Genomic DNA, 57,671 nt, shown 5'->3' on the forward strand with positions numbered 1-57,671 from the left:
TTTCATTTTTTAGGTGAAAGTTATGGCATTGAAAACCCTGATATAACCCAATTTCTTGGGACATCGACATTAGACTATGAATATTTCAGGTTTAATCTATCAGTGAAATGCCTGTTTTTTTTAAAAACCGTTTTATCCACCCATAAAAATTTCAGGTATACCAAAAAAAGCCTTCCTCAATGTGAGGAAGGCTTTCTTAAAGTTTATTTTCTTATTGCAATAACTTTAGACTTTCGCGGTTAAATGCAGGGATATCGTCTGGTGTCCTGCTCGTAACAAGCTGATCTTGACAAACAACCACTTCTTTATCCTGAAAAGCTGCGCCGGCATTTTTTAAATCGACTTGAATGGATTTATAGCCCGTTACACTGCGATTCTTCAACGTTTCAGCGGTAATGAGCAGCTGTGGACCGTGACAGATGGCAAAGACTGGTTTCATGTCATTCATAAAAGCTTTCACAAAGGCAACAAATCGGTCATCCGCCCTTAACAGATCCGGTGAAAAACCACCTGGAATAAGCAGAGCATCAAAGCCGGCCGGGTTAACGTCATTAATTGAGGCATCCACAGTAATATCCGTGCCGTTTTTTCCTTTGATCGTTTTATTTTTATCTTTTTCAATGATTGTTAACTCATGGCCAGCTTCCTGATAAGCGTTTGCCGGTTCCGTATATTCCGAGTCCTCAAACATATTTGTAAGCACAACGGCTATCTTTTTACCCAATGACATCATCCTCCTTAAGAGCTTGTAGTACACGTCTACCCGCTAAGGATTGGGTTAAAACATAGCTGCTGACTATACCGGTGTAATCGTATACATCCCCCGGTCAGTTTGTATTGTTATTCTCTTTTGATTAACTGAAACATCGTAAATATTTTCAATAGGAATGTCGTATGATTGATAAGGAAGTGCCGCCTGATGGTTCTCGAAAAGGGTCTGTCCCCTGCCAACAAGTTGCAGGGATTGGTCAGAACCGTAATCGTCAATCGGGTCAAATTCTGCACCGATATCGACCCGTTCTAAATTTAGCATCGTTTGATCGGTATCACCGTTTTCTTCTTTGATAACTAAAATCCGTTCTTCCCCCCACTTCGAAAGGGATTGCTTGATCATTTGAATGTATTCTTGATTTTCCGTCATGTTCATCACCTCAGGCGCTATTTTTCCCAAAACAAACGCCGTCTATGTTTTAGATTTTCTCGGATAAGCTTCTTAGATCTGTTGATTAACATCGGCTTCTGAAACACGGCACACTGTCTGTTCCCTTAATGCATCAGTATGTTGAAAAAGGGACTGTACCTTCTTTGGACGCTTTGTTATTTGTAATATACTCACAAGCTTCACCTCATGCGATCATTTGCCCGCGTTTGTTCTACAGTATATATCGGTTAAGGTGATGATTTTTTTAATGAAATATATTTAAATAACATGTATCTCAAGGTCGCTTAACATATCGCTTAAGAGCGAGAGCGGCAATCCGACAACAGCGAAGTAATCGCCTGTTATTTTTTCTACAAAAGTTGCCCCAAGGCCTTGTATGGCATAGGCACCGGCTTTATCCATCGGCTCTCCAGATGCGATATAACGGTGAATTTGATCATGTTGTAATGGCTTCATCGTAACCTGTGTCATATGATGGGCCACTTTTACCCTCCCTGTTGGGGCTTGGATACAAGCAATCCCGCTAAAGACTTCATGTGTTTCGCCTTGAAGTCTTTTAAGCATTTGAAAGGCGTCTTCCGCACTTTTGGGCTTGCCGAGAACCGTTCCTTCATGTACGACGATCGTATCCGAACCAATCACAACGCTGTGTTCGCCTTCTATTTGTATACTTTCAAACGCTGCCTTTGCTTTTCTCATCGAGAGTTCCTCAACGATCTTCCTCGGTGGAAAATCTGCAGAAATCGTTTCATCTACATCATTTTTGCGGATTTCAACTGGCATGCCAAGTGTCCGGATCAGCTCCCTTCTGCGCGGGGATGAGGAAGCCAAAATCAGAGTTGGCTTAGTTTTGTTATCCATAATGACAGCTCCTTAAAAAATTGATTATAGTCTAATCACTTCTTAGGATTTACGATAGACATATTGATCTTTTGGTGCTTTAACCTTTGTCCACTTTGTCACTTTTAAATAGGGAATTGTCTGTTTAAAGGGCTGATAGTAAATGGTAGACAATTTGCCCTCAACCCGGAGCCAATCATCATCTTTGTACTTAACATCCTTTGGAAATTCAACCATCATGCCAAATACACCGGCGTCGGCAATACAATGAATGATGCCAAATCGGAATAAAAACAGCTGATTTTTTTTCAGTGCATCACCATGATATACAAAGCCCTTCATGGATATGGTTTTATTAGTGAATTCACCAGGGTAATTATAGATTGTTTCCAACGCTCTTAAATAATTTCCATCGTTGAGGACTAATTTATCCGGACTGCTGTATTTTTTCAAGTCGGAGGCGAGCATTTTTTGATACTGACTTGCTCCGTAGTAGAGCTTGGTATTGGGCCGCAAAATTTCATGATTAGAATATTGGTCGGTATCTTTATCGATCATGGCAAAATGAAAGCCTTTAGCTTTAACAATATTAGAGTTCAGTGTTGCAATCGGCAAGAAAATGCCTGTTACAAGTGGGAAAATCAAGATACCATAAACGAATACTTTTTTTAACAATGTATTTTCATCATGAGAATGATCATGTCCACAATCACAGGATTGTTCCTTTTCCTTTCCCTCCATGTTCCACTTATATAACTGGTAAATGGATAGAAAGCCGAGGACAAAAATCATTGAAAAAGAAAGAAAGGAATATTTCATATTAATATACTTACTAATATCCCCTGTGATGTGCAAATGCATAAACAAATAGGTAAACCCAAATAGAATGATAAACCGGATCAAACACTCCACCCCCTCATATGAATAATGCCCCGACAAAGACGAAGACGGCAATTGAGGAAACTAATGTAAGAACGAATTTCTTTTTAAACGTGCTTGACATCATTAACAAATTCTTAATATCCACCATAGCTCCAAATACAAGGAAAGCTACGAGCGGTCCTGTTGCAAATGTTCCTCTGAATGATGAGGCAATGAAAGCATCAGCCTCTGAACATAATGATAATATGAACGCCAACAGAATCATGACGAGGATCGCCGTCGCTTTGGTATCACCCAATGTTGTAAGGGTGCTCGTCTTGATATATGTCTGCATTGCTGAAGCCACGAAGGCGCCAATAACAAGAAATTTCCCTACAGAAAAAAATTCATCAACAGCATGATTTAGTGTTCCTTTAATTTTACCGAATAACGTTGTCTTTTGGCCGTGGTCATGATTGTGATGGTGTTTATGATCATGACGATGTTTTTCCGCCTTTTTATTTATAAATTCACGGAGCTGATCATCATGGAAAAGATATGATATCAGGATACCGACGAGCAAGGATACGATAATCGCGAGACCGGAACGGTAAATAACCATTCGCCAACTGTTGCCAAACGCTACATAGGTCGAAAAAATAACAATTGGATTAATGATTGGCCCGGTCAACATAAAAGCAATGGCGGAATGCAGCGGCACACGCTTTTTCACCAAACGCTCGGTAATTGGGACGATCCCGCACTCGCAAGCTGGGAAAAGCGATCCCAAAAAGGTTCCCAAAATAACCGAAGCGAACCGATTTTTCGGGATCCATCTTGCCACCATTTCTTCTGTTACAAACATTTGAATGATTGCCGATATGAAGACACCAACAACCACAAACGGCAATGCTTCTATTAAAATACTGATAAAAATAGTATTCAATTGCAAGAATGATTCACTCATCTCTCATTTCTCCCCAATTAGCAAAATAACAAACATCATTTTATCACAATGGGTGATTGAGAGTTGTTTGTGTAATTATTCCCATAATGACTAAGAATTTATGTCAACCGCCTGCGGTTATTCCACTGCTGTAATGACGTAGCCTGGTTGATGAATTAACGGGATGTCGTCCAATCTCGGTATATTCAGCAGATACCTGTTGATCGAAAAATGTTTGGTGATCTCTTGATTTTTAATCACTAGAGTCATGTGAAAGTAAAGTTGGAAATCGAAGCAATCTTCTTTTTCATATTCAAGTTCGATAAAGCTTTTGTCCTTTATTTGGCTAAAAATACTTTTACCAGGAATAATGCAGTGCCTCCTAGCACCATCGGTCATATGTCCGCCCATTTCGATAGTCATTTGATCAATTATATCATTTGTGTTGTTGGCAAAATATACTGTATAGCAATACCCTTCGGGATCATGAGGCCTGTCTTCACAAATTGCCAGGAACATATTTTCCGTATCCATCAGGCTCCCTCCATTTATATTTTTTAGCCAAAGGTTGGCATACTTCCTATGCCATGCGAAATTATTGTGATTATCGGATAAATTATGATGATTCTTGGACAAATTTAGAGTTTATCTTAAATAGAGTCGATTTTTTGGGATGAAAACATTCCGTTAAAGGCTTTTTGATCTCAGGGCACGTAAAATTCGTATGAAATCCGTAACTTTTTCAATTTATCCGTAAGTATTATGGTTTGTTCCGTAACTTCCCTTCTTCACTAAGCTGGAAGTTCCTAATTTTATCTCAAATTGCTTTAGAAGTATAAAAAAAGCTGACCGAAAATCAAGCCAACTTTAATTGTTCCATTACTTGACATTCCCGTTGATGAAAATGGAAATAAATGATATATCCTAAAACCCACACCCTATAGCCCTAACTTCTTCATGACTTTCTTTCGGTAAGAAGGGAACTTAGGGGAGTTTGACAGCTTCGTTTTCTCCATGAGCTCGTTGTACTTCAGCAGCTTTTCTGACAGTTCTTCTTGAAGCACAGCCTTTTTCTCATCATCTTCACAGTCAGCTATCAAACCTTCCAGGGACATCATCTCTTTGTTTAATTTCACCTCTTCGGGAACATAGCCGGAGTTCTTGAGAATTTTATAGCTCATACGAAGCTCCTCTGGGACACCTGATAAATCATCACATTTCAAAGGTTTTCCCTGCCCTTCCAGGTGATCAAAGTCGCCGTTATTCATCGCCTCACGAATCTTGCCTTCCGCAATCGTCGAAAAGATGTCCATCCGGCTTCATCCTCTTTCTTAAGAGTGATTTACTATTATTATATTATGATTTTCCCATACAATCGACATTCATGTCCCGACATTTGAAAATGTGCGTAAAGCTTAAGACATCTGCCAATTTTTATATGCGTGCATGGGAATATATTGATTATAAGATGAAATAGATTAGGGAGGATCTCGCTATGAGAAAAATTAAATGCGGAAATCTCGATCCAGAGTATTTGACAGATACACAGCTTATTTTGGACAATGTGAACAGGTTGGGATTGAACACGGTTAATGTTCCTTTTCAAGTAGATGTCCCAAGCCCAACTTCAAATACCATGTCACTGAATAAGAAAAGGTACAAATATTCCAAAAGGATTGTTCAAAAACTGCATAACAAAGGGATTAAAGTGATTCTAGAACCCTTCACTTACATTTCAGGAGGGGAACAGGGTGAAACGGCATGGAATCCAAGGAATAAATTCGTTTGGTTCAAAAATTGGACTAAGATATGCCGGCGATTAGTTAAAGACGTTGCCATACCCTATCAGGTTTGGTGCTTTAATGTCGCATCCGGTTTAGGCCACATGGAATATGATAAAAAAAGTGGCACCTATCCTTATACTAGACAATGGCATAAACTTTTTTCCTCCATTCGCCGCCTATATAAAGGAAAAGTCATTTACCGCACCAACTATTGGTATGAAGACACATCAAGGGATTTAAAGAAGAATAATCCCTTATGGAAAAATGCTGATTTCGTTGCAATTGATACCTGGTTTGAACTCGATAACAATGCCTCCCCCAGCGTTGATGACTTAGTAGCAGACCTGCATTCTACTGAGGTCTACAATCGCCATCAGAATGTTTATCGAGAAATTAAAGATATGGCTATTGCGACTGGAAAGGACATTTTCTTCGGAGGCTTCGGTTGTCCGAGTTTAAATTACGGTGCAAAATTTCCTTGGGATGTCGCTATTTCCGATGTATACAATGAAGATGTCCAAGCAAATTTGTTCCAAGCATACGAAAAAGTTTTTTCGAATGCAGATTTCTTCCTTGGATACAGTGTATGGACGATTAATTCCGAGGATTCCTACAAGGTCATTGGGAAGAAGGCGGAGACTATCGTTAGGAACTTTTAGTAAAAAATAATCCGGTTGACAGGAGAATCCTTGTCATAGCAAATGGAAAAGAGCGCGGAAGAACATACAAACTGCAATAAAAAGCTTCACTCGTTCATTATAGGACTCAGATTCCGTTATTTGCTAAAAATTAGCTCAAATGACCGCTTGAATGACCGAATAACGGAACCACACAGTCCGATAAAAATCCTAACAATAGGCGTGGGGAACGTCATTTATATAAATAATTAACGATTTATCCGAAAAACGAACACCTGCCGTGCTGGTGTCCGTTTTTTTTATTTGTCCTAAGTCCATTTGGCAAAGTCATCGTAATGAAAATAAAACTTAAAGCATATTCTTTGTATAGTCATTTTTTCTTATAACAATCGACACTGAAAATGGAACTATCAGTAAATTTACTTTTGCAAAATAGGAGGGACAAAATGAATTATGTAAGCTTTAGCCTTATCATTTTTCAGTGTCTATTAATCCTTTTTTGGGGTTATTGGCTATTTATTAGTCTATTTGGATTTTGGGAGCCTCGCAAACTAAAAGAGAAAAGCCCTAAGAAAAGATTCCTGCTCCTCATTCCGGCGCATAACGAAGAAACAGTAATAGGCAGTCTTGTGGAAAATCTGCTCAATTTAGATTATCCTGATAAGCTTTATGATATTTTGGTCATTGCCGACAATTGCACCGATACAACACCTGACCTTGTTCACATGCTCGGGGCGAGTGTCATTAAGCATAGCTCTCCCCCGGATGAACCCAAAGGCAAGCCATATGCCATCCGCTATGCTCTTGAACAAATCGGCAGCGATTTAACCAAAAAGTATGATGGTGTTGCTGTCTTCGATGCTGATAACTTAGTTTCCGCAAATTATCTAAAAGAAATGAACAAGCATTTTTTGAAAGGCGACAAGGTCGTACAATGTTTCCTAGATTCAAAAAATCCTGAGGATAATTGGGTAACGCTAGCTTACTCTACCTCATTTTATTTCGCAAACCGGTTCTTCCAATTGGCAAAGACACGTTTGGGATTAAGCAACTTTATAGGCGGAACTGGCTTTTGTGTTGATTCCAAACTCTTAGAAGAGATTGGCTGGACAGCTAAATCTTTAACTGAGGACCTAGAATTTACGATCCAATGCATTTTAAGAGGAATCCCTGTGAACTGGTGCCACACGGCAAGGGTTTTTGACGAGAAGCCGGAAAGCTTTAAAGCATCATGTGTGCAGCGGATGAGATGGGCCAGAGGACATTGGGATGTGACATTCAGATACTCTCATAAGCTATTAATGCGGGCATTTTTCAAATGTGATATAAAAGCCATCGACGCCTTTTTATATCTTATCAACCCTGGAAAAATGGTTTTGGCGGCATTGACAAGTTTACTGCTCTTTTTTGACTTTACTCATAATGAACTGTGGGTCGGTTCGGTCATCCCCTGGTATGCCTGGGTATTATTTATCATCTATTATTTTATGTTTATTGCCTATCCAATGGTTGTCGACATTGGCATAAAAAGCTTTGGAAAAATACTTAAAGCTTGTCTTTCGATGTCGATGATGTTCTATTCAAACGTGCCTTTGTACTTTTGGGCCTTTTTCACCAAAAAAAATAAAACATGGAAGCGAACTGATCATACAAAAAATATCTCAATAAGTGAAATGAATGAAAAAACGGGAATGGAGGGTGTCAAGAAAACTATAGCATTTGAGGAAATAAATATGACCATGAACCAAGTTGCGCTTTCCGAAGAAAAAAATCAAACCATTTAGGAGGCTGCCTTTTGAGTCTTTTAGGACGGCTTTTCATCCGGAAAAATATTGTCCCTCCCGTAGTAATCGCCATTGTACTCCTTTTTTCGTGTATCCTCTTTCCTTTCACCGGGAAAGCGGTTTCTTTTGCTCCAGAAAATAAAAAAGCCCATATTTTGGTGGCTTATTCAACAAAAGACGGGAAGGTCAATGAAAAGGTTCGGATGCTTGATATGCTATTAAGCCACTTTTCCACTCATATCGTCTTTAAAAGTGCGAATGATGTAAAGCAAAACGACCTATCTGGCATCACCCACTTATTTTATTATGGCGCAGTCCAGACGAAGCTGCCGCAATCTTTTAGAACCCTAGGCAATAACTTTAAAGGATCCTATACAGTCATCGGTGCAAATGTCGGCCAGCTAAAGGATTTTGATTTCGTAGATGCCACATCACAGATTCCAGTAAATGCTTTAATGCTTTCAAACGGTAGACAGAGGAGCCTGCCGGAGACTGAACTCATATATAACACCCATGTAGACCCGCCTGCAAAAATTTTGATCAAGGGTGTCAATACAAATGGCGATCACCCACTGCTTGTCGCAAAAGGTTCAAGGTATTATTTTGCCAGATCGGATTTAGATGACCTTTTCAGCCTATTTCTAGCAGAAGGCTTACACCATATTTTTAATGAAAAGACACTAGCCGTACATCCCGCTTATCTTCGTCTAGAGGACGTTCATCCCATGGCTGATCCAAAAAAGTTAATGGCTGTTGCAAAGTTCTTGGAAAAGAAGCACATTCCATACATGGTTGCTGTCATCCCTGTCTTCAAGGATCCAAAGACCCATAAAGAATATCATTATTCAGATGCCCCGAAAGTCGTCAAGGCGCTGAAATATATGCAGGAGAACGGCGGCAGCATTGTGATGCACGGATACACTCACCAATATCGTGACAGTGAAACGGGAGAAGGCTTTGAGTTTTGGGATGTAAAAAACAATGCGCCGATTTCCGGCGATGCGGGAGCAAATGAGAAAACACCAAATCAGCAAACCTTTAATAATGCGAAGAGCTACAAATTATTCTTGCAAAAGCAGAAAAGGTTTGAAGGGCACTACATTAATCAAAAACTGACAAAGGGCATTCAAGAACTCACCGCCCAAGGACTCTACCCGCTCGCATTTGAAGCGCCGCATTATACGATGTCACTCGAAGGATACAACATCGTATCACACTACTTTTCCACGTATGTCGGCCAAATCCAAACAAGCAATAAAGACTGGCATGTTATGAGAACGGCCCCTTTTGTAACCCGGCCATCCTTTTTGAATGGCATGCTATTACTTCCTGAAACCATCGGTTATGTTCCTGAAAAAGAGAAGAACGGTGTGGAAATGATGATGAAAAATGCCAGTGGGCAGCTCATCGTCAAAGATGGCATAGTCGCAGGTTTCTATCATCCTTATCTGGGTATTGACAGGCTTAAAAAGCTTGTCAATCAAATGGCAAAAATCCCGGATATTAAATGGATCGATTTAAAAAAGCTTGATAACAAGGTCCTAGCCGCAAATGTGACCATCACATCTGGCTCAAATGGCCTCCATGTTCAGTCAACCCTTTTGCCCCATGGGGACCAGCTTAAATCTCTTGGCGATAAACTACAAAAGGCGACACTGCTGGTAGTCCTTACCCTAGTCGGTCTTGGCATTGTTTTATTTATCTTCGGGATGGTTCGAAACAAAGTACTAGATCGGGAAAAAGAGCTTCACGGGAGGGTTTAAGAAAACAGGGATAATATGACAGGATGCAAAAAGAACCGGAAAACGTCCGTTTTCTTCCGGTTCTCCTCATACTTTTTTCATATTCCTTAAGACATGGTTGATGACCTCAGACAACACCAGGCCGACAGCAATGGCTCCGGAAATCATGAATGCTTTTGCAGCCATTTCAAGTGCTGCATTATAATCATTTTGGACAAAATGCTTCATGGCGTTAAATGCCAGTCCTCCGGGCACTAAAGGAATTATACCCGCGACACTAAAGATGATGATCGGCAGCTTATACCTCTTTGCGAACATATGACTGATGGCGGCAATCACGAAGGCGGCAACTAAGGTCGCCACGACACTGTCGAATTCAACGTTATTAAGCTCAAAATACACGAGCCAGCCGAGCATGCCAACAAATCCGCAGGGAAGAAGGGAGCGCCTTGGAACATTGAAAAGCACACCAAAGGCAGCTGAAGCAATAAAACTTGTAACAGCTTGCTCTAATAGGACCATATCAGCCCACCTCTTTTTCTCTAGTAAATGGCAAAGACTACCGCAATACCTGTTCCTATGGCAAAGGCAGTGATAAGTGCTTCTGCCCCTTTGGATAATCCCGAGACTAAATGACCAGCCATGAGATCCCTAACAGCGTTAGTAATAACCACTCCGGGGACAAGCGGCATAACCGAACCAATGATAATTTTGTCGAGCTCGCTGCCAATACCAATTGAAACCATAAGAAATGCAGTTAAGCCAATAATAAAAGAAGCCAGAAGCTCGGCAAAAAATTTTATCTTCACAAAATGGTGGAAGTATATCATTCCGGCAAATCCTAATCCACCCGAAATAAAGGCAGGAATAAAATCACCCCATCCCCCTTGAAACATGATTAAAAAGCAGCCGCTGGCGATTGCCGCGGCAGCGATTTGGAGCGGGATTGGCGTTGCGTGCCCAAGCTTTTCAGCGCCTTTTAATTCACGACTGGCTTCTTTAATTGATAAACACCCTTCACTTGCCTTTCTTGAGATGCTGTTGACGGTCGCTACCTTATCCAGGTTGTTCGTCCGCTCCGATATTCTAATTAATTTTGTAGGCGTCAGCCCATCTACTGAAAATATAATGCCAGTTGGCGTGACATAACTTTGCGCATCATTAATGCCATAGGAAGCGGCGAGCCGTGCCATCGTATCTTCCACCCGATAAGTCTCAGCCCCATTTTCCAGCATGATCTTCCCAGCGAGCAAACAAACGTCCATGATCTCATGGGTCTGTGTCATTTGCATCACTTCTCGGCTTTGTCCATCATTTTCCCTTTGTACAACACTTTCTGATGTACAGGGATGTTCAGTTCACGGCTGAATTGCTTCAGAACGCGTTCTTCCCTTGGTGCTACAATCGATATCACCGTACCAGACGCCCCCGATCTTCCTGTCCGTCCGGAACGATGAATGTATTGGTCAGCATTTTCAGGCGGATCGAACTGAATGACGTGTGTCAGTCCTTGAATATCCAGCCCTCTTGCGGCTACATCTGTTGTAATGAGCAGTGAGCATTTGCCTTCACGGAAATTCTTAAGTGCCGCTGCACGATCTGTTTTTTTCGCTTCGCTGTGCAGTACATCTAATGAAAATCCCTTATATTTCAGTTTTTCCGACAAAACCGAGAGATTGCCTATATCCCTAACAAAAACAAGAACCTTTTCCGGTTCGAGCCTCATTATTTTCCCAAGAATATCGACCTTTTCCCTCGCATCACAAACAACATAGTTGTGCCGGGTATTTGATTCATTCGCCTTGCCCCGTCCGATTCGAATCAGTTCAGCGTTTTCGGATAGTTCGCGGGCTTGCTGTTCGGTCTTTTCGGGCAAAGTTGCCGAGAAGACAAGCAGCTGCCGGTCTCTTAAAGTTGCCTTGATAATGTCTTTGATTGTGTTCATGTGTTCCGGGACTAGCAGTTGATCGCCTTCATCCATAACAATCGATTTTACTTCATGCATTTTCAACTTTTTCAGCCTGATTAATTCCAGTACCCGTCCGGGGGTGCCAACAACAATTTGCGGACGTTTCTTTAATTTTTCTATTTGTCTCTTCACATTGGCCCCGCCGATGAAGGATGCTTTGCCGATGCCGCTATTTTCCGTCCACTTTTGAACCTGTTCATAAATTTGCATCACTAGTTCGCGGGAGGGTGCGAGAATAATTGCTCTCGTACCTTTTGCTTCCGGATCAATTTGCTCTAGCAAGGGCAAGAGATAGGCAAGTGTTTTGCCCGTTCCGGTTGGGGATTCCGCGATAATGTCCACCCCCTCCAAAACGAGCGGGGCAGCCTTCATCTGAATGGCTGTCGGTTTTTCAAATCCGGATTTTTCCCATGCCTTCTGTAAAAAGGGTTTCACTGATGTTATAAATGACCAATTCTCAAGCATATGGTTCTCCTTTTGTTAACCTTTTATAGTGTCTTCTAAAAGTTCAAATCCGTTTTCGGTAAAAAGATAATCCAGGGTAATATCGTCGTTTTTTACCAATATCCGGCAATGTCCTATGACGCGGTCAGCATCCTTCTTAAATGCCATTTCTAAGTCACCATGGTATTTGGAGTCAAAAGAAGATGTATAAAAATCCTGATGATTGACATGGATAGTGCGAATAAAATTAAGAATGTTAACTTCGATTTGTTCCTTTAATGACAATGTCTCAAACTCCTTCTTTAGAAGCTTTCTAAGGTCTATTTCGTTATATCTCATACATGACTCCCGTTTTTTATTCAAAGTCCTGCAAAAGCTGTTTTAAATTCAAAAGGTCTTCTTTTGTTAGAGTAATCCCTTTACCCATTTTTTCATGTCCCGGTGACCAATCCCTCAAGTCAAACTTTGGATCTCTGCCGTTCCAGCTGATTAAGTTCAATTCTTTCGTCCAACCTTTAGGCGAATCTGAAAGGACACCTACGGTTTCAATAATTTCATATTTAATGTCTGCCATTTAAGCCCCTCCTCTGCCGTGTATTAACCAAAAAGCTGCAAAAACTTGTCTGGAATTGTTGTTTCAAAACGAAGGTGTTTACCGGTTATTGGGTGTTTAAATGCCAGGACCTGTGCATGCAAACCCAGCCTGCCAATCACATTTTTTTTCGAGCCATATTTCTTGTCACCAACTATGGGATGACCAAGATCTTGCATATGAACGCGAATTTGATTTTTCCTTCCCGTCTCGAGATGGACTTCTAACAGGGAAAAGGCCCGATTCGACTTCAGAACACTATAATGTGTGACAGCCTTTTGCCCACTCCCCGGTCTTTTACTTGACACCATGATATATGTCTTCGTTTCTTTTAGCCACGATGTCATTGTCCCTTTTGTTTGCTCTACCCTGCCCGCAACGAGTGCAATGTATGTCCGCTCGAGCACCGCCTCCTGCCAAGCGCTTTGCAGCAAACGCTTTGCCTTTTCATTCTTGGCAAACATCATTACTCCGGATGTATCACGATCAAGGCGATGGACAATGAAAATGCGGTTTCTGGCATTTTGACTGCGGACATGATCCATGAGCTGCTTATAGGCTGTTAAATCTCTTTCCTTTGCGGTTGCAATAGACAAAAGCCCGGCTTCCTTATTAATAACGATGATATCGTCATCCTCGTGGAGAATTTGCAATCCGTTCAGCTTTTTGCCCGCTGATACCATGCCAAAGTGAATGGTGACTCGATCTCCAGGCCGGAGTGGGTGATTATGTTTGGTTACAGCCTGTCCATTAACCGATACTTGCCCTCTTGTCATAATGCCCTTAACTGAATTCCTGCTGCGGTTTGATAAACGGTCAAGCAGGAAGCCTAACAGCTCGCCTTGCTCCTCAACCATAAACTCTCTTGTCTTTTCCTTTTTCACATGTGTGCCCCTTTGATTAATTCTTTATCATCTTTCCTAAGTACCGATGAATTTAATCCCACTGATAAGGTGTTTCCTGGTAGACGTAATAATTTAGCCAGTTGGCAAAAAGAAGGTGAGCATGTGAGCGCCATCTGTTAAGCGGCTGTTCAAGCGGATTGTCACCCGGAAAGTAATTTTCGGGAATTTGGGTATCCAGCCCTTTATTCGCATCTCGATTGTATTCTGCGGCCAAGGTGTCAGCATCATATTCCAAATGACCAGTTAGCATGATATGCTTTTCATCTTTGGACATAATGATAAACGGTCCGGCTTCTTCCGAATGCGAGAGCAGGACAAGATCTTCACTGGCCAAAATTTGCTCCTTTAAAGTCTCCGTATAGCGGGAATGGGGTGCTAAATATTCTTCATCAAAGCCACGGACAAGCTTTACCGTCGGATCCGTCAGTGTGTGTTTATATACGCCAAAACATTTCTTGGGAAGCTCATACTTGCCAATCCCATAGTGATAATATAGACAGGCCTGCGCCCCCCAGCAAATATTTAAGACAGAGGTCACATTTGTTTTTGTCCACTCCATAATTTCCGTCAGTTCAGCCCAATAATCGGCTTCTTCGAAGGGAATATGCTCAATCGGAGCTCCGGTAATTATCATGCCGTCATAGCGGCGGCTTTTGATCCGTTCAAAGGTTGTATAAAACTGTTCCAGATGCCATTTGCTTATATTTTTTGATTCATGTGTTGCGGTTCTGAGGAACGAAACATTGATCTGAAGCGGTGAATTACTGAGCAGTCTCAAGAGCTGAGCTTCAGTCCTTTCTTTTTCAGGCATTAAATTCAAAATCAATATATTTAAAGGACGAATGTCCTGATGTGTCGCTTGGCTCTCGCCCATTACAAAAATGTTTTCCTTTTTTAGAATGCCGCGAGCTGGTAATTGCTCAGGAATATTAATTGGCAACAGCGGTCCCTCCAATCCGAAAATCAATAACAATTAGTTAGATTTTACTCTTTTAAACGGTCTTTAACAACCTTTTGCAAGACTAATTGAAAAATAGAATTACCGGATTTGGGGTCTAGATCAAGAAAGCGTCCGCAAGGCTGACAGAGCAGCAATTGCCGTTTCGATTTCCTCATCGTCGGGTTCTGATGTGACAACATATCGCTGCATAGCAAGGCCTATCATAAAAAAGGGGTATAGGGCATAATGAAGCCAATGATTTTGATCATGCCAAGGAAGGATAAAAAGCTCATAGCCTACAGCCCAACTTAGAATCAGGCGGAGCCACGAATCAATGGGTAAGAACGAAAGAACAGCGTATGTAAAACCGAAGAAAACAACAAAATTTGTGCCGCAGCTGACGGATACTCTATCTTCCTTACGAACATTTTCAACCGTTAATTCGATGTTTTTCTCATAGGCATGAAAGGTTTTATGTTCCGCACCGTGGTAAGACGCCATTCGCGATCTTTTAAAAAGCAGGAAAAACCAGACAAATATCAGCACTTTGGAGATCTTCAAGAAAACCGTTAAACCATTAACAGTTTGGCCATAGGCTTCATCAGGCATTAAAAAAGATAATCCTTCTAAAACCACAAAAAACGCCCCCAAAAGAATTAGAAGCGGCTTCCACAATGTCAGAAAAATATCAATATACAACATAGCCCCTCTCAAAAAGGGAACAGCATACAAACGGTCAATCCAAGGGATCTCCCGCCAAAACTTGCGTGACATTTCTGTTCTAATTTCACCGATATCATTCCGATAAGCTTTGACATTCGTATTCTTCCCCGAAAAAGAGACACCATGGAAATGGGCTCTTCCACCCGTGACGTCCATTAATTCGTCCACCTCCACGCGAATTCCAAAAATTCTGAAATGGCAGTTACCTTTATTATATAAAGAAAACTTAGGTTTAGCCAAGCCCTTGATGGTGAAAGCATTACATACTTCACCCCCAGCCTGAACAAAATATTCTTAGGAGGTGTGATATGAGTAAAAGTAAGAAAAAACAAATCGATCCAGGTTTTAATGACGAGCAGGCCATTCGAAAAAATCAAACGAGAGAATTTGATCATGAATTCGCCAACGAACCATTGACCGAGGCTGAGAGGCAAAATAATAAAAAGACGAAGAAGAGGCAATAGACCTTACAGAAAAAACCGGGTGCAGGGCTAATCGGATGGTGTAAAGACCGCGCACCTGCTGCACTCGGTTTCTCCTCTTTAATTCATATGGGTTTACAGACCCTTTGTATTCCCGTAGTTTTTTAAAATTGTTTGCGGAAGAATAAAAGCGGCATTTTGAGGATTTTTTTACAACGACTATACTTCTATATACCCTAATTCCTTAGAAATCGATTGTGCCGTCCTCACGATACTTTGGATTATTGCACGGTTTTCGCTTCCATTCATATAAGGGGCCGGTCCAACCATGTTGAGTGCGGCTATTGTTTTTCCAGTGTAAGATTGAATCGGGGCTGCTATACCATATATTCCATATTCATTTTCGTTGTTGCTGATCGAATATCCCATCTCCCGAATCACGTTAAGTTCATTCTCTAACTTGTCAATTGCCGTGATTGTATTAGGCCCCCGCTGCTGCAGCCCTTTAGCAATAGTTGGCTTCACCAAAAATGGGTTATAAGTCAGCAGTATTTTACCCGTACTAAAACAATAGGTAGGTTTTCTTGTACCAATGTGAGTCGGCACAGGGACCGCATGACGCGATGCAACCTTTAGGACAAATATGAACTCGCCTTTTTCATCTAACATGCCAATGTGAACAGCACCGTTAAAGCTTTTTGTTAATTCTTGGACTAACGGCAGGGCCTCATTGTATATATCCTGCTGATACATGACCTGATTACCCCATTCAAACAACTTCCAACCGAGTCTGTACTTATTTTGATTATCCCTTACAAGCATGCCTTCCTCACACAATGAACGGATCAAATGATGAACCGTACTAGGGTTCATATCCAGCTTCGTAGCAATGTCCAGATTACCCAGCACCGGTTCATACTCTGTAAAACAATTAAGTATTTTTGCGACCTTATGAATAGTGGCAATCACTTTTGTTCCCCTTTCTTTTAATCGGGAATATTTTGTAAAAGGCTACGCGTAAATAAAATTAATTGGATCCATTTCCATGTTTGAAAAGCTTTGCTCAGGCCTGAACCCGAAAACGCAGTGATCCGAGTTGATCAAATTGAACAGCTATCCGGTCGCCTTCAGAGACGCTTACTGCATCTGTCACAGCACCTGTTAAAACAACGCTTCCCGGCTGAATAGATATGCCGTCGCGATTTAACATTTTGACTAGTTCCACTACAGATCTAACAGGATGTCCAAGTACTGCCGCACCTGCGCCTGTTTGAACGACCTCACCATTTTTCATCATTGAAACACCAACTTCATCCCAAGCTGTAGTGTAAGGTGAAAAGCCTTGGTCGCCAACGATGAATTTCGAAGAAGAGGCATTATCAGCGATGACATCAACTAATGTAAAGGAGAAATTCTTATAACGGCTGTCAATTACCTCTATGGCCGGAAGGACACATTCGGTGGCTGCCCAGACATCCCGTGGTGTCACCTCCCCGCCGCCTAACTCTTTCTTTAACACAAAAGCAAGTTCAGGTTCCACACGAGGATGGATAAGCCCTTCTAAATGGAGGACAGGTTCTGTCAGTTCCATTGACTGTGTAAGCCGGCCGTAAATTGGCTCTTTTACCCCCATTGAAACTTGTTTGGCCCTGCTTGTCAGACCCATTTTCCATCCTGTCAGTTGATCGCCCCGATCAATGGCATGCTGTACACAACCTTTCTGAATGGCATAGGCTTCCTCAACACTTAATGAAGGATAGCTTATGGTGACCTTGTCCATTTCCTTTCCCGATCTTTGGCAGGCATCTATCTCTTCCGCAATCCTTTGTATATCCAATGTTATACCCCTTTCTACATGACGGCTGTATTTTTTTTCACAATCTCTGCTGCAACATCTACAATCATATCTTCTTGTCCGCCTACAACTCTTCGTTTTCCAAGTTCTATTAAAATATCACGTGAATCGACTCCGAATTGTTTTGCTGCCTTCTGTGCATGAAGCAAAAAGCTGGAATAAACGCCCGCATAACCTAAGACAAGACTGTCTTTTGTTATTTCCTGAGGTTTCTGCAGAATTTGTGCGGCAATGTCTTCTGATAAATCCATCATTTTATACAAATCGATACCAGTCTTAATGCCTAAACGATCTAGCACCGAGACCAGGACTTCCGTTTGAGTATTACCTGCACCCGCGCCCAGGCAGCGAACACTGCCATCGATACGGGTTGCACCTTCTTCAATAGCCGCCAGGGTGTTTGCCATTGCCAGCGAAAGATTATTATGACCATGGAACCCAATATTAATTTGAAGATTTTCCCGCAGTGCCCGAATCCGTGCCTTTACTTCGTGAGGTAATAAGGCTCCTGCGGAATCAACGACATAAACCGTATCAGCCCCGTAGCTTTCCATTAATTTTGCTTGTTCAACCAACTTCTTAACAGGTGCCATATGCGCCATCATTAAAAATCCTACGGTTTCCATTCCCAAATCTTTAGCCATGGCAATGTGCTGACTGGACACGTCAGCTTCGGTAACATGTGTGGCAACACGGGCCATCTCAGCCCCAATGTTCGCCGCTTGTTTTAGCTCCTGAACAGTGCCAATTCCCGGTAACAGCAGCACAGCGATTTTGGCATTGTTACATACGGATGCTGCGGCTTCAATTAAAGCCATTTCATCCGTCTTGGAAAGGCCATATTGAAGTGAAGATCCAGCTAAGCCATCGCCGTGAGCCACTTCAATATAAGGGACATTGGCATCATCCAATGCTTTAGATAGTTGCACCACTTGATCAACAGTAAACTGATGACCGATGGCATGGCTCCCGTCCCTTAAAGCCACTTCAGTAATGATTACGTCCTGTTCCGCCATGTTAATCCCCTCCCCGTTTAAACCTTTTGCTTTAACTGATGTTTGGCCATTTCTTCAGCAACCTTCACAGCCGAAGAAGTCATGATATCCAGGTTGCCTGAGTATTTAGGAAGATAATCTCCCGCACCCTCGACCTCAAGGAAGACTGTCACTTTATTTCCATCAATAATAGGCTCTGTGCGCATTCGGTAACCAGGTACATACTGTTGCACCGCCGCCACCATGTCCTGAATGGATTGTTTGACAGCCTTTTCATCCATAGCCGCCCCTTCTACAAGACAATACACAGTGTCCCTCATCAGTATCGGCGGTTCTGCCGGGTTAAGTATAATAATCGCCTTGCCTTTTTTGGCTCCGCCAATCTCTTCTATCCCTCGTGATGTTGTTTCGGTAAATTCATCGATATTTGCTCGGGTTCCAGGACCCGCACTTTTACTTGAGATCGTAGCGACAATTTCCGCATATTCTACCGTACATATGTTACTAACAGCTTTAACAACCGGAATGGTTGCCTGTCCGCCGCAAGTAATCATATTGATATTTTTTTCATCCATATGCTCACCCAAATTGACCGGGGGAACAACAAATGGTCCAATGGCGGCTGGTGTTAAATCAAGAACCTTTTTCCCAACGTCTCTTAAAACCTTTGAATGATAAGCATGCGCTTTGGCCGAAGTGGCATCGAAAAGGATATCCGCAAGTTCCGGCTGCTCCATAAAGCCTTCAATCCCGTTATCAAAAGTTTTATAACCCAATTCCTTTGCACGTTTTAGACCGTCAGATTCTGGATCAATGCCAATCATAGCCGTTAACTCCAGAACATCGGTCTGCTGCAGCTTTAACATCAAGTCTGTGCCAATGTTTCCGGAACCGATGATCCCAACCTTCATTTTTGTCACGTATGACCATCCTTTCTCTTGACGAGTACTTCATTATCACGTAAAGCGGACACTTACATCACCCAAATGAGCGATTTTAGTCCGGAATATATCGCCTGGCTCCGCCACAACAGCGGCCGATAAGGCACCGGATAGAATCACTTCTCCCGCTCTTAAGCTGACATCAAATTCAGCCATCTTATTGGCAAGCCAAGCGACGCAACTTGCCGGATGCCCTAAGGCAGCGGCCCCGGTTCCAGTGTTCATGATCTTATCGTTTTTATAAAGGATCATGCCCACCCCAGCAAGATCAACTTGATCAACCTGTACGGGTCTTTCTCCAAGGACAAAAAAACTGCTGGATGCATTGTCAGCAACAGTGTCAGGTAATTTAATCTTCCAATTATCAACACGGCTATCAACAATTTCTAAGGCAGGCAGAACAAAATCCGTTGCCTGCAAGACATCAAGCATTGTGACATTCGGCCCCTGAAGGTCTTCTTTTAAAACAAAGGCGATTTCACCTTCTACTTTTGGCTGCATGACGTCATTGAACAGAATCACTCCGCCGTTTTCTACCTTCATGCCATGAAGCAAATGTCCGTAGTCTGGTTCTGCAACCCCTAACAGCTCCTGCATTGGCAATGATGTTAACCCGATTTTTTTACCTATTACGCGTTGTCCTGCGTCGATTCTCTTTTGAATATTTATGAGTTGAATCTGATAAGCTTCCCTAGCACTTAGATCAGGATATTGATCTGTTAAAGGCTGAATGCCCTTTTTGCTTTCCTCAGCATGTAAGAGAAAATCAGCTAGTTCCTTTACTCTTTCTGCCAATGTCTTTCACCCCTCATTCACTAATCAATTAAAGCTTCATCGTGACTGTCTTTGCTTCCGTATAAAATTCAAAGCTGTGGCGGCCGCCTTCACGGCCGATGCCGCTTGCTTTTGCACCGCCAAACGGTGTTCTTAAATCACGAATGTACCAGCAGTTAATCCAAAGCAGCCCTGCATTCACTTCTGAAGAAACCCGTTGGCCGCGTCTTAAGTCGTTTGTCCAAACCACACCTGCCAGGCCATAGATGGAATCGTTCGCGATGCGAATGGCATCTTCTTCTGTTTTAAATGGAATGACTACAGGAACAGGACCAAAGATCTCTTCCTGTGCAACACGCATCTTATTATCAACATCGTAAAGAACGGTTGGCTCGTAAAAGTTTCCATTCTTAAGCCCGGCCACTCTCTTTCCGCCATAAGCAAGCTTCGCCCCTTCTGAAAGCCCAATTTGCACATATTGATCAACGGTTTCTAAATGACTTTTCGATACAAGTGCTCCCATGTCTGTATTCTCATTAGTTGGTTCGCCCACTTGGATGTTTCTTACCGCCTCCGTGAACTTATCCAAAAATTGATCATAAATGCTTTCTTGGACGAGCAGCCGTGAACCCGCCAGGCAGATTTCACCTTGATTACGGTAAATCGCGTCAATCGACCCTTTTACCGCTTCATCTAAATCAGCATCTTCAAAAACGATGTTGGCTGACTTGCCGCCTAATTCCAATGAAACAGGGATTAAGTTTTCTGAGGCATTTTTCATCACCGTTTTTCCGGTATTGCTTTCTCCAACAAATGATATGCGGCGTACGTGCTTATGGTTGGTCATTGCAGTTCCGACTGTGCTGCCTGGTCCTGTAATGATGTTTAGCACCCCCGGCGGCAACCCTGCTTTATTGGCTATCTCCCCAAGCATGACCGCACTTAGCGGCGTATAAGACGCCGGTTTTATGACGACCGTATTTCCGGAAGCCAAAGCCGCAGAAGCTTTCCATGTCAGCTGCATGAATGGCAAATTCCATGGGATGATTAGACTTGTGACGCCAGCCGGAGCATATTTGGCATATGACATGATATTGTGTTTGTCATAATGTTCATGAACCATGTATTTGGCCATTTCCGCAAAGAAACGGAAATTTTGGGCAGCACGCGGGATGTCAAAGCCGCGGCTTTCTTTAACTGGCTTGCCAACGTCAAGGGTTTCCAAAAAGCCGAGCTCATCCACTCGATCCATGATTAGGTCAGACATTTTGCAAAGAACGGCCGACCTTTGCTCAATTGGCATTCTGCTCCAAATTCCACTTTCGAATGTCCGCTGGGCCGACTCGATCGCGCGTTTTGCATCCGCCTCATTCCCCTTAGCGACCGAAGCAAGCTTTAAATTTGTAGCAGGATTAAGAGTATCGAAGGTTTGCCCTGACAGGGACTCAACATACTCTCCATCGATGAAAAGTTTTGCGTCTTTGACTTTTGATTGTTCGGCTATTGTTTCTCTGCTCATCGTGTACCCTCCTCATTCTTCCACTTCGACAATCATCTCTATTTCTATCGCCGTGTTATTCGGTAATTGGGCCATGCCAACCGCTGAACGGCCATGTTTCCCTTTTTCACCAAATACCTCAACAAGCAAATCTGAAGCCCCATTTATGACCTTCGGCTGATCCGTAAAATCCTCCGTACTGTTGACAAAACCTAATATCTTCACGATTCTTTTAATCTTGCTTAATTCCCCTAATTCATCCTTTAAGACATTTAATAGATTGACCATGGATTGATGGCTGGCTTTATAACCTTCCTCAAGCGTCAATTCGCGGCCAACTTTTCCGTGATACTGATCGACCCCTTGACCGGACGTGAAAATGAAATGACCAACGCGGACATGACTCACGTAGTTTCCAACCGCCGGCCGAACATGTGATAATTCAATTCCCAGACTTTGCAGTTTCTCTTCTGGAGTCATGATTTTTTTTGCCATCCTTTCGTCGTTTCTCCGTGACATTTAAAAACCTCATAGCATTTTCTCCTAAAATGAAACCCTTTTGTTCATCGGTAAGTTCAGACATGCTATCAATCACTTTGCCCGGCGGTATTTCCCTTAATAGGAAGGGATAATCGGAACCGAGCATAATGCGGTCATGGCCAAAGCGGTCGATTAAATATTTTATATTCAAAGGGTCATAGTTTAAGGAATCAAAATAAAAGTTTCTGGCATAATGACTTGGCGGATGTGTCGTCAGTCTTAAATGTGGCCATACTTCCCAGCCCTTATCCAATCGCGGCAGGATGTATGGAAACGATCCGCCGCCATGGGCAAAGCTCACCTTTAGTTTGGGGAACCTCTCCATGATGCCGCTCCAGATCAAGCTGGCGGCTGCCAGTGCCGTTTCACTTGGCATGCCGACTGTATACATAAAATTATGGCGCGGTGTGCGGTCCTTTGCCATCGTTTCCCAAGGATGAATAAATAAAGGAACATCCCATTTTTCCGCCATCTCAAAGAACTCAATCAATTCTGGTGAATCTAAATTGTCTCCGTTGACATTCGTGCCGATTTCAATGCCATATAAATTCAGTTCATGGACGCAGCGATCCATTTCTTTAATTGCCGTTTGGCAATCTTGCAAAGGTACGGTCCCCAAGCCGATAAACCGGTTTGGATTCTTCCGCACTGTATCTGAAATAAAATCATTTTGAATACGAGACATGGCAAGTGCTGCGTCACTTGGTGCCCAATAAGAAAAGGTAACAGGGATCGGGGAAAGGACTTGAATATCGATGCCTTCCCGATCCATATCATAGATTCTTTTTTCCGGGCTCCAAACTTGATCAGTGACTTCGCGGAAGACCTTCCCGCCTACCATAATGTTCGCTCCGCATGCGCATGTGCGATGCATTATAGGCCATTGGTCTTGACCGTATTTTTTGGCGAAATCGGGTAAATCCTCGGGAATGATATGGGTGTGGAAATCGACCCTCATACCCATTCCTCCGGTTCTTCAGGCATTTGCTGTCCACACTTGTTACAGGTCCGGAGTGCTTCATCATTATTAAATTGTTCGATGGTTTCCTTTAACTGCGTTTCAATATTCGTTAATTCCATCGTTTTGCGAAACATTTCATGATTGCATTTATTACAGTACCAGACGATGCTTTCAACAACACCTTCGTTCCTTTTTATTTCGGTGACAATGCCATAAGAACCTGCTGTTCTGTGGGGAGAATGAGGAACATTTGCCGGCAGCATGAACATATCCCCTTCACCAACAGTCACCACTTCACGTTCGCCATTCTCATTAATGCACTCCACATAACAGTTGCCCTTCACCTGATAGAAAAATTCGTCTGTTGGATTGACATGAAAGTCGCACCGTTTATTCGGTCCGCCAACGAGCATGACAATAAATTGCGAATCCTCCCAAAGCACCTTATTATTGACTGGCGGCTTTAATAAATCCTTGTTTTCTTCAATCGTTTTTACCAAGTTAAGGGCTCTAGATTTCAATTGAATTGCTCCAGGCTTTAAAACCATCTTCATCCTCCTCGTAAGGTAATTTATTGTTAAAGCGCTTACAATTCCATATCTCTTAAGACATTAACTTTGCGTTAACTCTTCAACGGGAGATTGCTCAGCCTTCATTGCCCCGCTTAAAGCACCTTCTACTAAGGCAAAGTCATGGCCTTTTTTGAACTTGCTATAAAACATCCCAAGTTTTCGAACAGGATCCCCTGAATAATACCTCTCGTACTGTACTAATCTTTGCCCAAATGCTTCACCGCATAAATCCCACGCTAATTTGAATAAACGGATACGATCATATGATGTGACACCGGTCCTCCCGCCATAGTAGCGTTCCATATCATCGCGTAATTCAGCAGATTCAAAGTCCTTACCAGACGGCATCATAAGCAATCCGCCGGCACCAATGGTCTGCATAATTTCAATAGCGCGCGGATACATCTTAGGCAGCATCCCTCTGATCGTCTCAAGCGGAACGCCTGCCGGGACAACTTCGCCGTGCGGTGTTGTCTCATATTCATATTCTGCCACATGCAATAACGCCTTTATGATCTCAACTGACTGTACTAGCTCTCCTAATTGGGTTTGTACGTTAAGATAGCCATCAACACCGATAGCATCAGCCAGTTTCGCGGCAATTTCCATAGCAAATGATAGTTTTGTCAGACCCCTGACCCCATTTTGATGGGTCGACTGGCTTAATCCTGTTTGCGAATAAAGCTGGTTTGCTGCTTCTACGTTACTGTGCATAAAGACGCGCTCCCAAGGAACAAGAACATCATGAAATACCAATAGGGCATCCATTTCTTCGAATCTTGATGCCAAAGGGTGATCAAACAATGGCCGTTTGCCGTCTTGCATCGGTTCCCGGCATATAATACGAAGTCCAGGAGTGTCAATTGGGATAGCAAAAGCCAAGGCATGTTTTTCATCACCGGGCTTAAACCCTGGAAATGAATAGACGATCACCTCATCTGTTATAGGCGCAAGTGTTGCCAGCATTTTTGCTCCGCTAACAATGATTCCCTCAGGGGTTTCTTCAACAAGACCCAAATGAGTAAATGTCTCTTTTTGTTCAGAAGATGCCTTGCTTCTATCATTTTGCGGGTTAACAATCGCATGTGTCAGGAACACATCGTTATCCCGAATATGTCTATAATAATTTTGGATGTTTTTCGCCCAATCCGAATTGTATTTTTCAAAGAATGCTGCATTGCTGGCCATTGAGCTTACAGTTACGTTAAGAAAATCCGGTGTTCTTCCCATTAATCCGAAGTTTTCTTTCGACCAGGTTTCAAACAACGCTCTGCGGGCTCTTAGGTCTTCGAAAGTTTTCGGAATTAAAAAGGCATTTGAGACCCGTTCACCGGTTTCCTCACAAATGTGTGTGATGCTGTCTCTATGATCAGGGTCGTGCTGCATATCATACAATTTTGCGATTTCCTTTATCGGCTGTTGAAACACGGGTTCACTAACCACATCTGTCAGTCGCTTACCTGCCATCCAAACCTCCGGCTGCCGTGATTTCAATCCAGCGATATATTGAGCCCCAGTCCTAATTCCCAAATCTAATCCCCCCTTATGCTTGTTCTTTAACAGCTGTTTCGATTCCTTCGGTCCTCAAAAATTTCCCTTGGAAAAACATGAGACCCTCTCCTTGATTGTAGGAAAAGTTTTGAACTTTGCCGACATACAGGACATGATCACCGCCATCGTACTCTTCCCATGGCTCACATTCGATTGTGGCTAATGCCCCTTTTAACTTAGGCCCAATGGAAGTATTCTCCCAATCAATTGTCAGTCCCGGTTGCTTTCGCCCTGCAAACTGCCATGCCAAAGATTTTTGGCTTTTTGATAAGATATTGATGACAAACGCTCGTTCCTTCAAAGCATGGTACGCATTTGTTTTACGGTCAATAGAGACGAGCACAAGCGGGGGATCCAAGGAAACAGAAGTAAATGAATTGACGGTAATGCCGCAGCGCTGTCCATCATCCCCAAAAAAAGTAACGACCGTTACACCAGTTGCAAATTGGCCAAAGCAATTTCTTAATTCTCGTACATCCATTCTGTTATGTCACCTCCAAAGTCTGTCTATGATTTAGACTATATAGAATAAGGAAATGCCGTTCAACACGGTTATTTCACAATATGAAATTTTGGCAATTTTCCCGCTGATTTTAAACACAGAAAAAAAACCAGGCAGCGTTTGCACCTGGTTCTGTTGCGGATTTAACCTTTTATAGCCGAAAGTTTCCTGTGTTTAATCTAGTGTTTCAACTTTTCTTCTTCTAATTCCGAAATTTTCACCACTGACCGCTCTTCCGAAGGGCCCCTCATATGGACCATTACGGTTTTTCCATCCTCGTTCAATTGATCGATCCACACTGAGACATCATGGTATGTCACATCAATATCAGCCGAGGATGACAGGATTTGTTTGACACGGTTCACTTCCATTTCCATTCACTCCCTATGCATAGTCAGCTTAGTTTTTGAATGAATGGCATTTTTATACTATGATTCATTGCTTTCTTCATGTCCTTTTTGATAAAAGATGCCTAATTGCTCCCATATTTCCTCCATTTTTTCTAGGTGACAATCTACGTCATTGATTCTTTCTTTCCCAACGTGTGTGACCAATGCATTAATTAGGCTAAGAGGTGCTGCAAATGAATCGATAAAAGTGGGGACCTGACTCGCTGCGGTAAGAACAATATCGCTATTTGGAACGAGTGGAGACAATAGATTATCGGTAAGCACAATTGTTTTCGCCCCTTGTTTTTTTGCAAAGGCCATTGTTTTAACAGTGCTTGAAGAATAACGGGCAAAGCTTATGCCAAAGACCACGTCCCTACTATCCAATTTGTAAAGTTGTTCAGGGAGTTCTTCCACCGAACGAATAAGTTCCGTATTTTCAAGAACGATATTTAAATAATACTGCAGGAAAACACCTAAGGACGCGGCACTGCGATTGGCTGATATATAGACCTTTTTGGCGTTCAGTATAGCATTAACCGCATTATTAAAGGCACTAATATCTAATTTACCCATTGTTGTTTTAATGTTTTCTATGTCATCCTGAAAGATGTCATATATCCCCTGTTCTTTTCCTTCATACACTTGGGAGGACATCTGTAATCTTTCCACGGTCGTCAATTGCTGCTGAACAGAGTTTTGCATATGCTGCTGCAATTCAGGATAGCCCGAGTAGCCAAGTTGAACGGCAAAGCGTACAACCGTGGCTTCACTGACTTCGGCTTTTTTAGCCATTTTTGCTACCGTGAAAAAAGGGACCGTATTCGTGTTTTCTAAAATAAACTTGGCTATCTTTTTATGTGATTTGCTCATTGTCGGCAATTTTTCGGCTATAGAATGATAAACATTATGGTTCATGAATCTCAACCTTTGATAGCCCGGGTATTAAACTTTTATCTAGATCACTCAAATACGGCACGTCGGTTCTCGCTTTCGAAATGAGTGAAAGATCGATATCGTGTAGCAGAATATATGGTTCATCCCTAGGCGCCACGCAAAGAATTTCTCCATTTGGAGCCACAAGCTTGCTTTTTCCGCAGCTTCCTTCATTTACTGTATTCACACCAAGGACAAAGACTGTATTATCCAGTCCACGGGCCGGCAGTTGAATATCCCAGCGATTTTCGGCCGGAATACTCCAGACTGATGGGCAAATAATGACTTCAGCTCCTTGCAAGGCCAATATGCGGCTTGGTTCTGGAAATTCAATATCCGCGCAAATCAAAACCCCTATCAGACCGAGTGATGTCTCAATCACACGATATTCCCTTTTGCCCGGTGTGAAAATCGCTTTTTCTCTCCCCCATAAAAATGACTTACGGAAGCTTGTCAGCAATTCACCACTTTTTTCTATGACAGCCAAGGAAATATAAAGCTCTTCGCCATCTTCTTCGACAAAAGGGACAACCATGACAACACCCAACTTTTTCGATAATTCTCGAAAGCGAGTGACCGTTTTGCCTGTGGGTGATTCAGCCATCTCTTGAAACTCACTCTTCGATAAATAGTATCCGCTAATCCAGAGTTCCGGCAGAACGATTAAATCGGCACCCAATTGGGCAGCTTCTTGGGCCATCTTGATGCATGTTGCAGTATTGGCTTCCGGTTGTTTTGGAAGTGCATGCATTTGAATCGCAGCAATTTTATACAAAAGAAACACATCCTTTATGACTCTTTCTCATCGAAGACTCGTTTAGTTTAATTTTATTTAAATAACTCACTTTATGCAATAAAAATTTCATATTAAAAATAAAAAGAAATTTTATGTTCACAAAACAATTTGTCAGGTGTATAATGAAATAAAAATTTCATAAATTTATATCTATGGTAATTAATTTTTCTAAAACTGAGGTGTATCGAAATGACAGTGGGCCATACAAGTCATGCAGTGGCGGAATATATGAGGAGAACACCAAAATCTAAATCATTTTCTGAGAAAGCTAAAGAAATTATGCCTGGCGGAGTGACTGCCAACATTAAATCCTTTGATCCGTATCCTATTATTATGGAAAAAGGCAAAGGCGCTTATTTATATGACATTGATGGCAACGAATATATTGATTATCTTCTGTCATATGGCGCCCTCATGCTTGGACATGGTCACCCGAAGATTGTTCAGGCGATACAAAACCAAATCGAAGAAGATGGCACGTTCCTCTTTGGGACACCGCATCGTCTTGAAATTGAAATGGGGGAGAAAATTCGGCAGTTATATCCAAGCATGGAGATGATTCGCTACACCAACTCAGGCACGGAAGCAACGCTTTTAGCGATCCGTATGGCTCATGCTTATACAGGAAAGCGAAAAATTGCTAAATTCGAAGGGCATTATCACGGCGGTTATGACCAGGTTCTGCTAAGCGTCAATCCCCCTGTTAGTGCTGCCGGTCCGGCTGATGAGCCAAGATCAGTAGCTGAATCAAAGGGCATGGATCCGTATTATGAAGACCATACCGTTGTCCTTCCATTTAATAATCTCGAAGCGACTGCTGATATTTTAACCCGGAAAAAAGATGACATCGCTGCTATTATTATGGAACCGATCCAAGGCGGGTTTATTCCCGCTGAGCAATCCTTTATGGATGGACTGCGTAAAATCACCCAAGAGCTGGATATCCTTCTTATCTTCGATGAAGTAAAAACCGGTTTCCGCTTAGGTCTTGGCGGCGCGCAGTCTGTTTACAATATAAAACCTGACCTTACAACACTTGGAAAGGTGATTGGAGGAGGGTTTCCCGTAGGCATCGTCGGCGGGAAAAAAGACATCTTACAGGCCAGCGCGCCAACTTCTTCATCCGACGTGTTCGATTCCAGTCAAAGTAAAAAGTCTGGTGCCAAAGACGTCTTGTTTCACAGCGGAACATATAATGGCCATCCAACGATTCTCGCCGCTGGACTCGCTACGATTAAAATTCTTGAGGATGACATCGATCATGTTTTTTCCATGACTGATCAGCTAAAAATGGGCATTCAAAAGCTTTTTGCTAACCGCGGCATCGCCATGCAAACCGTAGGTTTAGGCTCCATTTTCAATGTCGTCATAACAGAAAAGGACCAGATTCGCCATTATCGTGATCTTCAGCAAGCAGACTTTGCTTTACGAAAGGAATTGGATTTTCACTTGCTCAACGATGGTATTTACACTAAACCAATGAATCGCTATAGCATGGCAACTGTCCATGGAGAAAAAGAGGTTAGCCGCACGCTTGAATCATATGAAAAAGCCTTATTGAAATTAGTTTGATGATCTAGAGGATAGGGGTTTCCTTTGCTCAGGAAATCCTTTTATCTCCTATTTTTTGCATTAAATAGTCGGAATAGTGGGATAAGGCTGTTAAAAAGTCAAGTATTTATAAGGAGGTTTATATGGGCGCTAAAAAAGATAATTTGGAAATGAAACAGTCGTTAAAGACACGGCACATGACGATGATTGCCCTAGGCGGCGTTATCGGAGCAGGTCTATTTGTTGGGAGCGGTGTAGCCATTCATGAGGTAGGTCCCGGTATTCTTTTATCCTATATACTTTCAGGGTTACTAGTCTTCATGATTATGAGAATACTTGGGGAAATGGCAACAACCAATCCAACCAGCGGTTCTTTCTCAGAATATGCCAGGGAGGCTATTGGGCCTTGGGCGGGAATTACCGTTGGCTGGCTCTATTGGTTTCAGTGGGTCGTTGTAATTGCAATCGAAGCGATCGCAGGCGCTTCGATTATTCAATCCTGGATACCAGGCTTTCCACTTTGGATTATCACTTTGTTATTGACCTTTCTGCTAACGCTTACAAATATATTTTCCGTAAAATCATTCGGTGAATTTGAATACTGGTTTTCGATGATCAAAGTTGTCAGCATCATATTATTCTTATGCCTTGGCATTTCTCTCATATTTGGGATTCCATTTGGCTCACCGGAAGGTTTCTCGAATCTTGTTAGGAATGACGGCTTTTTGCCGCATGGTTCCGGAGCAGTGCTTCTTGGTATTGTGATTGTTATCTTTTCTTTTACCGGAACAGAGGTGACGACTATTGCTGCCGCGGAATCAAAAGATCCGGAAAAGTCTGTTTCAAGGGCGATCAATAGCACCATTTGGCGTGTCTTGATCTTCTATATCGGATCAATTGCCGTCGTTGTCACGTTATTGCCTTGGAACTCGGCAGATGTATTAAAAAGTCCGTTTGTTGCCGTTTTAGATAATATTGGCATCCCTTTCGCCGGACAAATCATGAATGTTATTGTTCTGATCGCTGTCTTATCCTGTCTTAATTCTGGATTATATACCACTTCCCGCATGCTGTTCTCTCTTGCCAAAAAAGGTGATGCTCCTCGATTATTTTTAAAGTTAAACAAAAAGGGTGTTCCGGCCAGAGGTGTTTTTGCAGCAACAATTTTCTCTTATTTAGGGGTCATCATGAACTTTGTTTCCCCCGAGGTTGTTTTCATGTTCCTTGTCAACGCTTCTGGTGCGATCATTTTACTCGTGTATCTGTTCATCGCTGTCTCACAGCTTCGCATGAGAAAAAAATATGAAAAGGAAAACCGCGGGGCTTTAAAAATGAAAATGTGGCTCTATCCCTATTTGACATATGCTACAATCATTGCCATTCTCGGAATCCTGTCAGCCATGGCCTTTATTAAATCAACCCAAAGCCAATTGTTTTCCACACTCATTTTGGCAGCGGCCATCATCGTTGTATCTGTTATTGTCGGAAAAAATAAAAGGACAAATGAAACATTAAAGGAAACCAATGATAATAAATTCGTATCCGATAACCGCATGAATTAATATTTGGGTTCCTTCGATTTTGGGCAGACTTCACTTCTATGTGTGGTCGCCCTTTTCTATATGCATCATTTCGTTATCTATCCTTTACTACTGCTCAGTAAAATAAAGCGACAGGTAAAAGAGTGCATGCCGTTCATATCGCTGACTTGCTGCTCGAAGCTGTGCAATAAATAATAAAAGAAGCCCCCATCTCATGCTTTGCATTGGAATGGAGGGCTTCTTTTTTCTGGGCTGAGGCAGCATCGGCGATGACATACCCACACTCTATTCATCAAGCCGAAATAGCAGATTCATGTCCGCCCTTTTGTGATCAATATAGAAATAGTCATTACTTTTCGCATCATAAATATAGTCCTTTTTCCATTCCTCTATATTTCTGATGATTGATCGCATGGCTTTGATAAATCCGTACACCTCATCATTTGTCATGGTTGGATGGACGGAAAAACGGACCCATCCCGGCTTGGTTGTTAAATCCCCTTTGTCGATCTGATCGGTGATCAATTTAGATGCTGCCTGATCAATGTGAAACAAATGATGTCCATACGTCCCGGCGCAAGAGCAGCCCCCTCTTAACTGATAACCAAATCGGTCATTCAGCAGCTTCACAATAAGGTTATAATGAATGCCGTCGACATAAAACGCCACGATGCCGAGCCGTTCAGTGGCATTGCCTTCCAGGATATGCAATGTTGGGATATCTTTTAAAGATGCCAACAGGATTTCTACAAGCTCTTTTTCCCTGTTAATGATATAGTCCACACCCATTTTTTCTTTTAGCTTAATGGCAAGGGCCGCTTTTATCCCTTGCAGAATACCCGGCGTTCCCCCGTCCTCCCGAGCTTCAACCTCCGGTACATAGTGATGTTTTCCCCAAGGATTCGTCCAAAGCACTGTTCCTCCCCCTGGATGATCAGGGACTTTGTTAAGATAAAGCCGCGAATCAAACACAACAACACCGCTTGACCCGGGTCCGCCTAAGAATTTATGCGGCGAGAAGAAAATACCGTCTAATTTTTCAATGGGGTCACCTGGATGCATATTGATCTCAACATAAGGTGCGGAGGCGGCAAAGTCAACCAAACATATCCCGCCATACTCATGCATCTTCCTTGCATACTTATAATAAGGAAGCTGAATCCCTGTCACATTGGAGCAAGCGGAAAACGACCCTATTTTAGCCTTTCTATTCCTGTATTTTTTTAAAAGGTCCTCCAGCTGATCAATATTTGGCATGCCTTTTGAATCCGGATCCAAAATGACAACATCACCCAATGTCTCAAGCCATGACGTATGATTGGAGTGGTGTTCCATATGTGTCACAAATATGACTGGCCGATCATTTTCAGGGAGATTTATTTTATCCTTCAGCTGGTCCGGAACCTTTATTCCTAAGATTCTCTGTAACTTATTAATAACCGCTGTCATGCCGAAGCCTTCAAATAAAATCACATCGTGCTCATCTGCGCCAACATGCGCCTTGATCATTTTTTTGGCATGATCGTATGCCAACGTCATCACGGAGCTAGTGATATTCGATTCCGTGTGGGTATTAGCCATATAGGGCCCGAAAACACCGCTGATCTTCCGTTCAATGGGACGATACAGCCTGCCGCTTCCCGTCCAATCGGCATAAATAATCCTCTTCTCCCCATAGGGCGACCGGAATACTTGATTGATGCCTATGATATTTTCCCGGAATGACTGAAAGTAAGACTCCAGCTCACTGCCGAGACGTAATGTATTGCTGCCAATCTTAACATTAATCATTCACGTCGTCCTCCCCGACGGTTTCACTACTTTTTTCATATGTGACACACAGGGAAGATGTGCTTTTTATCTTGGGGCCGTGTAGTTCTTTAATAAAACTCTTAAGTTTAGTATAATTGTATCTTTCGAGTATCCTCGAACGTGGTTCGAAACCATCCCACGCAAAAAAACTAAGGGGAGTAGAGATATGAAGGTAAAAACACTTGTAGGAAACGGGATTGTGGCCGCTCTGTATATTGCAGTATCTTTTGTTATACAGCCCATTGCCTATATCAATATTCAATTCCGGATTCCGGAAATGTTCAATCATCTTGTTATTTTCAACAAGAAATATATATTCGGTATTGTTATAGGGGTCTTCCTTGCTAACCTCTTTTTCTCGCCAATGGCGGCATATGACTTGGTCTTTGGTGTAGGTCAGTCCATTATTTCATTACTCATAACCATTGCAACAGGGAAATTTATAAAAGGGTTGTGGGCACGTATGGCTGTCAACACGGTTGTCTTCTCGTTTACGATGTTCCTTATTGCTATAGAGCTCCATTTGGCCTTTAACTTGCCTTTCTTGCTTGGATGGCTGACAACGGCCATTGGCGAATTTGTTGTGATGGCGATTGGCATGCCTGTCATGTATGTAATCAATAAGCGGGTGGATTTTAAGAGGTTTGTATAATTAAGAGCGGCAGCTTGTATAAAGCTGCAGCTCTTTTTATTAGTCCTTTCCCATCTCGGGAAGCACTGTTCTGGCTATTTTCTTATCAAGACCTTCGTAATCATAATAATGAATCGTGTCATACAATTCTTCGCGGGTTTGCATGTCGCTAAGCATATCTCTTTGTGTATCCTCCCGCATGATTTCCTCAAACACCCGTTCATAGGCTTTCGCGGCAACGCGCAGAGAAGTGACAGGGTAGATCACCATGCTGAAACCAAATGATTCAAATTCGCTCGCTTTGAAATACGGGGTTCTTCCGAATTCGGTCATGTTCGCAAGCAGCGGTGCGTGAATCGACTTACTCATGGCCTTGAATTCTCCTTCGCTTTTTAATGCCTCAGGGAAAATGGCGTCAGCGCCAGCTTCAAGATATTTATTTGCCCTCTCAATCGCCCTGTCGACCCCTTCTACAGCTTTTGCGTCGGTTCGGGCGATCACTACAAGGCTTGGAGCAATTTCCTTAATTGCATTGATCTTTTGTACCATTTCCTCATCAGAAACGAGCTTCTTGCCATTTAAATGCCCGCACTTTTTCGGAAGATCCTGATCTTCAATCTGTACAGCGGCAACCCCCGCTTCGACCATTTCTCTAGCCGTTCGTGCTACATTTAATATCCCGCCAAAACCAGTGTCAATATCCACAAGCACAGGCAGATTGGCGGCGCGGACGAGCTCACGTGCCCGTTCCGCAACCTCCATTGAATTGAGCATACCCAAATCCGGTATGCCGCGGCTTGCGGTATAAGCTGCACCCGAGAGATACAATGCCTGAAAACCCGCCTTTTTTGCGACAAGCGCTGCCATTCCGTCGTGGGCTCCAGGAATTTTTAAAATTGATGAATTCTCCATCAGTGTTCTAAAATTATTGGAAAGCTGTTCTTGAGTTGACTGTTTTTCTACTATCCAGGACATCGTTTTGACTCCTTTTTAATCGTTGATCATTAAATTACAAATAAATCCACAAATTGGTTAACGGCTGTACGATTTAATGCTTTTTCATCATTAAAAAGATGCAGGATTTGCTCCGACTGCTTCGCGGGAAAACGCGTTTTTAAATTGTCCGCAAATTTCCCCCATAACAATGGCAACCCTTCAGTCCTTCTGCGTTTGTGGCCAATCGGATATTCAATCGCAAGTTGTTCAGTTTTTGAACCGTCCTTGAAGAATACTTGAACGCTATTGGCAATAGACCGCTTATCCGGGTCAAGATAATCATCACTGTACTGTTTATTTTCAACCGTTTCCATTTTTTCTCTAAGAAAGTCAATTCGTTCATCGCTTGCAGCATGATCTTCATAATGGTCTGCGGTAAGTTCACCGTAGAGCAATCCGATCGCTGTGATATATTGAATGCAATGATCCCTGTCAGCTGGGTTATGGAGAGGGCCCTTTTTATCGATGATGCGGATTGCTGATTCATGTGTTGTAATCACAATCTTATCAATGTCATTTAGCCGGTCAGCCACCTTGCCGTGAAGTTTGATCGCTGCCTCAGCGGCTGTTTGAGCATGAAATTCAGCTGGATAAGATATTTTAAAAAGGACGTTTTCAATAACATATGAATCTAATTCGCGGCCAAGCTTTAATTGTTTACCGCCAAACAGGACATCCTGAAACCCCCAGTTTGGCGCAGAAAGTGCCGTTTTATATCCCATTTCGCCTTTCAATGTCATCAATGCAAATCTTACTGCACGGCTTGTCGCATCGCCTGCTGCCCAAGACTTTCTAGAGCCTGTATTCGGTGCATGCCGGTAGGCGCGCAAACTGGAATTATCAACCCACGCTTGGGACACGGCATCAATAACTTCTTCTTTAGTTCCGCCAAGCATCGCGGTGACAACAGCCGTGGAAGCCACTTTTACAAATAAGACATGGTCAAGCCCTTCCCGGTTCAAACTGTTTTCAAGCGCCAAAACCCCTTGAATTTCATGTGCCTTTACAATAGCCTCAAGCACTTGAGCTATAGTAAGCGGCTTTGCGCCTTCTGAGAGCTGCTTTCGGCTGAGATAATCGGCAGCTGCCAAAATGCCGCCGATATTATCGGATGGATGCCCCCATTCTGCCGCAAGCCACGTATCATTGTAATCAAGCCAGCGAATCATGCAGCCGATGTTAAATGCGCCCTGGACAGGATCAAGCTCGAACTGTGTTCCTGGCACCCGGACGCCATTCGGCACCACTGTTCCCGGCACAATTGGGCCGAGATGCTTCGTGCATTCCGGATAGCGAAGGGCCAAAAAGCCGCAGCCTAAGGCATCCATTAATACATATCTGGCTGTTTCAAGTGCCTTGTCACTCGTTATTTCGTGATTCACAGCATATTCAGCAATCTTTTCTAGTAAAATGTCCGTTTCTAGTTCCTTATTGACTACTGTTGATTGACTCATCTCATTTCCATCTCCCTATGCTATAAATTATATCACTTCAAAGTTGGAGCGCTTACATTTCTGCTTATGGGTGCAAATGTCTAGGCCCAGTGTAATTGACCCGCGGTCTGAACAGCCGGTTGTTTGCATGCTGCTCGATGACATGGGCACATAATCCCGCTGTACGGGCGGCAAAGAAGATCGGTGTATAAAGATCTATTGGTATACCGAGCAAATAATAGACAGGGGCAGCATAGTAATCCAAGTTAGGGTACAGTCCTTTTTCCTCCTTCATAATCTCTTCGCCAATCTCACACATCTCTAATAGGGAATGATCCCCTTTTTCGGTTGATAGTTTCTTTAAAGCGGTTTTCATCAGCGATGCCCGAGGGTCCATTTTATCCATATAGACACGATGGCCAAATCCCATCACCCGTTCTTTACCAGCCAGTTTGTCATATAACATTTTCCTAAAACCTTCTGGTGACTCCGCATCCAGCAGCATCCGCATCACAGCTTCATTCGCCCCGCCATGCAAGTGGCCCTTTAATGAAGCAACCGCTCCGGTTAAAGCGCCGTAAATATCGGAATGGGTAGAAGCAATCACGCGGGCAGTGAACGTAGAGTTCGGCATTTCGTGTTCACTATAAACCGTTAAGAGTTGATCAAATATATCTTCTTCAAGATATCCTGGTTTCCTGCCTGTTATTAAGTATAAAAAGTTAGCACTATATGACAATTCCTTGTCCGGATTAATAGGTTCCTTGCCATTCATAATGCGATAGCTGCCGGCAACGATGTTCGGTATTTTCGCCAGGAGTCGCATGGCTTTATTGCGATTGGCTGTTATCGAACGGTCTTCGATGTCAGGATCATACCCAGCCAGAACCGATATTCCTGACCTTAGGGCATCCATAAGATTTGTCTTAGACGGCATAATCTTATATACATCTAAAAAACCTGGAGGCAGCTCATTATGCTGTTTTAATTCAGCCGCTATTGCCATCCTTTCTTCTTCACTCGGAAGCTTGCCATCTAATAACACACCAATGAGATCCAAGTATATCTTCTTATCTGCCAGTTCAATAAGATCATAACCTCTTATGACGATTTCTTCAGCTTCCGTATCCAGATAAGAAATGGCTGTTTCCGCAGCAATCACACCTTCAAGTCCCGGCTTGTATTTGTTTTGTATTGTCATTTTTGTCCTCCTCATTAAAATTTTGCACATAATGAAAAAAGCAAAGGCCAATTAGCAATGGCGTCTTATCGTTAATGTTTAAACTCTAAATTGGCGCAGGGCGGCAATAGAAGCTTTTATTATAGGACTCAGATTCCGCTCTTGGAAAAAGCAGCTTCATTAATTTTCAATTTAAGGGAATTATACAGACTAAGCCCCTAAAGTCATAATAAATTTACCACAAGGCGACTATTTTCAAGCTCCTTTACGTTCATAAAAAAAACAGGGCTTGTATCACCCTCACAACTGAAGCATTCATATCTTGCATAAATCAAGTCTCTTGTGCCACACCTAATAGTTTTCCGGACTGTTTCTTCAATATCATTTCGATAAGAGGCAGGGAATAACTCGGAATGCAGCTTCCAGAAACCATCAAAATACTCTTTTAATATTTGTTTAATTCTGCGACTTTTCCGTTTACACATGTTCCTTATCCCCAATTTCTACGAACATTTTACCGAAAAGTTATTCACAAGTCGCCATTCTATAGTTTCCAAAACGATAAAGAACACCTTCTCATTGGAAAGGTGCTGTTTTTACAAATCGCCATACCAAAAAATCAAATGTACGGTTTTGAAAAGCACCTCCTATCCTCGTAGGAATCACAGTGTATTGAAACAGGCAGGTCTCCTGGCTCATGTTCATCGCCGGCCCAGAGTCTTCCCATCTATCGACAGTGACATCTAAATTAGGCTAACTCCCATTAACAGTGGCGGGACCGCGTCGGTTTTGCACCGAACTTCCCTTTTAAATCCTGAAGACTTGTCGCTTCAAGGTACCTATTTCTCACATATGAAATTGTCATCTACAACTCTAACTATAACAAAGATTCCCAAGGTTGAATATCAGTCTTTTTATAACATTCACATTCTTGTTCACTTTCAAATTCCCTAATTTTCCCCTCGGAGATATGCATATCCCTCTTGATCATAAACATGCCCATTTTTTCGGTCTTCACGGCTTTTTTGAACTTGACGATTCTATCTGATACAAAGCTTCCCTTTCCCGCTTCATATCCAAATAACCAATAAAGTCCAAAACTTCTTCAGCATCTGATTCTGATATTTGATCAATCCTTCGTTTTAGATATTCAAGGTTAATACTCTTCCATAGAACCGCCTTTTCTTAATTGTCATTATTATACCACATTGACAATTCAAGCTAATCACCTGGTTACACACCAAAGAAAAACCTTTTACCGTCAAACTGTATATCATTCGACATAAATCAACAAAAATAGAAGGAGGACTTACGGCCTGTATTGTCAAAATATTAGATCATAAAACAAACGGGCTTATTTGCGAAAGTGGGTATAAAGGCATGATGAAGAGCGACGTAGAGCATTACGGTACAATAATCAAGGAGAACAGCCATCTCTTGAACCAAAGGCTATTCAAAAAGTGTCATACGTTAAAAGTTGATAGCATTGAGATTCATTCCTATTTGCAGGAAAGCTTCTTTCATTGTCTGGGTGAAGCACTATGTGTTGATGAAAAGAAAGCGTTCGAAAAGATCTCCGTGTGGAGTGCGATGCTCCTGAATAGAGCGACTCAATTTGATGCTTTGCCTGAAATCCCGCTTTTCCCGGACCATTTATATCGTTCGGTCTTGTTCACGTTTATGGAAGAGGAAATTAACCATAACCATATCCCACCCGCTCATCTGATTCAGATTGTCAAAAGGGCTGATTGTCTCATTCACTATGCTTCAACCTTCTTTGTCCCATCTCATTTTGAGTTATTACATGATTCACCTGATGAAGAATCGAAAATCACCTTAGGAGAGCTTTGCGATTTAATGGGTGCCTTAAAGGAAGCCACGATTCTTACCATCACTGACAAGGATGATAACATCAAATATGCCAATGATAAGTTCTGCCAAATAACAAAATATTCGAGTGAAGAATTAATCGGCCAAAACCATGCTCAACTTTTAAGTTCCAGTTTTCACAATGACATATTCTTTCGTGATATTCGAGCGGCTATTAAAGGGGGCAGGGTTTGGAAAGGCGACATTTGTAATAAGGCCAAAGATGGCAGCATCTATTGGGTTGATACGACCATCGTCCCTTTTCTTGATTCTAAAGGCGAGACATATCAGCACATTGCCATTCAGCATGATATAACGGAACAAAAAAATACCGAAAATATGCTCCATAAGACAGAACAGCTGTCGATGGTCGGGGAACTCGCTGCAGGGATCGCCCATGAAATTCGCAACCCTCTTACCACCATTCGCGGATTTGTGCAAATACTCGATTCCTTCACAGGCGACAGGAGGTTTCAATATTCAAAGGTGATCTTAGATGAAATAGACCGCATTAATTTCATTGTCAGTGAATTTATGGTATTTGCCAAGCCGCACACAGTTCATTTTAGCGTGTGCAATATGATTGCCATTTTAAAAAGTGTTTCACACCTCATGGAACCAGAAGCTGCTCTGAAGAACGTCAAGATTACCCATGACTTTTCCAACTGCGATATTGTAATATACGGCGAAAAAAATCAATTAACCCAAGTCTTTATGAACATGATCAAGAATTCAATTGATGCCTTGCCAGACGGCGGACAAATCAAGCTTTCAATCAAATTACGCGATAATGAAGCCTTGGTTACTATTCAGGATAATGGGCTTGGGATGACTGAGGAACAGGTTAACAAAATTGGGGAACCATTCTATACAACCAAGGCGGGCGGCAATGGGCTGGGACTAATGGTAAGTTATAAAATTATCGACAATCATCACGGCCGGATCATGGTGGAAAGCGAGCTTAACAAAGGGACAACCTTTCTGATCTCCTTCCCGCTTCTAAAATAACTCAACTCTACAGCCTGAATTGTATATAATGGAGAAAAGACCGGCGGTGAGGAGTGACTCCCCATTAGTAAAATTAAAGTAATGATCGCAGATGATAATTCGTTTATCAGGGAAGGCTTGAAGATTATTTTAAATACGTATGATGAATTCAGTGTCCTTGACACAGTGAATGACGGTCAGGAGGCATTGGACTTTTGCAAGGCACATGAGGTGGATGTTGCGTTATTGGATGTGCGCATGCCGAATATGAACGGTGTTGACGCGACCAAACTTATCTGTGAGCAAACGAAAACCAAACCAATCATTTTAACAACTTTCGATGATGATGAGTATATTCTTGATGCTGTGAAAAACGGTGCGAAAGGCTATTTGTTGAAAAATAATGAGCCTGAGCGAATTCGGGATGCGATTAAAAGCGTTTTTAACGGTAATACCATACTTCAAGATGTTGTGCTTGACAAAATAAAATCAAGTTTATCAGGGGCCAAAGAAACCAAATCAAAGGTTGATGACAAGCTGTTCACAGAACGTGAGCGAGGGATTATGTCTCTCATCGCAAAGGGATATTCAAATAAAGAGATTTCAAAACAGCTTTTTATTTCTGAGGGAACCATTGCTAATTATATCTCGTCAATTTTGGGCAAAACCGGCCTTGCGCATCGTACCCAAATTGCCATTTATTATATTACAGGGAAAGTCGATCATTGAACAGCAGGGTGATGGAATTTTGGACGATCATGACTAAGATGACACTGATCATCTTTATCGCCGTAAGTTGTGTACAGGCCGGAACCTCAAGCATATCGTGGATTGTGTTTGCATTTCTTATGTATTTCTGTATAAATATCACACTTTATATTGTCAAACCTTTAACGATCAAAAGGATGCTGCAACTTCTCTCCATCATCCTTTCGATTGTGTCCCATTTATTTATTTATCCTTTGTTTATCTTACTTTTGCCGCTATCCTTTTATGAATTGACAGCTCAATTCATTCAAAAGAAGATGTTCATGTTCATTGTTTCGATCATTCCCTTATTTTATATTTCAGGCACAGCGCAGGTCATATACGGTTTAACAACCGTTCTTAGCTTTATGATTTATTGCATGACAGATCTCTTCGGCACCCGGGTTGAAAAAAACGAAAACAAAATAGACGATATGCGAAAAGCAATACAAAGATTAACAAAAAGGTTGAACGAAAATAATGAATACATAAGGCAATCGAAATACACATTTAAATTAGAAGAACGAAACCGAATTTCACAGGAAATCCATGATAAAATCGGCCACTCGATGACAGGGGCATTAATCCAGCTTGAAGCCGCCAAAAGGCTGATGGCAACCGACAAAAATAAAGCCGCGGAGCTTTTGCAAAACGCGATCAACATTTCCAAAGATGGGATTGAACAGATTCGCATCACCTTGAAAAATATGAAGCCGCCGACGGAACAGGTCGGCATTCATAAAATGAAGCTGTTTCTCGATGAATTTTTATCACGATCTGATTTAAAAACATCCTTCACCTACGAGGGAAATATGGACATTATCTCACCTATTCAATGGAAGATCATCCACGAGAACGTGACCGAGGCGTTAACGAATGCGATGAAATATTCAGATGCCACGGGTGTTTCCGTCGACATCAAGGTATTGAATAAGTTAATAAAAGTCGAGGTAAAGGATAACGGGAAAGGCACAGAAAAGATTAAGAAAGGGCTTGGTATTATTGGGATGGAAGAACGGACAGCATCCCTTAACGGGAACATTATAGTAGACAGCACAAATGGTTTTTCGGTTACCACCCTGCTTCCTTTATCAAGTCATGAAACTTCTCACACATAAAAATATGAATATCTTCATGTGAAACGAGTGAACGATTGCACTTATATCGGCTCACTCGTTTTTTTATAATGAAAACATAAGAACGATTAGGGGTGAGATGATGAACGTTTTAGAAATTAAAGGCCTAACGAAAAAATTTAGTGATTTTATCGCTGTTGATAATATGTCCCTTTCGATTGCTGAGGGAGAGATATTCGGATTTCTTGGGGCGAATGGCGCCGGAAAAAGTACCACGATCAATATCATCGCCGGGCTTTTGCGCAGTAATGAGGGGACTATTAAGATCCTCGGAAAAAATACTGCCAAAAACAGCCGGTTTGCGAAAATGAATATTGGCATTGTTCCGCAGGATATAGCCATTTATGAAAACCTCACAGCCATTGAAAATGTCACTTTTTTTGCCGGGCTTTACGGCCTTCGGGGTTCTGAGCTCAAGGAACGGGCTTCTGAAGCTTTGAAATTTGTCGGGCTCGAGGATAAGCAGAAAAGCTATCCAAAGAATTTTTCTGGCGGGATGAAAAGACGGCTCAATATTGCTTGCGCGATTGCCCACCGCCCAAAGCTTATCATCATGGATGAACCAACTGTCGGCATTGACCCGCAGTCCCGCAACTACATCCTAACTTCGGTTCGGAAGCTGAATGAAATGGGCTGTACGATCATTTACACAAGCCATTATATGGAGGAAGTAGAGGAAGTTTGTTCTCGCATCGCGATTATCGATCATGGGAAAATCATTGCGGAAGGTACCAAGGAACAGCTGAAATCGATCATTACGAATACAAAGGATATTTGGATTGAAGTCAAATCAACTGAGAAAGTTGATGTTAATGCGATTAACGACATCAATGGCGTCGAAGCCGTTCAGTTGGATGAAAACTTCATTAAAGTCAACTCTGATGCCGGCGTTAATAATCTGAATCGAATCATCGAGCATTTCATTAACAATCATATTGAAATCCGCTCATTAAAAGAAAAAGCGCCGAACCTGGAAACCGTTTTCCTAACATTAACTGGAAGAAACTTGCGGGATCAATAGAAAAGCGGAAGCGTCTTGATAAGCCACGAAAAGCACTGGAAGGCCTCCGAGGAGGCTGTTGCCGCCGCAGGGGGACTGAAGTGATCGAGAGGCTAGACGCTGGAACTAGACAGGACATAAAATAAGGGGGTCTATCCATTGAACATATTCAATATTGCCATGAAAGAAATCAAAGGGAATTTCCGTGATATCAGAACGCTCGTGTTCATGCTGGCATTTCCCATTGTATTGATGCTGGTCCTTGGCACCGCATTATCGAGTACCTTTACAACGCATATTAATGTCGATGATATCAATGTTTTATATAAGGATACGGCCGGCGGCCATGTTACGCCGTACTTTAACGAGTTTATCAAAACAGCTGAAAAGTCAGGGATTCATTTTAAAAAAGCTGCAAGTGATGTTGATGGTAAAAAAGAGGTAAAACAAGGGGATTACACCGGATATGTTGAAATTGATCAAAATGGCATGCAGCTTTATCTTAACAAAAGAAACAGTATTGAAGGGAGCATTCTTCAAGGCGCGCTTACATCATTTGCTGATAAATATAACGTTGCAACTGTCGTGGCAAAGGCTGCCCCATCAAAAGTCGGGAGCGCGTTATCTAGCGGGAAGCACGATGATTATATAAAGGAATCATCTTTGTCACCTAATAAACAGCCGGGAGCAATGGATTATTATGCGATTGCCATGACGACCATGATCGCCCTTTATAGCGCCATATCAGCCAGCAATTTATTTCAAAGTGAAAGGGTAAGAAGGACAGCTGATCGACTCATTGCCTCACCTGTTCGAAAAAGCGAAATCTTCATAGGGAAAGTCCTTGGGAATATTGGTGTCAATTTGGTCTGTATCTTGCTTGTCGTTACCATCAGTAAGCTGTTCTTTAAGGCCAATTGGGGGGACCATCTTGGCGTTGTCCTTCTGGTGCTGCTGACAGAAATCGTGTTCGCTGTCAGTCTTGGACTTGGCATCAGTTATTTGACCAAAACAGGAGCTGGCCCGAGAGTGATTGTCATGTTAATCATACAGGTCGCATCGTTTTTTGGCGGCGCTTATTTTAAAATTGAGAACCCGGAAGGTATTATGAAATTTTTAACTGACCTTTCCCCTCTCACATGGATAAATGAAGCCATTAACAACATCATTTATGCCAATGATTTGTCAGCTGCCATCCCTGCTGTTACCTTTAACATCGGTCTGTCGATACTCTTTCTGCTTGTGGCCATTATTTCTTTAAGGAAACGGGAGGGGCTATAGGATGAGGGATATTCTCTGGTTAATTCGCAACACACTAAGCAGTACTTTTAGACAAAAGAAAAATATTATCATGTACCTTTGTCTGCCGCTGATTGGGATATTCGTTGCTATTTTGGCCTATGGTGGTGAACAGCCAATGACCCTCCATATCGGGGTTGCGAGCCATGACCAAAGCTATATTACGGACGATACAATTAAATTCCTAAATGATCTCGATAATGTTAAAATAACTAAAATTAATGATTCGGAAGTTCAAGATAAAATAACATCCGGAGCACTTGACGGTGTCATTACTTTCAAATCGGGCTATTCAGGAAGTGTTTTAAATGGCGATCCGGGTCATATCCAAATCACCTCAATCAAAGGGGCTCAGGTCACAAGCTTTGTAAAATCTTATCTTTATCGCTATATCGATAATATCTCGGCGATCGCTAAGGCTGCCGGCGGTGATCAGGCAGCATTTAAAACGATGTATCATGGATTTCAGGGCACAGGCTTTAAGCTAAAGGCCCACAGCCTAGCAGATACGTCCAAAAATAAAGATATGGCGTATCAAACGATCGGATTTCTGATCATGATCATGCTGATGTCTGCAGGAAATTTATCAGAAATCATTTTATTGGAAAAAGAGAACCGGACATATTTCCGCTTGTTATCATCGCCGATTAATGCAAGAAAGTATATTTTCTCAAATATCGTTGTGAATATGATCGTCATGACAGCCCAGATTCTTATCACATTAACGGTCATGACAACCATTTTTCATATCGATATCAATGTTCCATTTTGGGAAGCAGCAGGTGTTATGTTAATTTTCGCATTGATCGCGATCGGCCTGTCATTAGTAACAGTAGCCTTCTCTAACAGCAGATCTGCTGCGAGCGGTCTGCAAAACTTAATCGTCATGCCGACCGTCATGCTCTCAGGTTGCTTCTGGCCAGTCGAGGTGATGCCCGAGTCTGTGCAAAAAATAGCTGACTTTCTGCCGCAGCGCTGGGCTTTGGATACACTCACCAAATTGCAGGATGGCGATGTCAGCCATATTTACTTGAACATCATGATCCTGTTTGCCTTCGCCATTGCCTTTTTCTTAATTGCGATCTACAAATTCGGCAGGAATAATGACACGAGGAATTTTGTATAAGTTAAAGGCCTGCCCCCGGTCGGGGGCAGGCCTTTTTCCGTTTCACGGGCACGAAAAACCCCCTTTCGTTACCGCTGAAGCGTTTTTTCACTCTCCACGGGCACGAATAGCCGCTGCCTATTCTGACAACTTCAACCAATGAACAACCTCTTCCTTTAATCTTTACAAAACCCACTTTTTTGTTTGCATGTTATCTTGTAATATGGTAAATGTACCTCATTTCTTGTTATCCATTAATCTATATCGCGTGAATCATTCTGGGGGTGATTAAAATGAACAGACGCCTTGCAAAGGACCTCATATTGATTATTGCGGGCTCTTTTTTATTTGCTATATCTATTAACTTCTTTGCTATTCCGAACAGGCTTGCTGAAGGCGGCGTAACGGGGCTTTCCATGATTACCTTCTATCTGTATAAATGGTCCCCGGGTATTGTCAACTTTATTATCAATACAGCGCTACTAATTATAGGCTACAAACTATTGCCGAAACGAATGATCTTTTATTCTATTGTTACGATCTTTCTTACTTCCTTATTCTTGTTTATTACGGAGGGAATGGGTAAATCTTACGGCGACCCTTTAGTAGGAGCTATTTTTGCCGGGGTCATTATTGGGATAGGTATGGGTCTCATCTTCCGGGCCGGCAGCTCATCGGGCGGCACCGCAATCATCGCCCGAATGCTTAATAAATCCTTCGGCTGGGAACTTAGCAATTCGATGTTTATTTTAGACGCTTTGGTCGTTATCGGCGGTTATTTTGTCATCGGCCCGTTGCATACAATGTACACGCTTGTTGATCTTTTTGTTGGAAAAAAAGTGATTGATTTCGTTATGGAAGGCATCGATACGAAAAAAGCAGTCACGATCGTATCCGACCATGCTTCTGATATCGCTAAAGCAATTAATGAGGAAATGAAAAAAAGCGCCACCGTCTTCATAGGCTATGGCAGTTATACGAAAGAATCAAGAGAGGTCGTCTATTGCATCATCCGGAGGCAGGAGTTGTTCCGGTTAAAACAGGTCGTCCACCAAATTGACGATCATCCTTTTGTGATCATTCACGATGTCCGCGATGTCTTCGGCGGAAGCTTCGCTTGGCTTGAGAATCAAAAAAAGAAGACCAATTTGCCGATTAAGCGAAAAACATAGACTTGAAGGAAGGGAGTTGAACTCCCTTTTTTTGTAATAAAATATTATAAGGTATTAAAGAAGGTTAAGCCAATTTCTTCTGCTTAATAGGGTTCTGATAATTGTCACGGTTTTTTCCATATCGGAAACCACATAAAAGACAATGTAATTATCCACAATAAGTTTTCGAATGCCTTGAAGAGCTAGCGTATCATCACTCACTATAGCATGTCTTAATGGCATTTCTTCCAAATCCATGATGGCTGCTCCAATTTTCGAAAGCAACATTTGGGCTTTAAGGGGTTCCCTAAGCTCTTTTGCAATATATGTTGCAATCCCTTGCAAATCACTTTCAGCGTTACTCGTGATCACGACATTATAGGTAATCATTCTATACTATTCTGGATATCGTCCAGAGCTTCACGAAAAGATCTCGTTTTATTTCCCTTCATTGAGGCAATGCCCTCATTGATAAGCTTACCAAGTTCAAACTTTCCTGCGAGACTCTCAAAGGTTTCAATACTCATTACTGCTAAATCGCCTTTGCCGTTTTTGGTGATATATACTGGCTCAGAATGTTCATGGCAAAAATCTGATATCTCATTATATTTATTTCGCAAATCGGAACTTGGTCTAATATTTGGCAAGAAAAAACACCTCCAAATCATCATATCAATATTATACCTTAATAACGATATATCATGAAGGTCTTTATAAGTAAATAGGCTTGCCTATTATATTTTAATTTCACATAAAAAGGGGGGTTTTGCCGAAAGCCCCCTTCCATTAAAGTATTTAGTCATTATTAGATGCGGAAGTCGCAGCGTTTCCCATAGAAATTGAAAGCCGATTCCAGCAATTGATTTGATTGATGAGAATTACAAGATCGACATATTCCTTCTCACTGTAATGCTCCCGCACGCGGTGATAAAGCTCATCGGGTACACGCTTATTTGCGATCAGGGTCACATGTTCGGTCAGCTCCAGAGCAGCTTTTTCCGCATCTGAGTAAAACGTGCAATCCTCCCAGGCACTGACACAGTATAATCGCTGTTCCGTCTCACCCATCTTTCGGGCATCAGCTGTATGCATGTTGAGACAGAAGGCACAGCCATTTATTTGTGATGCCCGAATTTTTACAAGCTCACGAAGTTTGCGGTCCAGCCCTGTAGTTTTTGTATACTTCTCCATTTCATGCATAATTTTAATAGCTTCTGGGGCCAAATCGTAATAATTAACGCGTTGCTCCATTCCAATCCCTCCTAAGATAATCTAATTTCCGATTTGATTTCTTCTATTTGTGCAATGTGCCGCGCTTCATGCAAATAAATAAAGTCAACCCATTGATTCAAAGGCAAGTCACCGAACACAAGATGTTTGACTGATTTCCTAGCCAATACCGTCTTGTCTTCTACCGAACTAAGAATAGACAAGAGCGCACTTCTTGAGTCATTTAATAGGTCAATGATTTGTTGAACATCAAATGGTTCGGTATCTGGCTTAATAAAATCCGGAGCGTTAACCTTCCTCGATCGGTCTAATGCAAGGGTTATTTCCTTTGGCTCTGCCTTGCTATCCGCATTTGTCAGTCCCGAAGCGATAACATCTGAAGTTGATTTTTCTGCTAGGATTAGGTGATGGCACACTTGAGCTATACTCCACGTATCACGGTCGGGCTTGCTGTTAAAGGTATCAAAGTCAAGGGAATCAATCTCGTTAATTAGTCTATTCCTTGTTTTAACAAGATTACTATTTTCTAATTTATTCATGGACATTCTCCTTTCGCAAATTCGGCCTCCTTTTTATATTCGAGATATTAAAGAGAACTCCTTGATTTTGTGCTTCACTGTTCTTTTTAAAATGAAACGAAAAATTGATGTTCCTTTTGCGGTGCAATGTGGTGAAAGCATCCTGAGTCATATACAATATCGTATTTCCCTTCTTCTATATCTAGGTCAAAAATGTTCTTATGAATAAAATTAATAACGACTGATCTATGTGTCGCGCTTTCAGACTGCAATGACGCGAGGAAGGATGTTGCGGTATTAATAGGCAAGTTAATACTATTGAATAAAAAAGATGTGGGAAACGCACCTTAAAGGTGTTAAGATATCGCTTCTTAACAAAACCCTGTACAGAAGGAGTGTTTTGATTTGGCTCAAAATAATCAAAATCTGCAGCAAGCGATTAATGCGGCTCAGCAAGCACAGCAAGCTGTCCAACAAGCACAATCCAGTACTAACCCACAGGCAATGCAGCAAGCCCAGCAACAATTGCAGCAGGCTCAACAGCAGTTGCAACAGGCCCAAACTGAAGGTCAAGCAACAGCGCAACAAAATCAGGAATTACAGCAAGCCCAACAACAATTACAACAAGCTCAACAATCTATCCAGCAAAGTCAACAACAGCAAAATCAATACAAATAATTTATTGTCCCCTTTACGGGGACAATTTCTTCACTGTATTGTAAAAATTTAGGAAGTTTATTTTGACGACTGTTTTCATTTTGGGGGATCTAGAGTGACAGCGGTATCTCCTGGTTCACCCTTTACTTGACCATCGTGTGTCGAAAACGCAAGTTTACCGGATGGTGTTAAAAGAAATAATAACAAGCTTTTGTCATTGCGTTCATTAAGACATTGCTCAAAGTTTTTTTCTGTTAACCTCGTCGTACGGAATTGAAATCCGAGTTCAACCCGTTTATTCAATTCCTCCCACGATATATTTTCCTTTGTTAAAATACGCCTTTCATATTTGTCCGCAAGGTCCTTAAGATTACCCCCGTGCTCATTATACAGACTAAAGATATTATGCCGTCCCATCTCCTGAACAAAGGCCGTACAAACTAAAGCATTATACGAGTTCACTTCGGACGCTGCAATCATGTATTCATACGGCGATAGATCTATATTATAATCGTGAAGTTCAGACAATATCTCCCCATTATAGGTTTCGATATCTGTACTTCGAGCGGATTCCAGATTCTTCCACGAAGAATCTGCCAACAATACAGGGATATTCAATTCTTTCATCACCTTTGCCAAACCGATGCTAAAGGGATTGCTGCCGACAATCAAAACACCAGGGTGGCCACTGATAGCAAGACCGATTTTTTTAGCCAACCATTGGATGGAAAACCCATGCGCAACCACCGTTGCAAATACGAGCCCAAGCGTCAGCGGTATAACGAGCTTTGCATCAGCAAACCCAGCATCTAACAAGACACTGGCAAAGTAACCAGAAACGGTTAACGCTACGATTCCACGGGGCGCAATCCAACCAATTAGCGTTTTCTCCTGATTCGTAACATCCGTATTTATCGTCGAGATCCAGATTGATAGGGGACGGACAATGAACATCATCAAAAGCAAATAACCGATGATATGCCAATTTAATATCTCCAGAAGTGTTTCTTTTGTGAGTGATGCTGTTATCATGACATATACTGCTGATATCAGCAGCACGGATACGTTTTCCTTAAAGTGACGCATATCACGAAACGATGGTCTGTGCATGTTGGCGAGTTTGATCCCCATCGCAGTGACGGCGAGCAAACCTGTTTCATGCTTAATTTCATCGGCCACCGTAAAGCAAACTGTAACAAAGGACAATACAATGGGGGACCTTAGAAACTCGGGAACATGGCCTTTTTCGAAAGCCCAACCCACTATAACTCCGCACACCCACCCGAGAATAGCGGCAGCGAGGGCCCCAAGGAAGAAAAAGAGTAAAGCTATTGCAGTATCTTCTTCAGATATGAGAAAATGAATGATTTCAAATGCAAAGACGGCAAGCAAAGCCCCTAACGGATCAACAATAATACCTTCCCATTTTAAAATAGTTGCGGGGCGGGGTTTCAATTTCGCCTGACGTAAAAGCGGTAAAATCACTGTCGGGCCGGTAACGATAAAAAGACCGCCAATGACAAAAGCAACCACCCATGATAGTCCAGCTACATAGTGAGCGGCAAATGAGCCCAGGATCCACGCAATAAAAGCCCCTACTGTAATAATTCGAATAATAGGCCGGGCAAGCCCGCTGATCTCCCGGAAATCCAGATTTAGACTCCCTTCAAATAGAATAATCGCAACAGCAATTGAAATAAAAGGCTGGAATAGATTCCCAAATGCTTCTTCCGGGTTTATAATGCCGAAAATCGGTCCCGCAAGCAACCCGGCAAGGGACATGGCAACAATGGCAGGAAATCGAAATTGCCAGGCAAGCCATTGGGCACTAATGCCAATAGCGCCTATCATGATAATTTGAAGTAATAATGAGTCAACCATATTTAAAACTCCTGATCAGTTGTTATTTGTTAGCATTTTCTATACGGATTTTAGTCCTCAAAGGTATTCGCATGTCTGTCCCTCTTTTCCATATCTATACCTTTAATGGATTTTATCATGTCCAAATATGATCTTTTTTATGAAAATTGGAGAAAGTGAACGGCCAATTGAAACGGTACTTTATTCCAAATTACCTTTTTGTTAAACGAAAGATCCTAGTTAGCTCAAAAGGGCCATTAAAATTCTATATAAAATGGATGAATGCGATCGTTTAAACAATACTCAATTCTTTGTCTGAAATTTTCCAAGTGACCTTTCCAAGGCCTTTTCAATAGGGAAAAAATCCACTTCCAGGCTTTCAGAACTAGTTGTGGGTTCTCCACCGATCGGTTTCCCTAAAAACAATGTATTACAAATGGAGCCCCTTACATTTTGAAATATTCCACAAAAATTTGAAACTATATGCTTTGGTGTTGTCATATATTCCGTTTCTGTGGAAAAAAGTACTTATTCTAAATTGCTTGTATACTTTTCTGGTAGTAATTCCATGACGTTGCACTTTACTAACACTCCAATGTAGTTAATGATGACATCAGTATCTTTTCCGTAGTCGCTTATTAACTCACGACACATACCACACGGGGCTACAACCCAACATTTTTCTATATTTTCCTGAGGATGAGGGTGTGCAACTGCTACAATCGTTTCAAATTCATGGTCTCCTTCTGAAATCGACTTTCCCATAGCCATTGCTTCACCGCATACCGTTATTCTGCCAACATTTGCTTCAACATGTACCGCCGCAAAGACATTACCTGATGTTGTTCTTACCGCTGAACCAATATGGTGTCGGCCATACTTATAATTTTTTTCAATGACTTCTTCTGCCGCCTTAATCAATTCATAATCTCTATTTTCCAAAGGTCTTACATTTAACATTTTAAAAATACCCCCAATATCGAATTAATGTCCTACACTCAATAGAATTTTCCCGGTACTCTGGCGGCTTTCTATCCATTAGCAACTGATCGCCAACAGAAACACCTGGTATCCATTCATCCAAAAGGAGGTATTCCCCAGATAAACACCCTTTCTCCCGACCTTTTATCGACTTTGGTGGCTAATGCTTATGAAGTCCTTTTCTCCCATTTCAATTGACTGTTTTCGGCTTCATCCATAAAGAAAACTCGCCGATTGGCGAGCCTTTGGCGAAGACAGAGGCGTAGTTGCACTTATGTGCGTCAGAAAGTTATACTTTCTGATTAACTTATAAAAGCCCTTTAGAAAAGGGCTTTTATAATTAAAAATTTACTACTCATAAACCTTTTGAACCTCATATTGGAAACCATGGTATTGATAGTTTTGCTTTCGATACATCTCCCTTGCCGTATCTTCCCCGTCCGCGACTAATATGACCGGTTTATCGGGAAAACTGTCCATTACGAATCGCTGCAGAGCTGAACCAATTCCTTTTCTTTGACAGGCTTCCAAAACGGACAAATTATCAATCTCCACCGATTTATCAGAAATAATGACATCCACTGAACCGGCTGGAATCCCCTCGTAAAAAGCAATGACTTGCATAACATTTTTATCCGTAAAATTCCATTTGTGCAAGCCTACCTTTTGCTTTGCAAATGCTTCTCCAAATTGCAGATCTTCTTCATATTGAAGTTTCAAATATGCCTCAAAGTTCTCCTCTGTCACTTGTAAGACTTCAAGATTCGAATTTTTCCTCACAACCGGAAAGTGATCTGGTTGGATCGAATACAATTCCAAATAACCAGAGTCATAACAAAATTCACGAAAATAAGCCATTAACTCCTTGATAGGTTTTTGATTTTCTGGAAAATAAAATTTCACATGATTTTGACCACGGCTCTTATGAAACTTCCGTAAATATTCCGCTGACTGTTTGAATTCATCCAAGGATGGTATTCGCTTAAATTCAATAAAATTACTGTCATACATGCTAAGCATTTCTGGAAAATGATAATGTCTGTATAATTCATTTTCTGCTATAACTTGACCTACTGTCTGGATATCTTTAAATGTAAAAACGCTCATAGGTTTATCTCCTTTTATCCTGCCCCCGGTAAATCAATTAATAGTCGAAACAAGAGATTCAAGGACTGATTTTAACTGCGCCTCTGTCGTGGAATCTATGATTTCAGCTTTGTTATTGATCTTGGTTCCTACAACAGGAATTTGCAGGGTGCACGCCTTTGGTATGTTTGCCTCGATCATCTCAAGGGTAAGCATAATCGACTCATGCGCTTTATCTCCGCCAGTGATCCGCGAAGAGGCACTGATAACTGCAACCGGCTTCCCCATGAATTCCCCTGATGACACAACCCAGTCAAGTGCATTTTTTAGTACGCCCGGTACCCCTCTAGCGTACTCCGGGGTACATATTATGACGCCATCAGACTCTTTAAGCTGATCACGATAATCTTTAACGGAACTCGGGGGATCATCTGTGTCTAGCTCAGGATTAAAGTGGGGTAAGTGTTCCAACCCTTCATAAAAGGTAAAGTCGATAATTTCCGATTTCAAACTTGAAACGGCATATAAAACATTAGTGTTAGAGGAAGTCTTCCTCAGACTTCCAGAGATAGCGAGGATCTTAATTCTTTCATTCATTTGATCGCCTCAATTTTATCAGCATACTGTTCATGCCACTTTTTCCATTCTTCTTTCGGGAAATTCATTGGGCTGCCATTAAGTAAAGCAGATAGCATATCAAGGCAGACATGCCATCCTGCCAAATCCTTTGATGTATGGTCATTCAAGGTATTTATAAATTCTTTTAATACTAACAAACAGCCATCAGATTCAGGATGCAATTCAAAACGGACCCGGCCGTCTCCCCAATCGAATTCCAGGATAGAGCCTTTCTTGAAATCCGTTATCTTAATATCAAATGACTCACCGGTTCCGTCATTCATATTAAACTTGATTGTTCCTCCACTCCCGAGATCCACAACTTCAAGATTAGACATCCATTTCTCTAATTTATTATTCTCCGTTAAAGTGTCCATACCTCTTCAGTTGAAAACTTTAGATGCCGGTCAAATTCGGCGATTGCCCCGCTTTCGACCTTCTTAATTTCTGCTGACATCTTTCATTCCTCCTCGCTTTCTTATCTAATAAGCCTTCGCCCAATACACAAGATGTTTTGATCGCTTGCCGCAGCACACACATTCCTCGGATAGCTCTTCCTGTTCAAAAGGCATGCATCTAGACGTCGCGCCTGTTTCTTCTTTAATCCGATCTTCACACGCCTCACCGCCGCACCACATCGCTTTTATAAAACCTTGGTCTGTGTCAAGAATCTCTTTAAATTCCGATAAATTTAGTGCCTTAGCCGTTTTCTTTTCTCGACTTTTGGCGGCTCTTTGGTACATGTCATTTTGAATCGCGGTGAGCGTTTCTTTAATTTTGATTTCCAATTCATTGATCAGCACTGTAAGTTTCTCGCCAGTATCACGCCTGACTAGCACGACTTGTTTATTTCCAATGTCCCGAGGACCAACTTCTAGCCGCAGCGGGATGCCCTTCATTTCATATTCATTGAACTTCCAGCCAGGCATCTTATCACTGGCATCAATCCCTGTCCGAACAACATCAGAAAGTCTGTTTTTCAAATCATGCGCAAAATCCAACACGCCTTCTTTATGCTGGGCAATTGGGACGATCATAACTTGGGTTGGAGCAATTTTTGGAGGAATAAAGAGTCCCCTGTCATCACCATGAACCATAATCATGGCACCGATGATACGGGTTGTAAATCCCCATGATGTTTGCTGGACATGCTGCAGCTGTCCTTCCCTATTCGTGAATTCAATGCCAAGGGCTTTGGCGAAACCGTCGCCCAAATGATGGGACGTGCCCGCCTGCAGGGCTTTACCATCATGCATAAGGCTTTCAATGGTGTAGGTGTATTTTGCCCCGGCGAACTTTTCCTTCTCTGTCTTTTGACCTTTTACGACAGGAACGGCTAACACGTCCTCACAAAGTGACGCATAGACATTCAGCATTCTCACCGTTTCGTCATGAGCCTCTTCGTCGGTTTCATGACACGTATGTCCCTCTTGCCATAGAAATTCTAACGTTCTGAGAAAAGGCCGCGTTGTTTTTTCCCATCTGACAACATTTGCCCATTGATTATAAAGCTTTGGCAGGTCGCGATAGGAGTGGATAATATTCTTATAATGCTCTCCAAACAGAACCTCAGACGTTGGCCGCACGCATAATCGTTCAGTCAGTTCCTCTTCACCGCCATGAGTGACCCAGGCGACTTCCGGAGCAAAGCCTTGAATATGATCTTTCTCCTTTTGCAGCAAACTCTCCGGAATAAATAACGGCATATAGACATTTTCATGACCTGTCTCTTTAATTTTGCTGTCTAATGCATTTTTGATATTTTCCCAAATCGCAAAACCATAAGGACGCATGATCATACAGCCGCGCACACTTGAGTAATCGATAAGCTCTGCTTTTGTTACAACATCTGTATACCACTGCGCAAAATCATCGTCCATGCTGGTAATTTTCTCTACAAAGTCCTTTGCCATAATGCCACCTCTTTAAGTTTTTGGTTAGAAAAACAAAAATGCCATGCTTTGATCTAGGGACCCATCATGGTGGTACCACCCTAATTTAAAGCACAGCTTTACACTCTAGATTGATAACGGTATGAAACCGCTGTATTGTCAGCTAATACAGAACTCATAGGCAGGTTCATATGAACGATCCATAGGAAGTTTCAGCACATCCTTCCCTCTCTAAAAAAGACCCATTCACATTACTAATCCTAATCTCCGTTTTTTATCCATTTTCTTTATTTTAGAGACTTTCTATAACAAAGGCAATATTAAATTTACCTTCAAAATCATTTATTTAGCATCGAGCTACCACTTTTTTAACAAAAGATAAAATGGCTATAGTGAAAAATACATAGTGTGCCTTACCATTCGGCGTAATGGGTTTATTTTCTGAAACCATCTTTTCTCCTCACCAATCTGCTATAGAGGATATTCGAAGAGTCTGTCTATACAGGTCACGATAAATGGTATCTTCAAAAGAACTTAGAGATGAAAAGCAAATCAAACTAAAGGGGTCAGGAAGAGAAGTAAGATAGGATTTTAAAAAGCTGACTTTTAAGGGGACAAACCAGGTTTATTAATAAATGGCTTCCACTAGCCCGTTTCCATTTCTGATTCTTCCGCAAGACGGACGATGGTTGAAAACCCTTTGCTCCAAGTTGTATCAAACGGGACATTGTAATCCTTGCACATTTGCTTAATGTGTTCCATCCCGACATGTCCAGAAACAGCGAGCAAAAAGATCACCATATCTGATTTACGGACTAATGCCTCAAGCCGTGTCAGGTTGTCTTTTGCATCTGCCCAAAGCATTTCTCCACCGCGCTGGTTCACTGCAAATTTATAAAGATTTTTCTTTGGTTCATTGCCAATAATTAATACAGTCTTACCAACTAGTGTCTGTTCAACATCTTCTTTTTCTTCTTTGCTCTCCTTTTTATGAGCGGAAGAGGCTTTTTTTACATTAGGCTCTTCTCTTTCTTCAATATGGTGTGTCCATAACACCTTTGCAAGATTAGGCATTCCTTTTGGGAAAGCAATATCAACCAAAGAACCTTCCTCTAATTTGTGGTCAAAGACATCATCCTCGTCTAAAACAACTGTATGTAGGTTCTCGTCAAAGCGGATGTATTCTCCTGTCTCTTCACTTTTGTCAACCACCAATCTGCCTGCTTCCTTTTTGATCGGACAATAATTGTATTGGATACGGTCGGGCTGTTCACTCCCGTCTGTCTTTTTTGCTATCTCATATTTAAAGCGCTTTAAATTCCGGGTATTGGCTTCAATGAGTGTTGCGTAAACCATATCACCATGGTCCAACCCTAACGACCGAACAATTCCCTCAGGAACAAACCCGTCTATCTCAGGAATAAAGCCGCCTCTTATTTTACGTTCAAACCGATACATAGAACGTCCATTATGATTGCTATTCACATTAGGTTTGTTTGTACCCTCTAAAGGAGGATCCTCTTCAAAATCAACAACATCCGCTTTATTCCCGATATTGTTGTCTCTTTTAAAATAATAAAGATCTTCAATTGATGCTAATATAGCAAGCTGTTTCTCAATCAGTTTTCTCTTAACTTCCATATTATCGAGGCTTATGTTGTTAATCCCTTCTAGCATATCGTTTTTTAAGGATTCAATCATTTTAGATTCCAACAAATTGATCACCCCTCCCATGCTTAAATGAATTCTATTATTCAAAAAAATTATATTGCCTTTTTACTATCATAACATGAAATAAGTTGATGGAAATCAAATTAATTACAAAAAGGTGACCAAAAATAACCGGCACTAAACGACAAAGTGAATATGGGTTGAAGGCATTACACTAAAAGGCCGTCATTTTTCGGATAAAGGACGTTTACATTGGGTTAAACTTTGATTCTAAGACATTTACAATCCATGTTAGCACTAAAGAGTGAAGTCCCCTCAACCCAACTGATGGGATAACGAATTCTCGAGGAGGGCGACATATGGCTACTTGACAAAGAAAAAATTTATATTAATTTCAATCCACGCACTCATAAAGAGTGTGACAAAACAGATTTTCAAATACGATATGCCCACGTATTTCAATCCACGCACTCACAGGGAGTGCGACAATATCCCATCAGACATTGATGCTGATAATGGACCATTTCAATCCACGCACTCACAGGGAGTGCGACGGTCAAGGACTGGACGGAAGATGATTGCTACTGGATTTCAATCCACGCACTCACAGGGAGTGCGACGCGACCCTCTGGACCAGCTTCACCAACACCAATAACAA

At 41.9% G+C, this 57,671-nt stretch carries 60 protein-coding genes, 2 pseudogenes, 1 CRISPR repeat array, 2 riboswitches and 1 other annotated feature (1 of these 66 running past the window's edge); of the genes and pseudogenes, 15 read left to right on the forward strand and 47 right to left on the reverse strand.

Annotated elements, in window-relative coordinates; all coding sequences use genetic code 11:
• Window positions 1-211: 211 nt before the first annotated feature.
• The 8 genes from EV207_RS10295 to EV207_RS10325 form a co-directional block, all read right to left on the reverse strand.
• On the reverse strand, window positions 212-724 hold the full coding sequence (locus EV207_RS10295; RefSeq protein ID WP_132746087.1) for a type 1 glutamine amidotransferase domain-containing protein: 513 nt from the start codon (window positions 722-724) through the stop codon (window positions 212-214).
• A 72-nt stretch (window positions 725-796) separates the two neighbouring features.
• Window positions 797-1,141: a protein YmzB gene (ymzB, locus tag EV207_RS10300; protein ID WP_132746088.1), complete on the reverse strand. Its 345-nt coding sequence runs from the start codon at window positions 1,139-1,141 to the stop codon at window positions 797-799.
• A 72-nt stretch (window positions 1,142-1,213) separates the two neighbouring features.
• Window positions 1,214-1,336: a hypothetical protein gene (locus tag EV207_RS23725; RefSeq protein WP_279389187.1), complete on the reverse strand. Its 123-nt coding sequence runs from the start codon at window positions 1,334-1,336 to the stop codon at window positions 1,214-1,216.
• 84 nt (window positions 1,337-1,420) lie between these two features.
• The gene (locus tag EV207_RS10305; protein ID WP_132746089.1) at window positions 1,421-2,023 is read right to left on the reverse strand and encodes a Maf family protein; all 603 of its coding nucleotides are present in this window, start codon (window positions 2,021-2,023) and stop codon (window positions 1,421-1,423) included.
• A gap of 42 nt (window positions 2,024-2,065) precedes the next feature.
• A complete protein-coding gene (locus EV207_RS10310; protein WP_132746090.1) occupies window positions 2,066-2,905 on the reverse strand; it encodes a TIGR03943 family putative permease subunit in 840 nt (279 codons plus the stop codon).
• 13 nt (window positions 2,906-2,918) lie between these two features.
• Window positions 2,919-3,830: a permease gene (locus EV207_RS10315; protein WP_132746091.1), complete on the reverse strand. Its 912-nt coding sequence runs from the start codon at window positions 3,828-3,830 to the stop codon at window positions 2,919-2,921.
• Between the two features lie 117 nt (window positions 3,831-3,947).
• Entirely contained in the window at window positions 3,948-4,343 is a 396-nt protein-coding gene (locus tag EV207_RS10320) for a hypothetical protein (protein WP_132746092.1), read from the reverse strand.
• A 404-nt stretch (window positions 4,344-4,747) separates the two neighbouring features.
• Window positions 4,748-5,122, reverse strand: a complete 375-nt coding sequence (locus tag EV207_RS10325; protein ID WP_132746093.1) for a DnaJ family domain-containing protein — start codon at window positions 5,120-5,122, stop codon at window positions 4,748-4,750.
• Between the two features lie 182 nt (window positions 5,123-5,304).
• On the opposite strand from EV207_RS10325, the gene EV207_RS10330 reads away from it, so the two are divergent.
• The 3 genes from EV207_RS10330 (at window position 5,305) to EV207_RS10340 (ending at window position 9,778) form a co-directional block, all read left to right on the forward strand.
• On the forward strand, window positions 5,305-6,252 hold the full coding sequence (locus tag EV207_RS10330) for a glycoside hydrolase family 113 (protein WP_132746094.1): 948 nt from the start codon (window positions 5,305-5,307) through the stop codon (window positions 6,250-6,252).
• A gap of 425 nt (window positions 6,253-6,677) precedes the next feature.
• Complete coding sequence (locus tag EV207_RS10335) at window positions 6,678-8,015, forward strand: glycosyltransferase family 2 protein (RefSeq protein ID WP_165886903.1); 1,338 nt, start codon at window positions 6,678-6,680, stop codon at window positions 8,013-8,015.
• A gap of 11 nt (window positions 8,016-8,026) precedes the next feature.
• Window positions 8,027-9,778: a polysaccharide deacetylase family protein gene (locus EV207_RS10340; RefSeq protein ID WP_132746096.1), complete on the forward strand. Its 1,752-nt coding sequence runs from the start codon at window positions 8,027-8,029 to the stop codon at window positions 9,776-9,778.
• Between the two features lie 66 nt (window positions 9,779-9,844).
• Here EV207_RS10340 and EV207_RS10345 read toward each other — a convergent pair whose 3' ends face one another.
• From EV207_RS10345 to EV207_RS10380, 8 genes are all read right to left on the reverse strand, one after another.
• Window positions 9,845-10,279, reverse strand: coding sequence for a threonine/serine exporter family protein (locus tag EV207_RS10345; RefSeq protein ID WP_132746097.1), 435 nt, complete (start codon window positions 10,277-10,279; stop codon window positions 9,845-9,847).
• Window positions 10,280-10,299: 20 nt separating this feature from the next.
• Window positions 10,300-11,049: a threonine/serine exporter family protein gene (locus EV207_RS10350; RefSeq protein ID WP_132746174.1), complete on the reverse strand. Its 750-nt coding sequence runs from the start codon at window positions 11,047-11,049 to the stop codon at window positions 10,300-10,302.
• Window positions 11,049-12,191 (reverse strand): DEAD/DEAH box helicase, encoded by a 1,143-nt coding sequence (locus EV207_RS10355; RefSeq protein ID WP_132746098.1) that lies wholly within the window; start codon window positions 12,189-12,191, stop codon window positions 11,049-11,051. The genes EV207_RS10350 and EV207_RS10355 overlap by 1 nt, the downstream gene beginning before the upstream one ends.
• A gap of 15 nt (window positions 12,192-12,206) precedes the next feature.
• A complete protein-coding gene (locus EV207_RS10360) occupies window positions 12,207-12,509 on the reverse strand; it encodes a hypothetical protein (protein ID WP_132746099.1) in 303 nt (100 codons plus the stop codon).
• A gap of 16 nt (window positions 12,510-12,525) precedes the next feature.
• Entirely contained in the window at window positions 12,526-12,744 is a 219-nt protein-coding gene (locus EV207_RS10365; RefSeq protein ID WP_132746100.1) for a YdbC family protein, read from the reverse strand.
• A gap of 23 nt (window positions 12,745-12,767) precedes the next feature.
• A complete protein-coding gene (locus tag EV207_RS10370; protein ID WP_424511361.1) occupies window positions 12,768-13,646 on the reverse strand; it encodes an RluA family pseudouridine synthase in 879 nt (292 codons plus the stop codon).
• A 52-nt stretch (window positions 13,647-13,698) separates the two neighbouring features.
• On the reverse strand, window positions 13,699-14,607 hold the full coding sequence (gene metA / locus EV207_RS10375; protein ID WP_132746101.1) for a homoserine O-acetyltransferase MetA: 909 nt from the start codon (window positions 14,605-14,607) through the stop codon (window positions 13,699-13,701).
• Window positions 14,608-14,727: 120 nt separating this feature from the next.
• Window positions 14,728-15,486 (reverse strand): DUF1385 domain-containing protein, encoded by a 759-nt coding sequence (locus tag EV207_RS10380; RefSeq protein WP_132746102.1) that lies wholly within the window; start codon window positions 15,484-15,486, stop codon window positions 14,728-14,730.
• Window positions 15,487-15,638: 152 nt separating this feature from the next.
• Here EV207_RS10380 and sspO point away from each other — a divergent pair, with 152 nt between their 5' ends.
• The gene (gene sspO, locus EV207_RS10385) at window positions 15,639-15,794 is read left to right on the forward strand and encodes a small acid-soluble spore protein O (protein ID WP_132746103.1); all 156 of its coding nucleotides are present in this window, start codon (window positions 15,639-15,641) and stop codon (window positions 15,792-15,794) included.
• A 177-nt stretch (window positions 15,795-15,971) separates the two neighbouring features.
• Here the strand turns inward: sspO and EV207_RS10390 are convergent, their stop codons facing one another.
• The 14 genes from EV207_RS10390 to EV207_RS10455 all read right to left on the reverse strand — a co-directional run bounded on the left by EV207_RS10390 (window position 15,972) and on the right by EV207_RS10455 (window position 28,041).
• Window positions 15,972-16,721, reverse strand: coding sequence for an IclR family transcriptional regulator (locus tag EV207_RS10390; protein WP_132746104.1), 750 nt, complete (start codon window positions 16,719-16,721; stop codon window positions 15,972-15,974).
• Window positions 16,722-16,815: 94 nt separating this feature from the next.
• Window positions 16,816-17,589, reverse strand: coding sequence for a 2-keto-4-pentenoate hydratase (locus tag EV207_RS10395; RefSeq protein WP_243647013.1), 774 nt, complete (start codon window positions 17,587-17,589; stop codon window positions 16,816-16,818).
• A 14-nt stretch (window positions 17,590-17,603) separates the two neighbouring features.
• A complete protein-coding gene (gene dmpG / locus EV207_RS10400) occupies window positions 17,604-18,623 on the reverse strand; it encodes a 4-hydroxy-2-oxovalerate aldolase (protein WP_132746105.1) in 1,020 nt (339 codons plus the stop codon).
• Between the two features lie 17 nt (window positions 18,624-18,640).
• Window positions 18,641-19,522 (reverse strand): acetaldehyde dehydrogenase (acetylating), encoded by an 882-nt coding sequence (locus tag EV207_RS10405; RefSeq protein ID WP_132746106.1) that lies wholly within the window; start codon window positions 19,520-19,522, stop codon window positions 18,641-18,643.
• A gap of 36 nt (window positions 19,523-19,558) precedes the next feature.
• Window positions 19,559-20,338, reverse strand: a complete 780-nt coding sequence (locus tag EV207_RS10410) for a 2-keto-4-pentenoate hydratase (RefSeq protein WP_132746107.1) — start codon at window positions 20,336-20,338, stop codon at window positions 19,559-19,561.
• 28 nt (window positions 20,339-20,366) lie between these two features.
• Window positions 20,367-21,836 (reverse strand): aldehyde dehydrogenase, encoded by a 1,470-nt coding sequence (locus EV207_RS10415; protein WP_132746108.1) that lies wholly within the window; start codon window positions 21,834-21,836, stop codon window positions 20,367-20,369.
• A 12-nt stretch (window positions 21,837-21,848) separates the two neighbouring features.
• Entirely contained in the window at window positions 21,849-22,310 is a 462-nt protein-coding gene (locus EV207_RS10420) for a RidA family protein (RefSeq protein WP_132746177.1), read from the reverse strand.
• The gene (locus EV207_RS10425) at window positions 22,258-23,319 is read right to left on the reverse strand and encodes an amidohydrolase family protein (RefSeq protein WP_132746109.1); all 1,062 of its coding nucleotides are present in this window, start codon (window positions 23,317-23,319) and stop codon (window positions 22,258-22,260) included. Before EV207_RS10425 ends, EV207_RS10420 begins: the two co-directional genes overlap by 53 nt.
• Window positions 23,310-23,864, reverse strand: coding sequence for a 3-hydroxyanthranilate 3,4-dioxygenase (locus EV207_RS10430; RefSeq protein WP_132746110.1), 555 nt, complete (start codon window positions 23,862-23,864; stop codon window positions 23,310-23,312). Before EV207_RS10430 ends, EV207_RS10425 begins: the two co-directional genes overlap by 10 nt.
• A gap of 63 nt (window positions 23,865-23,927) precedes the next feature.
• Entirely contained in the window at window positions 23,928-25,418 is a 1,491-nt protein-coding gene (locus EV207_RS10435; RefSeq protein WP_132746111.1) for a 4-hydroxyphenylacetate 3-hydroxylase family protein, read from the reverse strand.
• A 13-nt stretch (window positions 25,419-25,431) separates the two neighbouring features.
• Window positions 25,432-25,920 (reverse strand): flavin reductase family protein, encoded by a 489-nt coding sequence (locus EV207_RS10440; protein WP_132746112.1) that lies wholly within the window; start codon window positions 25,918-25,920, stop codon window positions 25,432-25,434.
• Between the two features lie 200 nt (window positions 25,921-26,120).
• The gene (locus EV207_RS10445) at window positions 26,121-26,312 is read right to left on the reverse strand and encodes an H-type small acid-soluble spore protein (RefSeq protein ID WP_132746113.1); all 192 of its coding nucleotides are present in this window, start codon (window positions 26,310-26,312) and stop codon (window positions 26,121-26,123) included.
• Window positions 26,313-26,369: 57 nt separating this feature from the next.
• Entirely contained in the window at window positions 26,370-27,248 is an 879-nt protein-coding gene (locus tag EV207_RS10450; RefSeq protein ID WP_132746114.1) for a MurR/RpiR family transcriptional regulator, read from the reverse strand.
• On the reverse strand, window positions 27,238-28,041 hold the full coding sequence (locus EV207_RS10455) for a nitrilase-related carbon-nitrogen hydrolase (protein WP_243647014.1): 804 nt from the start codon (window positions 28,039-28,041) through the stop codon (window positions 27,238-27,240). The genes EV207_RS10450 and EV207_RS10455 overlap by 11 nt, the downstream gene beginning before the upstream one ends.
• A 210-nt stretch (window positions 28,042-28,251) precedes the next feature.
• Here EV207_RS10455 and EV207_RS10460 point away from each other — a divergent pair, with 210 nt between their 5' ends.
• Together EV207_RS10460 and EV207_RS10465 are read left to right on the forward strand one after the other, a co-directional pair.
• A complete protein-coding gene (locus EV207_RS10460; RefSeq protein ID WP_132746115.1) occupies window positions 28,252-29,634 on the forward strand; it encodes an aspartate aminotransferase family protein in 1,383 nt (460 codons plus the stop codon).
• 122 nt (window positions 29,635-29,756) lie between these two features.
• Window positions 29,757-31,175, forward strand: a complete 1,419-nt coding sequence (locus EV207_RS10465; protein WP_132746116.1) for an amino acid permease — start codon at window positions 29,757-29,759, stop codon at window positions 31,173-31,175.
• Window positions 31,176-31,439: 264 nt separating this feature from the next.
• Here EV207_RS10465 and EV207_RS10470 read toward each other — a convergent pair whose 3' ends face one another.
• Window positions 31,440-32,945: an aminotransferase class V-fold PLP-dependent enzyme gene (locus EV207_RS10470; protein WP_132746117.1), complete on the reverse strand. Its 1,506-nt coding sequence runs from the start codon at window positions 32,943-32,945 to the stop codon at window positions 31,440-31,442.
• Window positions 32,946-33,080: 135 nt separating this feature from the next.
• A riboswitch (PreQ1 riboswitch) is annotated at window positions 33,081-33,125 on the forward strand.
• 7 nt (window positions 33,126-33,132) lie between these two features.
• On the opposite strand from EV207_RS10470, the gene EV207_RS10475 reads away from it, so the two are divergent.
• The gene (locus EV207_RS10475) at window positions 33,133-33,618 is read left to right on the forward strand and encodes a QueT transporter family protein (protein ID WP_132746118.1); all 486 of its coding nucleotides are present in this window, start codon (window positions 33,133-33,135) and stop codon (window positions 33,616-33,618) included.
• A 39-nt stretch (window positions 33,619-33,657) separates the two neighbouring features.
• Here the strand turns inward: EV207_RS10475 and prpB are convergent, their stop codons facing one another.
• The 3 genes from prpB to mmgD all read right to left on the reverse strand — a co-directional run bounded on the left by prpB (window position 33,658) and on the right by mmgD (window position 37,227).
• On the reverse strand, window positions 33,658-34,572 hold the full coding sequence (prpB, locus tag EV207_RS10480) for a methylisocitrate lyase (protein ID WP_132746119.1): 915 nt from the start codon (window positions 34,570-34,572) through the stop codon (window positions 33,658-33,660).
• A gap of 29 nt (window positions 34,573-34,601) precedes the next feature.
• Window positions 34,602-36,047 (reverse strand): bifunctional 2-methylcitrate dehydratase/aconitate hydratase, encoded by a 1,446-nt coding sequence (locus EV207_RS10485; protein ID WP_132746120.1) that lies wholly within the window; start codon window positions 36,045-36,047, stop codon window positions 34,602-34,604.
• Between the two features lie 64 nt (window positions 36,048-36,111).
• Window positions 36,112-37,227, reverse strand: coding sequence for a citrate synthase (gene mmgD / locus EV207_RS10490; protein WP_132746121.1), 1,116 nt, complete (start codon window positions 37,225-37,227; stop codon window positions 36,112-36,114).
• Between the two features lie 642 nt (window positions 37,228-37,869).
• A riboswitch (cobalamin riboswitch) is annotated at window positions 37,870-38,064 on the reverse strand.
• Window positions 38,065-38,586: 522 nt separating this feature from the next.
• On the opposite strand from mmgD, the gene EV207_RS10500 reads away from it, so the two are divergent.
• The 7 genes from EV207_RS10500 to EV207_RS10530 all read left to right on the forward strand — a co-directional run bounded on the left by EV207_RS10500 (window position 38,587) and on the right by EV207_RS10530 (window position 46,521).
• On the forward strand, window positions 38,587-40,083 hold the full coding sequence (locus EV207_RS10500) for an ATP-binding protein (RefSeq protein ID WP_132746122.1): 1,497 nt from the start codon (window positions 38,587-38,589) through the stop codon (window positions 40,081-40,083).
• 81 nt (window positions 40,084-40,164) lie between these two features.
• Complete coding sequence (locus EV207_RS10505; RefSeq protein WP_132746123.1) at window positions 40,165-40,791, forward strand: response regulator; 627 nt, start codon at window positions 40,165-40,167, stop codon at window positions 40,789-40,791.
• 11 nt (window positions 40,792-40,802) lie between these two features.
• Window positions 40,803-41,927: a sensor histidine kinase gene (locus EV207_RS10510; RefSeq protein ID WP_132746179.1), complete on the forward strand. Its 1,125-nt coding sequence runs from the start codon at window positions 40,803-40,805 to the stop codon at window positions 41,925-41,927.
• A 100-nt stretch (window positions 41,928-42,027) separates the two neighbouring features.
• Complete coding sequence (locus EV207_RS10515) at window positions 42,028-42,966, forward strand: ABC transporter ATP-binding protein (protein WP_132746180.1); 939 nt, start codon at window positions 42,028-42,030, stop codon at window positions 42,964-42,966.
• 138 nt (window positions 42,967-43,104) lie between these two features.
• Window positions 43,105-44,226 (forward strand): ABC transporter permease, encoded by a 1,122-nt coding sequence (locus EV207_RS10520; RefSeq protein WP_132746124.1) that lies wholly within the window; start codon window positions 43,105-43,107, stop codon window positions 44,224-44,226.
• Window position 44,227: 1 nt separating this feature from the next.
• Entirely contained in the window at window positions 44,228-45,370 is a 1,143-nt protein-coding gene (locus EV207_RS10525) for an ABC transporter permease (RefSeq protein WP_132746125.1), read from the forward strand.
• A 272-nt stretch (window positions 45,371-45,642) separates the two neighbouring features.
• Window positions 45,643-46,521: a YitT family protein gene (locus EV207_RS10530; RefSeq protein WP_132746126.1), complete on the forward strand. Its 879-nt coding sequence runs from the start codon at window positions 45,643-45,645 to the stop codon at window positions 46,519-46,521.
• Window positions 46,522-46,575: 54 nt separating this feature from the next.
• Here the strand turns inward: EV207_RS10530 and EV207_RS10535 are convergent, their stop codons facing one another.
• The 5 genes from EV207_RS10535 to EV207_RS23435 form a co-directional block, all read right to left on the reverse strand.
• Window positions 46,576-46,890 carry a type II toxin-antitoxin system RelE/ParE family toxin gene (locus tag EV207_RS10535; RefSeq protein ID WP_132746127.1) on the reverse strand — a complete coding sequence of 105 codons (315 nt, stop codon included), beginning with the start codon at window positions 46,888-46,890 and terminating at the stop codon, window positions 46,576-46,578.
• Entirely contained in the window at window positions 46,887-47,147 is a 261-nt protein-coding gene (locus tag EV207_RS10540) for a type II toxin-antitoxin system Phd/YefM family antitoxin (protein ID WP_132746128.1), read from the reverse strand. The genes EV207_RS10535 and EV207_RS10540 overlap by 4 nt, the downstream gene beginning before the upstream one ends.
• 148 nt (window positions 47,148-47,295) lie before the next feature.
• Entirely contained in the window at window positions 47,296-47,751 is a 456-nt protein-coding gene (locus tag EV207_RS10545; protein ID WP_132746129.1) for a carboxymuconolactone decarboxylase family protein, read from the reverse strand.
• A gap of 11 nt (window positions 47,752-47,762) precedes the next feature.
• A complete protein-coding gene (locus tag EV207_RS10550; protein WP_132746130.1) occupies window positions 47,763-48,269 on the reverse strand; it encodes a DinB family protein in 507 nt (168 codons plus the stop codon).
• A gap of 86 nt (window positions 48,270-48,355) precedes the next feature.
• A complete protein-coding gene (locus tag EV207_RS23435; protein ID WP_424511362.1) occupies window positions 48,356-48,556 on the reverse strand; it encodes a class I SAM-dependent methyltransferase in 201 nt (66 codons plus the stop codon).
• A 97-nt stretch (window positions 48,557-48,653) separates the two neighbouring features.
• Between EV207_RS23435 and EV207_RS10560 the strand changes: the two genes are divergently transcribed.
• On the forward strand, window positions 48,654-48,926 hold the full coding sequence (locus EV207_RS10560; protein ID WP_132746131.1) for a hypothetical protein: 273 nt from the start codon (window positions 48,654-48,656) through the stop codon (window positions 48,924-48,926).
• 75 nt (window positions 48,927-49,001) lie between these two features.
• On the opposite strand, the gene EV207_RS10565 is transcribed toward EV207_RS10560, so the two are convergent.
• The 8 genes and pseudogenes from EV207_RS10565 to EV207_RS10600 form a co-directional block, all read right to left on the reverse strand.
• Window positions 49,002-50,786 (reverse strand): cation:proton antiporter, encoded by a 1,785-nt coding sequence (locus tag EV207_RS10565; protein WP_132746132.1) that lies wholly within the window; start codon window positions 50,784-50,786, stop codon window positions 49,002-49,004.
• A 236-nt stretch (window positions 50,787-51,022) separates the two neighbouring features.
• Window positions 51,023-51,245 (reverse strand): annotated as a pseudogene (locus EV207_RS23440) (NUDIX hydrolase); the annotation flags it as partial.
• A gap of 48 nt (window positions 51,246-51,293) precedes the next feature.
• A complete protein-coding gene (locus tag EV207_RS10575; protein WP_132746133.1) occupies window positions 51,294-51,725 on the reverse strand; it encodes a cytidine deaminase in 432 nt (143 codons plus the stop codon).
• 372 nt (window positions 51,726-52,097) lie between these two features.
• Window positions 52,098-52,853: a GNAT family N-acetyltransferase gene (locus tag EV207_RS10580; RefSeq protein WP_132746134.1), complete on the reverse strand. Its 756-nt coding sequence runs from the start codon at window positions 52,851-52,853 to the stop codon at window positions 52,098-52,100.
• Between the two features lie 33 nt (window positions 52,854-52,886).
• Entirely contained in the window at window positions 52,887-53,429 is a 543-nt protein-coding gene (locus tag EV207_RS10585; RefSeq protein ID WP_132746135.1) for an NADPH-dependent FMN reductase, read from the reverse strand.
• A pseudogene (locus EV207_RS10590) lies at window positions 53,426-53,907 on the reverse strand (SRPBCC family protein). Before EV207_RS10590 ends, EV207_RS10585 begins: the two are co-directional and overlap by 4 nt.
• A gap of 25 nt (window positions 53,908-53,932) precedes the next feature.
• Complete coding sequence (proS, locus tag EV207_RS10595; RefSeq protein ID WP_132746136.1) at window positions 53,933-55,363, reverse strand: proline--tRNA ligase; 1,431 nt, start codon at window positions 55,361-55,363, stop codon at window positions 53,933-53,935.
• Window positions 55,364-55,415: 52 nt separating this feature from the next.
• Window positions 55,416-55,619: a binding site (T-box leader), on the reverse strand.
• A gap of 368 nt (window positions 55,620-55,987) precedes the next feature.
• On the reverse strand, window positions 55,988-57,058 hold the full coding sequence (locus tag EV207_RS10600) for a DUF2325 domain-containing protein (protein WP_165886904.1): 1,071 nt from the start codon (window positions 57,056-57,058) through the stop codon (window positions 55,988-55,990).
• Window positions 57,059-57,404: 346 nt separating this feature from the next.
• Window positions 57,405-57,671: a CRISPR direct-repeat array (repeat unit 32 nt; unit sequence ATTTCAATCCACGCACTCACAGGGAGTGCGAC) (it continues 954 nt past the right edge of the window).

Source organism: Scopulibacillus darangshiensis (genome assembly GCF_004341035.1).
Classification (GTDB): domain Bacteria; phylum Bacillota; class Bacilli; order Bacillales; family Sporolactobacillaceae; genus Scopulibacillus; species Scopulibacillus darangshiensis.

Coding starts and splice junctions, on each gene's coding strand:
- EV207_RS10525 (WP_132746125.1), top strand. CDS start 44,228: ATGAGGGATATTCTCTGGTTAATTCGCAACACACTAAGCAGTACTTTT.
- EV207_RS10325 (WP_132746093.1), bottom strand. CDS start 5,122: ATGGACATCTTTTCGACGATTGCGGAAGGCAAGATTCGTGAGGCGATG.
- EV207_RS10465 (WP_132746116.1), top strand. CDS start 29,757: ATGGGCGCTAAAAAAGATAATTTGGAAATGAAACAGTCGTTAAAGACA.
- EV207_RS10500 (WP_132746122.1), top strand. CDS start 38,587: ATGATGAAGAGCGACGTAGAGCATTACGGTACAATAATCAAGGAGAAC.
- EV207_RS10515 (WP_132746180.1), top strand. CDS start 42,028: ATGAACGTTTTAGAAATTAAAGGCCTAACGAAAAAATTTAGTGATTTT.
- EV207_RS10530 (WP_132746126.1), top strand. CDS start 45,643: ATGAACAGACGCCTTGCAAAGGACCTCATATTGATTATTGCGGGCTCT.
- EV207_RS10510 (WP_132746179.1), top strand. CDS start 40,803: ATGGAATTTTGGACGATCATGACTAAGATGACACTGATCATCTTTATC.
- EV207_RS10450 (WP_132746114.1), bottom strand. CDS start 27,248: ATGAACCATAATGTTTATCATTCTATAGCCGAAAAATTGCCGACAATG.
- EV207_RS10505 (WP_132746123.1), top strand. CDS start 40,165: ATGATCGCAGATGATAATTCGTTTATCAGGGAAGGCTTGAAGATTATT.
- EV207_RS10585 (WP_132746135.1), bottom strand. CDS start 53,429: ATGAATGAAAGAATTAAGATCCTCGCTATCTCTGGAAGTCTGAGGAAG.
- EV207_RS10335 (WP_165886903.1), top strand. CDS start 6,678: ATGAATTATGTAAGCTTTAGCCTTATCATTTTTCAGTGTCTATTAATC.
- EV207_RS10345 (WP_132746097.1), bottom strand. CDS start 10,279: ATGGTCCTATTAGAGCAAGCTGTTACAAGTTTTATTGCTTCAGCTGCC.
- EV207_RS10350 (WP_132746174.1), bottom strand. CDS start 11,049: ATGCAAATGACACAGACCCATGAGATCATGGACGTTTGTTTGCTCGCT.
- EV207_RS10305 (WP_132746089.1), bottom strand. CDS start 2,023: ATGGATAACAAAACTAAGCCAACTCTGATTTTGGCTTCCTCATCCCCG.
- dmpG (WP_132746105.1), bottom strand. CDS start 18,623: ATGGCGGAACAGGACGTAATCATTACTGAAGTGGCTTTAAGGGACGGG.
- EV207_RS10420 (WP_132746177.1), bottom strand. CDS start 22,310: ATGGCAAAAAAAATCATGACTCCAGAAGAGAAACTGCAAAGTCTGGGA.
- EV207_RS10475 (WP_132746118.1), top strand. CDS start 33,133: ATGAAGGTAAAAACACTTGTAGGAAACGGGATTGTGGCCGCTCTGTAT.
- EV207_RS10365 (WP_132746100.1), bottom strand. CDS start 12,744: ATGGCAGACATTAAATATGAAATTATTGAAACCGTAGGTGTCCTTTCA.
- EV207_RS10575 (WP_132746133.1), bottom strand. CDS start 51,725: ATGTTAAATGTAAGACCTTTGGAAAATAGAGATTATGAATTGATTAAG.
- EV207_RS10565 (WP_132746132.1), bottom strand. CDS start 50,786: ATGGTTGACTCATTATTACTTCAAATTATCATGATAGGCGCTATTGGC.
- EV207_RS10545 (WP_132746129.1), bottom strand. CDS start 47,751: ATGGAGCAACGCGTTAATTATTACGATTTGGCCCCAGAAGCTATTAAA.
- EV207_RS10580 (WP_132746134.1), bottom strand. CDS start 52,853: ATGAGCGTTTTTACATTTAAAGATATCCAGACAGTAGGTCAAGTTATA.
- sspO (WP_132746103.1), top strand. CDS start 15,639: ATGAGTAAAAGTAAGAAAAAACAAATCGATCCAGGTTTTAATGACGAG.
- EV207_RS10550 (WP_132746130.1), bottom strand. CDS start 48,269: ATGAATAAATTAGAAAATAGTAATCTTGTTAAAACAAGGAATAGACTA.
- EV207_RS10380 (WP_132746102.1), bottom strand. CDS start 15,486: ATGGACGTCACGGGTGGAAGAGCCCATTTCCATGGTGTCTCTTTTTCG.
- mmgD (WP_132746121.1), bottom strand. CDS start 37,227: ATGACAATACAAAACAAATACAAGCCGGGACTTGAAGGTGTGATTGCT.
- EV207_RS10315 (WP_132746091.1), bottom strand. CDS start 3,830: ATGAGTGAATCATTCTTGCAATTGAATACTATTTTTATCAGTATTTTA.
- ymzB (WP_132746088.1), bottom strand. CDS start 1,141: ATGACGGAAAATCAAGAATACATTCAAATGATCAAGCAATCCCTTTCG.
- EV207_RS10320 (WP_132746092.1), bottom strand. CDS start 4,343: ATGGATACGGAAAATATGTTCCTGGCAATTTGTGAAGACAGGCCTCAT.
- EV207_RS10355 (WP_132746098.1), bottom strand. CDS start 12,191: ATGCTTGAGAATTGGTCATTTATAACATCAGTGAAACCCTTTTTACAG.
- EV207_RS10440 (WP_132746112.1), bottom strand. CDS start 25,920: ATGGATGTACGAGAATTAAGAAATTGCTTTGGCCAATTTGCAACTGGT.
- prpB (WP_132746119.1), bottom strand. CDS start 34,572: ATGTCCTGGATAGTAGAAAAACAGTCAACTCAAGAACAGCTTTCCAAT.
- EV207_RS10535 (WP_132746127.1), bottom strand. CDS start 46,890: ATGATTACCTATAATGTCGTGATCACGAGTAACGCTGAAAGTGATTTG.
- EV207_RS10360 (WP_132746099.1), bottom strand. CDS start 12,509: ATGAGATATAACGAAATAGACCTTAGAAAGCTTCTAAAGAAGGAGTTT.
- EV207_RS10415 (WP_132746108.1), bottom strand. CDS start 21,836: ATGAGCAGAGAAACAATAGCCGAACAATCAAAAGTCAAAGACGCAAAA.
- EV207_RS10445 (WP_132746113.1), bottom strand. CDS start 26,312: ATGGAAGTGAACCGTGTCAAACAAATCCTGTCATCCTCGGCTGATATT.
- EV207_RS10470 (WP_132746117.1), bottom strand. CDS start 32,945: ATGATTAATGTTAAGATTGGCAGCAATACATTACGTCTCGGCAGTGAG.
- EV207_RS10330 (WP_132746094.1), top strand. CDS start 5,305: ATGAGAAAAATTAAATGCGGAAATCTCGATCCAGAGTATTTGACAGAT.
- EV207_RS10460 (WP_132746115.1), top strand. CDS start 28,252: ATGACAGTGGGCCATACAAGTCATGCAGTGGCGGAATATATGAGGAGA.
- EV207_RS10485 (WP_132746120.1), bottom strand. CDS start 36,047: ATGAGTCAATCAACAGTAGTCAATAAGGAACTAGAAACGGACATTTTA.
- proS (WP_132746136.1), bottom strand. CDS start 55,363: ATGGCAAAGGACTTTGTAGAGAAAATTACCAGCATGGACGATGATTTT.
- EV207_RS10425 (WP_132746109.1), bottom strand. CDS start 23,319: ATGGGTATGAGGGTCGATTTCCACACCCATATCATTCCCGAGGATTTA.
- EV207_RS10430 (WP_132746110.1), bottom strand. CDS start 23,864: ATGGTTTTAAAGCCTGGAGCAATTCAATTGAAATCTAGAGCCCTTAAC.